The organism is Novosphingobium sp. GW835-FHT14H07, assembly GCF_058793515.1.
Genome location: NZ_JBXAFX010000015.1, coordinates 1 through 57,494, shown reverse-complemented (window position 1 = coordinate 57,494; position 57,494 = coordinate 1). Strand labels below are relative to the sequence as shown.

The 57,494-nt window shown below is 63.3% G+C and carries 48 protein-coding genes and 1 pseudogene (1 of these 49 running past the window's edge); 32 read left to right on the top strand and 17 right to left on the bottom strand.

Annotated features, from left to right (window positions below):
• A protein-coding gene (locus tag AC1Q5P_RS14360; RefSeq protein WP_492519275.1) for an alpha-glucuronidase family glycosyl hydrolase crosses the window boundary here: on the bottom strand, positions 1-1,760 show its 5' portion. The gene continues 310 nt to the left of window position 1, outside the view; the window shows 1,760 of its 2,070 coding nt (coding positions 1-1,760); the start codon lies at positions 1,758-1,760; its stop codon lies off the left edge, out of view.
• A 201-nt stretch (positions 1,761-1,961) separates the two neighbouring features.
• On the opposite strand from AC1Q5P_RS14360, the gene AC1Q5P_RS14355 reads away from it, so the two are divergent.
• From AC1Q5P_RS14355 to AC1Q5P_RS14340, 4 genes are read left to right on the top strand one after another with little or no spacing between them, the layout of a single operon-like run.
• The gene (locus tag AC1Q5P_RS14355; protein WP_492519274.1) at positions 1,962-3,086 is read left to right on the top strand and encodes a fumarylacetoacetate hydrolase family protein; all 1,125 of its coding nucleotides are present in this window, start codon (positions 1,962-1,964) and stop codon (positions 3,084-3,086) included.
• 54 nt (positions 3,087-3,140) lie between these two features.
• Positions 3,141-3,899 (top strand): D-xylose 1-dehydrogenase, encoded by a 759-nt coding sequence (xylB, locus tag AC1Q5P_RS14350; RefSeq protein ID WP_156135848.1) that lies wholly within the window; start codon positions 3,141-3,143, stop codon positions 3,897-3,899.
• Positions 3,890-4,780, top strand: coding sequence for an SMP-30/gluconolactonase/LRE family protein (locus AC1Q5P_RS14345; RefSeq protein WP_492519273.1), 891 nt, complete (start codon positions 3,890-3,892; stop codon positions 4,778-4,780). Before xylB ends, AC1Q5P_RS14345 begins: the two co-directional genes overlap by 10 nt.
• Complete coding sequence (locus AC1Q5P_RS14340; RefSeq protein WP_492519301.1) at positions 4,780-6,678, top strand: sialate O-acetylesterase; 1,899 nt, start codon at positions 4,780-4,782, stop codon at positions 6,676-6,678. Before AC1Q5P_RS14345 ends, AC1Q5P_RS14340 begins: the two co-directional genes overlap by 1 nt.
• Here the strand turns inward: AC1Q5P_RS14340 and AC1Q5P_RS14335 are convergent, their stop codons facing one another.
• Positions 6,679-7,731 (bottom strand): LacI family DNA-binding transcriptional regulator, encoded by a 1,053-nt coding sequence (locus AC1Q5P_RS14335; protein WP_193828517.1) that lies wholly within the window; start codon positions 7,729-7,731, stop codon positions 6,679-6,681.
• Positions 7,724-7,942, bottom strand: a complete 219-nt coding sequence (locus AC1Q5P_RS14330) for a hypothetical protein (RefSeq protein WP_492519272.1) — start codon at positions 7,940-7,942, stop codon at positions 7,724-7,726. Before AC1Q5P_RS14330 ends, AC1Q5P_RS14335 begins: the two co-directional genes overlap by 8 nt.
• Before the next feature lie 46 nt (positions 7,943-7,988).
• Between AC1Q5P_RS14330 and AC1Q5P_RS14325 the strand changes: the two genes are divergently transcribed.
• From AC1Q5P_RS14325 to AC1Q5P_RS14310, 4 genes are all read left to right on the top strand, one after another.
• Positions 7,989-9,404 (top strand): sugar porter family MFS transporter, encoded by a 1,416-nt coding sequence (locus AC1Q5P_RS14325; protein ID WP_492519271.1) that lies wholly within the window; start codon positions 7,989-7,991, stop codon positions 9,402-9,404.
• Positions 9,405-9,470: 66 nt separating this feature from the next.
• Positions 9,471-11,057 (top strand): alpha-N-arabinofuranosidase, encoded by a 1,587-nt coding sequence (locus tag AC1Q5P_RS14320; RefSeq protein ID WP_492519270.1) that lies wholly within the window; start codon positions 9,471-9,473, stop codon positions 11,055-11,057.
• Positions 11,058-12,055: 998 nt separating this feature from the next.
• Entirely contained in the window at positions 12,056-13,465 is a 1,410-nt protein-coding gene (locus tag AC1Q5P_RS14315) for an aromatic ring-hydroxylating oxygenase subunit alpha (RefSeq protein ID WP_492519269.1), read from the top strand.
• Between the two features lie 168 nt (positions 13,466-13,633).
• Positions 13,634-14,818 carry an aromatic ring-hydroxylating oxygenase subunit alpha gene (locus AC1Q5P_RS14310; RefSeq protein WP_039336754.1) on the top strand — a complete coding sequence of 395 codons (1,185 nt, stop codon included), beginning with the start codon at positions 13,634-13,636 and terminating at the stop codon, positions 14,816-14,818.
• Between the two features lie 132 nt (positions 14,819-14,950).
• On the opposite strand, the pseudogene AC1Q5P_RS14305 reads toward AC1Q5P_RS14310, so the two are convergent.
• From AC1Q5P_RS14305 to AC1Q5P_RS14295, 3 genes and pseudogenes are all read right to left on the bottom strand, one after another.
• Positions 14,951-15,211, bottom strand: a pseudogene (locus AC1Q5P_RS14305) (helix-turn-helix domain-containing protein); the annotation flags it as partial.
• Positions 15,212-15,779: 568 nt separating this feature from the next.
• Entirely contained in the window at positions 15,780-16,496 is a 717-nt protein-coding gene (locus AC1Q5P_RS14300; RefSeq protein ID WP_492519268.1) for an SDR family NAD(P)-dependent oxidoreductase, read from the bottom strand.
• Positions 16,486-17,508 carry an NADP-dependent oxidoreductase gene (locus AC1Q5P_RS14295; protein WP_492519267.1) on the bottom strand — a complete coding sequence of 341 codons (1,023 nt, stop codon included), beginning with the start codon at positions 17,506-17,508 and terminating at the stop codon, positions 16,486-16,488. The genes AC1Q5P_RS14300 and AC1Q5P_RS14295 overlap by 11 nt, the downstream gene beginning before the upstream one ends.
• Positions 17,509-17,674: 166 nt before the next feature.
• Between AC1Q5P_RS14295 and AC1Q5P_RS14290 the strand changes: the two genes are divergently transcribed.
• Positions 17,675-20,041, top strand: coding sequence for a TonB-dependent receptor (locus AC1Q5P_RS14290; protein ID WP_492519266.1), 2,367 nt, complete (start codon positions 17,675-17,677; stop codon positions 20,039-20,041).
• 103 nt (positions 20,042-20,144) lie between these two features.
• Entirely contained in the window at positions 20,145-20,909 is a 765-nt protein-coding gene (locus AC1Q5P_RS14285; protein ID WP_492478387.1) for an SDR family NAD(P)-dependent oxidoreductase, read from the top strand.
• Positions 20,910-21,013: 104 nt separating this feature from the next.
• On the opposite strand, the gene AC1Q5P_RS14280 is transcribed toward AC1Q5P_RS14285, so the two are convergent.
• Together AC1Q5P_RS14280 and AC1Q5P_RS14275 are read right to left on the bottom strand one after the other, a co-directional pair.
• Entirely contained in the window at positions 21,014-21,811 is a 798-nt protein-coding gene (locus tag AC1Q5P_RS14280) for a ThuA domain-containing protein (RefSeq protein WP_492478386.1), read from the bottom strand.
• On the bottom strand, positions 21,811-22,818 hold the full coding sequence (locus AC1Q5P_RS14275; protein ID WP_492478384.1) for an NADP-dependent oxidoreductase: 1,008 nt from the start codon (positions 22,816-22,818) through the stop codon (positions 21,811-21,813). The genes AC1Q5P_RS14280 and AC1Q5P_RS14275 overlap by 1 nt, the downstream gene beginning before the upstream one ends.
• A 144-nt stretch (positions 22,819-22,962) precedes the next feature.
• Here AC1Q5P_RS14275 and AC1Q5P_RS14270 point away from each other — a divergent pair, with 144 nt between their 5' ends.
• From AC1Q5P_RS14270 to arsB, 5 genes are all read left to right on the top strand, one after another.
• Positions 22,963-25,416 carry a TonB-dependent receptor gene (locus AC1Q5P_RS14270; RefSeq protein ID WP_039336740.1) on the top strand — a complete coding sequence of 818 codons (2,454 nt, stop codon included), beginning with the start codon at positions 22,963-22,965 and terminating at the stop codon, positions 25,414-25,416.
• Between the two features lie 131 nt (positions 25,417-25,547).
• Positions 25,548-25,892, top strand: a complete 345-nt coding sequence (locus tag AC1Q5P_RS14265; protein ID WP_039336738.1) for an ArsR/SmtB family transcription factor — start codon at positions 25,548-25,550, stop codon at positions 25,890-25,892.
• Entirely contained in the window at positions 25,889-26,365 is a 477-nt protein-coding gene (locus AC1Q5P_RS14260; protein ID WP_492519265.1) for an ArsI/CadI family heavy metal resistance metalloenzyme, read from the top strand. Before AC1Q5P_RS14265 ends, AC1Q5P_RS14260 begins: the two co-directional genes overlap by 4 nt.
• The gene (locus tag AC1Q5P_RS14255; protein WP_492478515.1) at positions 26,365-26,871 is read left to right on the top strand and encodes an arsenate reductase ArsC; all 507 of its coding nucleotides are present in this window, start codon (positions 26,365-26,367) and stop codon (positions 26,869-26,871) included. The genes AC1Q5P_RS14260 and AC1Q5P_RS14255 overlap by 1 nt, the downstream gene beginning before the upstream one ends.
• On the top strand, positions 26,871-27,935 hold the full coding sequence (gene arsB / locus AC1Q5P_RS14250; protein WP_492478380.1) for an ACR3 family arsenite efflux transporter: 1,065 nt from the start codon (positions 26,871-26,873) through the stop codon (positions 27,933-27,935). Before AC1Q5P_RS14255 ends, arsB begins: the two co-directional genes overlap by 1 nt.
• A gap of 13 nt (positions 27,936-27,948) precedes the next feature.
• On the opposite strand, the gene AC1Q5P_RS14245 is transcribed toward arsB, so the two are convergent.
• From AC1Q5P_RS14245 to AC1Q5P_RS14225, 5 genes are all read right to left on the bottom strand, one after another.
• On the bottom strand, positions 27,949-28,377 hold the full coding sequence (locus tag AC1Q5P_RS14245; protein ID WP_062344660.1) for a nuclear transport factor 2 family protein: 429 nt from the start codon (positions 28,375-28,377) through the stop codon (positions 27,949-27,951).
• Positions 28,378-28,456: 79 nt separating this feature from the next.
• The gene (locus AC1Q5P_RS14240; protein ID WP_062344663.1) at positions 28,457-28,807 is read right to left on the bottom strand and encodes a Rieske (2Fe-2S) protein; all 351 of its coding nucleotides are present in this window, start codon (positions 28,805-28,807) and stop codon (positions 28,457-28,459) included.
• Between the two features lie 11 nt (positions 28,808-28,818).
• The gene (locus AC1Q5P_RS14235) at positions 28,819-29,349 is read right to left on the bottom strand and encodes a VOC family protein (RefSeq protein WP_062344664.1); all 531 of its coding nucleotides are present in this window, start codon (positions 29,347-29,349) and stop codon (positions 28,819-28,821) included.
• A complete protein-coding gene (locus tag AC1Q5P_RS14230) occupies positions 29,349-30,086 on the bottom strand; it encodes a glucose 1-dehydrogenase (RefSeq protein WP_039336726.1) in 738 nt (245 codons plus the stop codon). Before AC1Q5P_RS14230 ends, AC1Q5P_RS14235 begins: the two co-directional genes overlap by 1 nt.
• Complete coding sequence (locus AC1Q5P_RS14225; protein WP_039336724.1) at positions 30,086-31,093, bottom strand: NADP-dependent oxidoreductase; 1,008 nt, start codon at positions 31,091-31,093, stop codon at positions 30,086-30,088. Before AC1Q5P_RS14225 ends, AC1Q5P_RS14230 begins: the two co-directional genes overlap by 1 nt.
• Positions 31,094-31,203: 110 nt before the next feature.
• Between AC1Q5P_RS14225 and AC1Q5P_RS14220 the strand changes: the two genes are divergently transcribed.
• Positions 31,204-31,623, top strand: coding sequence for a nuclear transport factor 2 family protein (locus tag AC1Q5P_RS14220; RefSeq protein WP_492519264.1), 420 nt, complete (start codon positions 31,204-31,206; stop codon positions 31,621-31,623).
• A 113-nt stretch (positions 31,624-31,736) separates the two neighbouring features.
• Positions 31,737-33,170, top strand: a complete 1,434-nt coding sequence (locus tag AC1Q5P_RS14215; protein WP_052242603.1) for a methyl-accepting chemotaxis protein — start codon at positions 31,737-31,739, stop codon at positions 33,168-33,170.
• Here AC1Q5P_RS14215 and AC1Q5P_RS14210 read toward each other — a convergent pair.
• Entirely contained in the window at positions 33,167-33,574 is a 408-nt protein-coding gene (locus tag AC1Q5P_RS14210; RefSeq protein WP_492519263.1) for a MarR family winged helix-turn-helix transcriptional regulator, read from the bottom strand. The two genes, AC1Q5P_RS14215 and AC1Q5P_RS14210, sit on opposite strands and share 4 nt — an antisense overlap.
• Positions 33,575-33,786: 212 nt before the next feature.
• Here AC1Q5P_RS14210 and AC1Q5P_RS14205 point away from each other — a divergent pair, with 212 nt between their 5' ends.
• From AC1Q5P_RS14205 to AC1Q5P_RS14185, 5 genes are all read left to right on the top strand, one after another.
• Complete coding sequence (locus AC1Q5P_RS14205) at positions 33,787-36,360, top strand: TonB-dependent receptor (protein ID WP_492519262.1); 2,574 nt, start codon at positions 33,787-33,789, stop codon at positions 36,358-36,360.
• A gap of 126 nt (positions 36,361-36,486) precedes the next feature.
• Positions 36,487-37,500 carry a LacI family DNA-binding transcriptional regulator gene (locus AC1Q5P_RS14200; RefSeq protein WP_193828499.1) on the top strand — a complete coding sequence of 338 codons (1,014 nt, stop codon included), beginning with the start codon at positions 36,487-36,489 and terminating at the stop codon, positions 37,498-37,500.
• A gap of 181 nt (positions 37,501-37,681) precedes the next feature.
• Positions 37,682-39,829 carry a TonB-dependent receptor gene (locus AC1Q5P_RS14195; RefSeq protein ID WP_492519261.1) on the top strand — a complete coding sequence of 716 codons (2,148 nt, stop codon included), beginning with the start codon at positions 37,682-37,684 and terminating at the stop codon, positions 39,827-39,829.
• A 254-nt stretch (positions 39,830-40,083) separates the two neighbouring features.
• Positions 40,084-41,370, top strand: a complete 1,287-nt coding sequence (locus AC1Q5P_RS14190; protein ID WP_492519260.1) for a hypothetical protein — start codon at positions 40,084-40,086, stop codon at positions 41,368-41,370.
• A 20-nt stretch (positions 41,371-41,390) separates the two neighbouring features.
• Positions 41,391-41,927: a PepSY domain-containing protein gene (locus tag AC1Q5P_RS14185; RefSeq protein WP_492519259.1), complete on the top strand. Its 537-nt coding sequence runs from the start codon at positions 41,391-41,393 to the stop codon at positions 41,925-41,927.
• Positions 41,928-42,085: 158 nt separating this feature from the next.
• Here AC1Q5P_RS14185 and AC1Q5P_RS14180 read toward each other — a convergent pair whose 3' ends face one another.
• Complete coding sequence (locus AC1Q5P_RS14180) at positions 42,086-42,211, bottom strand: hypothetical protein (RefSeq protein WP_492519258.1); 126 nt, start codon at positions 42,209-42,211, stop codon at positions 42,086-42,088.
• Positions 42,212-42,726: 515 nt separating this feature from the next.
• On the opposite strand from AC1Q5P_RS14180, the gene AC1Q5P_RS14175 reads away from it, so the two are divergent.
• Positions 42,727-44,475 carry a hypothetical protein gene (locus AC1Q5P_RS14175; protein WP_492519257.1) on the top strand — a complete coding sequence of 583 codons (1,749 nt, stop codon included), beginning with the start codon at positions 42,727-42,729 and terminating at the stop codon, positions 44,473-44,475.
• Positions 44,476-44,608: 133 nt separating this feature from the next.
• On the opposite strand, the gene AC1Q5P_RS14170 is transcribed toward AC1Q5P_RS14175, so the two are convergent.
• Positions 44,609-45,748: an FAD-dependent monooxygenase gene (locus AC1Q5P_RS14170; protein ID WP_492519256.1), complete on the bottom strand. Its 1,140-nt coding sequence runs from the start codon at positions 45,746-45,748 to the stop codon at positions 44,609-44,611.
• A gap of 145 nt (positions 45,749-45,893) precedes the next feature.
• Here AC1Q5P_RS14170 and AC1Q5P_RS14165 point away from each other — a divergent pair, with 145 nt between their 5' ends.
• The 9 genes from AC1Q5P_RS14165 to AC1Q5P_RS14125 all read left to right on the top strand — a co-directional run bounded on the left by AC1Q5P_RS14165 (position 45,894) and on the right by AC1Q5P_RS14125 (position 56,864).
• Positions 45,894-48,344, top strand: a complete 2,451-nt coding sequence (locus AC1Q5P_RS14165; RefSeq protein ID WP_492519255.1) for a TonB-dependent receptor — start codon at positions 45,894-45,896, stop codon at positions 48,342-48,344.
• A 10-nt stretch (positions 48,345-48,354) separates the two neighbouring features.
• Positions 48,355-49,272: an NAD-dependent epimerase/dehydratase family protein gene (locus AC1Q5P_RS14160; protein WP_039336710.1), complete on the top strand. Its 918-nt coding sequence runs from the start codon at positions 48,355-48,357 to the stop codon at positions 49,270-49,272.
• A 14-nt stretch (positions 49,273-49,286) separates the two neighbouring features.
• Complete coding sequence (locus AC1Q5P_RS14155) at positions 49,287-50,294, top strand: LysR family transcriptional regulator (RefSeq protein ID WP_236727177.1); 1,008 nt, start codon at positions 49,287-49,289, stop codon at positions 50,292-50,294.
• Positions 50,295-50,770: 476 nt separating this feature from the next.
• On the top strand, positions 50,771-51,580 hold the full coding sequence (locus tag AC1Q5P_RS14150) for an SDR family NAD(P)-dependent oxidoreductase (protein WP_039336708.1): 810 nt from the start codon (positions 50,771-50,773) through the stop codon (positions 51,578-51,580).
• A 1-nt stretch (position 51,581) separates the two neighbouring features.
• Positions 51,582-53,168 carry a phytoene desaturase family protein gene (locus AC1Q5P_RS14145; protein WP_492519254.1) on the top strand — a complete coding sequence of 529 codons (1,587 nt, stop codon included), beginning with the start codon at positions 51,582-51,584 and terminating at the stop codon, positions 53,166-53,168.
• Positions 53,168-53,404, top strand: a complete 237-nt coding sequence (locus tag AC1Q5P_RS14140; RefSeq protein WP_193828831.1) for a hypothetical protein — start codon at positions 53,168-53,170, stop codon at positions 53,402-53,404. The genes AC1Q5P_RS14145 and AC1Q5P_RS14140 overlap by 1 nt, the downstream gene beginning before the upstream one ends.
• Before the next feature lie 117 nt (positions 53,405-53,521).
• Positions 53,522-54,427, top strand: a complete 906-nt coding sequence (locus AC1Q5P_RS14135; RefSeq protein ID WP_492519253.1) for a VOC family protein — start codon at positions 53,522-53,524, stop codon at positions 54,425-54,427.
• Positions 54,428-54,556: 129 nt separating this feature from the next.
• Positions 54,557-55,675 carry an FAD-dependent monooxygenase gene (locus AC1Q5P_RS14130; RefSeq protein WP_492519252.1) on the top strand — a complete coding sequence of 373 codons (1,119 nt, stop codon included), beginning with the start codon at positions 54,557-54,559 and terminating at the stop codon, positions 55,673-55,675.
• A gap of 100 nt (positions 55,676-55,775) precedes the next feature.
• Entirely contained in the window at positions 55,776-56,864 is a 1,089-nt protein-coding gene (locus AC1Q5P_RS14125) for a VOC family protein (RefSeq protein WP_492519251.1), read from the top strand.
• Between the two features lie 145 nt (positions 56,865-57,009).
• On the opposite strand, the gene AC1Q5P_RS14120 is transcribed toward AC1Q5P_RS14125, so the two are convergent.
• Positions 57,010-57,414 (bottom strand): VOC family protein, encoded by a 405-nt coding sequence (locus AC1Q5P_RS14120; RefSeq protein WP_492519250.1) that lies wholly within the window; start codon positions 57,412-57,414, stop codon positions 57,010-57,012.
• Positions 57,415-57,494: the final 80 nt, after the last annotated feature.

Sequence of the window (57,494 nt, the reverse complement as noted above, 5' to 3'; positions counted from 1 at the left end):
TAGGTCCATGGCAGATGGTGGAACCACAGCAGGAACTGCGGCGGCGTGGTTTCGGGGCGGGCGAGGCGTGCGGCGATGGTCGGGGCATATTGCCCAATGGCGTTGCTGCCGGAAGCCGTGCGGTCAAAGCCGATGCCATCTGAGTCGGCGCGGTGATAGTAGACCGGATTCCATTCGGGCCGCTTGAGATCGGCAATCCACGGGCCGGGGCCATAGTGATGATCGGGGCCGAACAGGTGGGCAAGCCCGAACGGGCCGGTGTAATCGACGACCGCCTCGCGCGAGCGCAGCATCATCGCTGTGACCGTATCGGTGACTTGCGCATCATTGCCGAAGGTCTGCCGCGACCATTCGCGCGCAATTGTCTGCGATGAAAGCTTCGGATCCCAGGCGAGACGACCGAAGGCATACCAGTTGGCCTGATTAAAAGTGCTGCCCGCCCAATCGCGATCGCGGCCGATATTGGCTACGCCAGAGATGGCGCCGAGCGTTGCCGCCACGGTCTGACCCGGGGCCTGGCCGGTTGGCGTATCGAGCGCTTCCTCGAACAGGGGGCCGAGGTAGGCGAGGTGCGTGGCAAAGCCGAGGTATTCCTTGGTGATCTGGAATTCCGCAGCCAGTCTTGTACGCGGCATGGCGCCGAATAGCGGGTGTACAGGTTCGCGCGGCTGGAAATCGATCGGGCCGTTCTTGACCTGAACGATGACGTTATCCGCTAATTTGCCGTCGAGCGGTCGGAATTCGCTGTAAGCCTGCTTGGCGCGGTCGGTCGGGTCAGTATCGGCATAGACGAAGGCGCGCCACACGACGGTTCCGCCGTGGGGACGCAGCGCGGCGGCGAGCATGTTGGCACCATCGGCGTGGCTGGCGCCATAATCACGCGGGCCGGGCTGGCCTTCGCTGTTGGCCTTGACCAGAAAGCCACCGAAATCGGGGATCAAGCGGTAGATCTCGTCGGCCTTGGCCTGCCACCACGCAGCGACCGCCGGATCGCGCGGATCGGCAGTCTTGAGGCCGCTAAGTTCGATCGGCGCGGAAAAGCGCGCCGTGAGATAGACCCGGATGCCCCATGGGCGGAACACGTCAGCTAGCGCGGCGGCCTTGGCGAGATAGGGCGCGGTGAGGCTTTCGGCCTTGGCATTGACGTTGTTGAGCACGGTGCCGTTGATGCCGATCGAGGCGTTGGCGCGGGCGTAATCATCATAGCGCGGGTCCTTGAAGTCAGGCAGGGTCCACCAGTCCCACAAGGATTGCCCGGCGTAGCCGCGTTCGACCGAACCATCGAGGTTGTCCCAGTGGTTGAGCAGGCGCAGCGGAATTGCGGGGGCAGACGCGATGTTGATGGCTGCGGTCGATTCGCCCGCGCGCACATGGCGCAGCAGGGCAAAAGCGCCGTAGAGCACGGCGACATCGCTGTTGCCGGTCACAAGGATGACGGGACGGTTGCCGATCTTGACTTCGCGAATCAGATAGCCTTCATGGCCGAGCGCCCGCGTATCGAGATCAAGCATGGCGAGATGCGGGGCGTTGCTGGTGGCCAGCATCACGGCGGCTGGCAGGTGAGGCAGGCTGCGGCGCAATTCGGCAGCGGCGCGGTCAATGGTGGGGGAGCGGCGGGGGACTTCTATTTCTGCCCCGGTCGCTGTGTCTGCGGCGGGGCCGAGCCAGAGGCCGTAGCCGTCGTCGGCCCGCGCCGGGTACGTTGCAAGGCACGCCAAGGTTGCCATCACGAGGGCGATTGCTGCACGCAGGCGTGTCATTTCCCGATCCTCTCTGCAGGGGTTTCCGGCCCGATTTATGATAGCGGTATCAGTGTGTCGGATCTGATGCAAATGCCTGGGGGCTCCGGGCCGCCCTTGCCAAACCTGCAATGCTGAAAATCAGGTCAGGCGCTCTTGATCTTGCGTCGCCGACCATCTAAGGTAGCGCTATCAGACTATGGGATGCCGGGGGATGTTTTGATGGGTTTGGGCCTCACGGCTTGCCTGCCACGCGACTATGCAGATGGCGTTTTCATCGGTCGGGCCGAAGCGCCTGACGGGCCGCATGTCATCGTTTTGCGCGATGGCCGCATCCTCGACATCACGCAGACGGCCAGTTCCGTGTCGGGCGCGATTGCGCGCCGCACTTTCGCGGGGGGAAGCGATCTCGGTGCCATTGAGGATGGCTTGCCCGAGGGGTGGTCCCTGCTTTCGCCGATAGACTTGCAGTGCGTCAAGGCCTGTGGCGTGACCTTTGCTGTTAGCGCTATCGAAAGGGTGATCGAGGAGCGTGCGCGTGGCGATGCCGCCGCTGCGGCCAGTATCCGCCAAGGTCTGGAAGATACGGTGGGTGCCGGAATCCGCGCCGTCGTGCCCGGCAGCGAGGAGGCAATGGCGCTCAAGGCGGCGCTGATTGCGCAGGGCATGTGGTCGCAATATCTCGAAGTCGCGATCGGGCCGGATGCCGAAGTCTTCTCGAAATCGCCGGTGCTGTCGACCGTTGGGCACGGAGCGCTGATCGGCGTGCGATCGGATTCGAGCTGGAACAATCCTGAGCCTGAAGTGGTGCTGGTGTGCGATGGCGCTGGTGAAGTTGTCGGCGCGACGCTGGGCAACGATGTGAACCTGCGCGACTTCGAAGGGCGATCTGCGCTGTTGCTGTCGAAGGCGAAGGACAACACGGCGTCCTGCGCGATCGGGCCGTTCATCCGCCTGTTCGACGAGGGCTTCGGCATCGAGGACGTGCGCGCCGCTGAAGTGGAACTGGTGGTCGAGGGCACCGACAACTTCCGCATGGAAGGCACCAACCGCATGACCGAGATCAGCCGCGATCCGCTGGAACTGGTCCGCCAGACGATGAGCGAGCACAGCTATCCCGATGGCTTCGTGCTGTTCTGCGGCACGCTGTTTGCCCCGGTGCAGGACCGCGACGAGCCGGGCGGCGGCTTTACCCACAAGGTGGGCGATGTGGTGACGATCCGTTCCGATCGGCTCGGCGCGCTGAGCAACACCGTCACGACATCGCGCGATGCGCCCAAGTGGACGATGGGCATTGGCGCATTCATACGCAATCTGGCCGCGCGCGGCCTGGTGGAGAAGATCTGAATGGCCGCGCATACCCTTGCCAATCACGCTGCGGGCCAGCAGGCAGAGCCGCGGCTGATGGCGGCGCAGTACCCCAGCTTGCGCGACAAGCGCGTGATCGTGACCGGCGGTGCGAGCGGCATCGGCGAGGGGATCGTGGAGGCCTTTGCCCTGCAGGGCGCGCAAGTGGGCTTCATCGACATACAGGAAGATCCCGCAAGGGAACTCATCGCGCGGCTGGGCTCGGCGCACCACGTTCCGGTGCTGAAGGTGCAGGACGTATCGGATGTCGAAGGACTGGGCGCGGCGATGACAGCGCTGGTTGACGAACTCGGCGGTTGCGACGTTCTGGTAAACAACGCCGCCAGTGACGACCGGCACGTGCTCGACGATATCACCCCGGCCTATTGGGACGAGCGGCTGGCGGTGAACCTGAAGCACAAGTTCTTTGCCTCGCAGGCAGTGTGGCCGGACATGAAGGCCAATGGCGGGGGGGTGATCCTCAACCTCGGGTCGATCTCGTGGCACCTAGGGCTGGATGAACTGGCGCTCTACCAGATTGCCAAGGCCGGTGTGGAAGGCTTGACCCGCAGCCTGGCGCGCGAGCTTGGGCCCTATAACATCCGCGTGAACACCATCATTCCCGGCAACGTGCAGACCGAGCGGCAGATGCGCTGGTACACGCCGGAAGGCGAAGCGGAAATCGTTTCGGCGCAATGCCTCAAGGGCCGGCTCCAGCCGGTTGACATCGCCGCCATGGCCCTGTTCCTTGCCTCTGACGATGCGCGGTTCTGCACCGGGCACGAATACTGGGTCGACGGGGGATGGCGGTGATGGTGGCTGTGCGGCGGGTTCTGGAGCTTGGCTGCACGCTGGGCGAAGGGCCGGTGTGGGACGCGGCGCGAGAGTGCCTGTGGTTCGTGGACATCAAGAACAGGCGCATCCACAGCTTCGATCCGGCTACCGGGAGGCACGAAAGTTTCGGCGTGCATGAGCAGGTCGGCTGGGTGGTGCCTGCCATCGGTGGCAAGCTGCTGGCGGGGATGAAGGACGGGTTGCACCTGTTCGATCCGGCGCTGGGCACGAGCGTGCACGTGGCGGATGTTCCGGGGGAGCCTGAGGGCAACCGCCTCAACGATGCCTGCGTCGACTTGCAGGGCCGCGTCTGGTTCGGTTCGATGGATGACGGCGAGGAAGCGCCGAGCGGCCGCTTTTACCGCGCCCATGTCCGCGAAGTGGTGGCGCAAGGGCCGGACGGGGTGTGCATCACCAATGGTCCGGCGGTATCGCCCGACGGGACGAAGCTCTATTTCACCGATACGCTCGCCCGGACAATTCATGTGGCGGACCTGGCCCAAGACGGCAGCATCGGGGCAGCGCGGGTCTTTGCGCAAGTGTCCGACGATTTCCCCGAGGCTTATGCCGATGGGCCGGTGTGCGATGCGGAAGGGTGTGTCTGGACCGGGTTGTGGAACGGCTGGGGCGTGGCGCGCTATTCGCCCGAGGGCAAGCTGCTGCAGAAGGTTGACCTGCCCGTCGCCAATGTGACGAAGCTGGCATTCGGCGGCGCGGACTTGAAGACCGCCTTCGTGACGACCGCGCGCAAAGGTCTGGACAGCGAGGCACTGGCCGCGCAGCCCATGGCGGGCGACCTGTTCGCGTTTGATGTGGCAGTGCCGGGCTTTGCCGCCCCGCTCGCGGAGTTCAGGGCGTGATGCGGCCATTGCTGGTGGTGCTGGCCGCGGGCGTCTCCGCACCAGCGATGGCCGCACCCGCGCTGGAGTTGGGCGCGGTGTGGAGCGATCATGCGGTGATCCAGCGCGATCGGCCGGTGGTGGTCGAAGGGCGTGCAGCGGCAGGCGCGGTCGTATCGGGAACTCTGGGTTCCGAGCAGGCCGAAGCCAGGGCCGGGGCTGACGGTGCCTTTGCGCTGAACTTCCCGGCGCGCAAGGCTTCGGCGGAATCGATCGACCTCAAGGTAACTTCAGGTTCCGAGTCCGTGACTGTTGCCGACCTGCTCGTCGGGGATGTGTGGCTGTGTTCGGGCCAGTCCAACATGGAGTTCCAGCTTTCTCGCGCGCTGAACGGTGGCATGGAAGTGGCGATGTCCGCCGATCCTGCACTGCGCCTGCTGCAGGTGCCAAAGGCGATGTCCTACCTGCCCGAGCGCGAATTCGGCAAGGTGACGCGCTGGGCGGTTTCGGGTCCGGAGACGAGCGGCGGCTTCTCTGCGGTGTGCTGGTTCATGGCGCGTGAATTGCGCCGTGCGCGCGGCGTGCCGATTGGCGCAATTCACGCCAGTTGGGGTGGATCGAAGGTGACCCCATGGCTCGACCCTGCAGCCGGGGCCGAGATCGGCGGCGCGCAGGAGATGGCGCTGCTCGGCCTGTTCGCCAAGGACAAGCTGGCGGCCGTCACGCAGTTCGCGCCGCGCTGGACGGCATGGTACGGGGGCGAGAGCGGCGGTAGCACTCCGTGGACAAAGCCCGATGCCCTGCAGTGGCAGCCGGTTCCATCCATCAAGGGCTGGCTGGCCTGGGACGCTACGCCTCTTGCTGCCAAGCCGACAGGCACGGTGTGGATGCGGCGGCAAGTGACGCTGACCGCAGCGCAAGCCAAGGCGGGCGTTACGCTGGCGCTGGGCGTGCTCGATGACATGGACATGACCTTCGTCAACGGCCATGCGGTGGGCAATACCTTCGGCTGGGACGAGGAGCGCGCCTATGCGGTGCCGCCCAGGTTCCTGAAGTCCGGCGTGAACGAGATCATGGTCGCGGTGACCAACACTTATGGCAACGGCGGCTTTGCCAGCGCCCCGGACCGGTTGTTCCTGACGCAGGCGGGGGGCGAGAAGCTGCCGCTGGGCGAGGGCTGGCGCTATGCCATCGCGCCGACCAGGACCTATCCGCCGCGTGCACCGTGGGATGCCAATGCCGGCATCGGGCTGATGCACAATCGCATGATCGCGCCGCTGGGACACTTCGCGATGGATGGCGCGGCCTGGTACCAGGGCGAGAGCGATGTCGACACGGCGGACTACGCGCGCCGGATGAAGGGACTGATTGCCGGATGGCGCGCGCGGTTCGGACCGGAGCTGAAGGTCGGCATCGTGCAGCTTGCCAATTATGGTCCCGCTTCGGACAAGCCGGTCGAAAGCGGCTGGGCGCAAACGCGCAACGTGCAGCGGCAGATCGTTGTCGACGATCCGAAGGCGTTCCTTGCGACGGCCATCGATCTTGGGGAGCGGACCGACATTCATCCGGCCAACAAGCTGCTGGTGGCGCAGCGGCTGGCGATGGGCGCACAAGGCAAGGCCTTGCCGATGCCACTTGCGGCGAAGGCGGAAGGCAGCACGGTGCGGGTTTCCTTCAGCGGCATCGAGGGCGGGCTTCACGCCTGGAGTTCCGACACCGCGATCGGGTTCGAACTGTGCGACGCCGCTGGCGCCTGCCGGTTCGCACCGGGCCGCGTTGATGGCGATGCGGTGGTCCTGGCCACCGATGGCAAGCCGGCGGCGAAAGTTCGCTACGGCTGGGCCGATAACCCGGTGGTCAATCTGTTCGACGGGCGCGCGCAGGCCGTGCCGGGGTTTGCGCTGGACGTGGTGCGCTGATCAGCCTTGTGGCGGGGCCGCATCGGATTCGCGGCGGACCAGTTCGTAGTCGAGCGTGGCCAGGCGTGGCCTGATCTTTTCCGATGCCCGCTCGGCACGGATTTCCTGTGCCAGAAGATCAAGCGCAGTTTCCGCCATCTGGCGGATCGGCTGGCGGATCGTGGTCAATTCCGGCCAGATGTTCGAGGCAAAGGCGGTATCGTCGAATCCGCAGACGGTAAGGTCGTGCGGAACTTCGAGATCGTTGCGATGGGCAGCGGCGACGCAGCCTGCGGCCATGTCATCGTTCGAGGCGAAGATTGCGGTGGGGCGGGATGGCAGGGCGAGCATGTTCATCGCCGCATCAAGGCCGGAACGATAGGTGAAGTGACCCTGCTGCACGAGCGCCGGATCAACAGTGGCGCCGCTTTCGGCCATGGCATCGCGGAATCCGGCGAGGCGCAGGGCGCTGGCGGATTGCTGCGGGTTGCCGATGATGAAGCCGATCCGCTTGTGGCCGAGGCCGAGGATGTGCTTCGTCATGTCGTAGGCGGCCTGATAATCGTCGATCATGACGACGCCGTGGTGCGCCTCGGCCTGCCCCGGTCCGATCAGCACCGCATGCGTTCCCGCTCGGCGGAGACGGGCCAGCAGGGCGGTATCGTCGCACAAGGGCGGCGGCAGCAGGAAGCCATCGACCGCACTGTCGACAAGACGCGCGATCATCTTCGACTGATCGGTCTCGGGCTCGCAGCGTTCGACCATGAGGTGGGCATCGAGACGGGTTGCAGCGTCCATGCAACCGATCAGCAGCTCGCTCAGATAGGAGGCTGAAGGGTTGGCGTAGAGCAGGGCGATGCGCAGTTGCGAGGCACCGGCGAGACTGCGCGCGGCGCGGTTGGGAGCGTAATTGAGCTGCTTTATTGCCGCTTCAACCGCGAGACGCGTCTCCTCTCGCACGCCGGAACCGCCATTGACGACACGGCTGACCGTCATCGGCGAGCATTGCGCGAGGCGCGCCACATCGTTGACCGTGGGACGTCCGGCGCTGCGGCGGGACTTGGTATCATTCATGTTCTGCAGGCTCCCGTTGCGTGAAGTCCTGACGCTGCAACATCCCCTTTGCAAGCGGGTTTGTGAATAAAGCAGACTTAAACGCAATTGGCGCTTGCATGCTGCTCGGCTTCGGATACAAAGGTAGCGCTATCAAATGAACGGTGGCCGCGCCAGGCGACTGGCCGGGATAACTGGTGAGAACGTAAACAGGGCCGTCGACGCTGTGCATCGCGCATGGCAATGTCCGGGCCAGTTCAACGAGTTGGGAGAGGGAAATGGCTGCAGTGCAGCAGGACCGGGTCAACATGGCGCTTGTCGGCGCAATCGTCTCGGTGGCGACAATCGGCGGATTGCTGTTCGGGTACGACAGCGGCGCGGTGAACGGGACGCAGGCCGGCCTCAAGGCGGCTTTCGCGCTCGACGACAATGGCCTTGGCTTTACCGTTGGCTCGTTGCTCGTCGGCTGTGCTGCCGGCGCGTTCACGGCAGGCCGTCTGGCCGACCGCTTCGGGCGCAAGCGCATCATGGTGCTGGCGGCGATCCTGTTCCTGGTCGGTGCGCTGGTGCAGGGGCTGACGGGCAATCACGCGCTGTTCGTGGTGTTCCGCTTCCTCGGCGGCATGGCGGTGGGCGCGGCCAGCGTGCTGTCCCCGGCCTATATCTCCGAGGTTGCCCCTGCTGCGATTCGCGGCCGACTGACGAGTGTGCAGCAGGTGATGATAATCACCGGCCTCACCGCGGCCTTCGTCGTCAACTATGTGCTGGCGCAGCAGGCCGGGGATTCGCTCGGCGAGCTGGCGGGCGTTCCGGCGTGGCGCTGGATGTACCTGGCGCAGGCGGTGCCGGCGGTGGTGTTCCTTGTGGCCTTGCAGTTCATCCCGGAAAGCCCGCGCTATCTGGTGAGCAGTGGCCGCGCCGATGACGCCAAGGCCGTGCTGACGCGCATTTTCGGCGAGACCGAAGCGAGCCGCAAGGTCGAGGAAATCCGCGCCTCGTTCGCGACCGATCACCGCCCGCGCCTTGCAGATGTGCTTGCGCCCGGCACGGTGCTGCGCCCAATCGTGTGGGCTGGCCTGATCATTGCCGTGTTCCAGCAGTTCGTCGGCATCAACGTGATCTTCTATTACGGCGAGACGCTGTGGAAGCTGGCGGGCGTATCTGAAAAAGCCGCGCTCGAACGCAACATCATCTCGGGCGTGGTCTCGATCGCGGCTTGCTTCATCACGATGGCGCTGGTCGACAAGGTGGGGCGCAAGCCGCTCCTGCTGGTCGGTTCCGCCGGCATGACGCTGGCGCTGGGCGCGATGAGCTGGGCGTTCTCGCAAGGGACGCTGGATGCGGCCGGGGCACTGCAGATGGACCCGTCGCTGGGCATGATCGCGGTGATTGCAGCCAACATCTACGTGATCTTCTTCAACGTCAGCTGGGGCCCGGTGATGTGGGTCATGCTGGGCGAGATGTTCCCCAACCAGCTGCGCGGATCGGCCCTGGCCGTATGCGGCCTGGCGCAGTGGGGCGCGAACTATGCAGTGGTGCAGAGCTTCCCCGCGATGGCGAGCGGTCTGGGCCTTGCCGAAACTTACGTGCTCTACACCGTGAGCGCGGCGGTGAGCTTCTGGCTGGTCAAGGCCTTCCTGCCCGAGACCAAGGGCAAGGAACTGGAGCAGATGGAAGGCTGGGGCGGGCATTGATCCGCCGCAGGTGAAGAATACGACCGGGGGCATGAACGGCCCCCGGCGCAAAGGAGAGCGAATTCGATGAAGCCGATTGCCAAGAAATTTCGGACAGTGCTGCTGGCGGCGACCTTTGCAGCTGGGTTGAGCATGCCTGCCTTGGCAAAGGACGCTGCGGTCGAAGTTGCGATTGATACCGCCACGACCGGCCCGGTGATCGACAAGCATATCTTTGGCCAGTTTGCCGAGCATCTTGGCACCGGGATCTACGGCGGCGTGTGGGTCGGCAAGGATTCGCCCATCCCGAACGTGCGCGGCATCCGCACTGATGTGGTCACTGCCCTCAAGGCGCTCAAGGTGCCCAACGTCCGCTGGCCGGGCGGGTGCTTTGCCGATGAATATCATTGGCGCGACGGCATCGGCCCGGCGGACAAGCGCCGGGTGCAGATCAACACCAACTGGGGAGGCGTGCCGGAATCCAATGCCTTCGGCACCCACGAGTTCATGGACTTTGCCGAGCAGATCGGGTCGGAGGCCTATATCTCGGTGAACATCGGGTCGGGCACGGCGGCGGAAGCTTCGGCCTGGATCGAATACATGACCGCCGAGAAGGACACGACGCTGGCCAAGGAGCGGGCCGCCAATGGGCATCCCGCGCCGTGGAAGGTGCCGATCCTTGGCCTCGGCAACGAGAACTGGGGTTGCGGCGGCGCGATGTCGGCCGACCACTATGTCGAGGAGATGAAGCGCTTCGCCAACTTCACGCGCAATTTCAACCCGGCGCAGCGTGAAGGCGCAGCACGGATGAAGCGCATTGCCGTGGGCTGGGACAGCGACAAGCTCGACTATACCGAGGAAGTGATGAAGGCGTGGAGCACGCACGTCTATTCCTGGGATATCGAAGGCGTCTCGCTGCACAAGTACACCGTCGGCGGTGGCTGGCCGCCGGTGCGTCCGGCAACCGGCTTCGGCAACGATGAATACGCCCTGATGATTGCCGATACGCTTACCATGGACACCCTGCTCAAGAAGCAGAAGGCGATCATGGACAAGTACGATCCAGCCAAGAAGCTGCTGATTGCGGTGGACGAGTGGGGCGCGTGGCTTGCACCGACCCCGGGCAGCAATCCTGGCTTCCTGCAGCAGCAGAACTCGATGCGCGATGGCGTGATCGCGGCGCTCAACCTCAACATCTTTGCGCGCCATGCGGACCGGGTGAAGATCGCCAACATCGCACAGATGATCAACGTGTTGCAGGCGATGATACTGACCGACGGCAGCAAGATGGTGCTGACGCCAACCTATCACGTGTTCAAGATGTACGTGCCGTTCCAGGACGCGCAGTTCGCGCCGGTGAAGTTTGCAGCGGGTGAATACACGGTGGGCGATCGCAAGCTGCCGCGCGTCGATGCCATGGCGGCAAAGGACAAGGACGGGCAGGTGTGGGTCTCGCTCGTCAACGTCGATCCCGATGCGGGCACGAGCGTGACGATCCCCGGCTTCCGCAGCGCCAGCGGCGAAGTGCTGACCGCGCCGAAGGTGGACAGCGTCAACACCTTCGCCGCGCCATCGGTCGTCGCGCCAAAGGCGATCAGCGGCAAGGCAGCGGGCGGTGGCGTGACGATCGCCCTGCCGCCGCGCTCGGTGACCGTGGTGAAGGTTTCGAAGTGATCTGAAGAAGTGCCCTGCGGCGGTCTCTATCCTCCCTCCTGAGGCTGCTGCAATACCTGAACGGCCCGGAAGGCAATGCGCTTTCCGGGCCGATTTTTGTTTGCTTGGGGGTGCGGGAAGGGGCAGCGGGGCCCCGGGGCAGGCTGTATAGTAAGGCCCGGTGTGACGGGCCTTGAGCGGTTATGGCGCCAATTTTTGCATCCGAGCCCCGTTCCTGCTGATTGGAGGGGAAGGCTGGCGGACTGGCCGTTGGTGCAGACTGGCGGCTTTTGGGCATTTGCGACCAAAAGCGGACTGTCAGGACACGACGCCATTGCGGACGTTCAGCCCTAGCGGTTTTTCGGCCACCACCAAAACCTGAAGATAGTGTCGCTCGCGCCGAAGCTCACTCCAAAGTCAGCGCGATTGGCTGATACATCTCTCACAGCTTCCGAGAGATTGGAGATATCTTCCGGTCTGAGGGGCATTGCAAAAATCTCGGCTGAAAGGCCGATCGACCCGGTTCCTTCTAGGTCATTGCCAAGGCGGAGTTTTGCGGGGACTTCAAGGCGAAGGTCGTGACCGCCGAAAATGTTATCTGCCCCAACCACTCGGGGATCCGTCACCCTGATAGTCCGATGAGCGGGTTCTGTCGCACTGGAAAGAATAGAACACAACTCGATCAGGCTGGCACAGCCCATTGCATCTGCTGTGAAGTGCCAATCGTCATACATCCTGCGGGCTTTCCGGTAACGCCAAAGGCTAACCCGCCCGTCCTGCCGCCATGACCCGAGTGCTTGATCCATTCGCGTATGCTAGTCCGAAATCAACCCTTTTCCACCCCATTCCAGCCCTTCACTGCCCCGTCAGCGCGTCATGATAGCGGTCGTCACTGCGGATATTCCCGGCGGCCTAGCCTAAGTCACAGGGGGGCTTGGCGGGGATTCTTGACCTTGGTCAAACGACGGGCGCCTCTGGCATGACATTTTCCCGCTATCACCAGGATGGAGAGGAAAGACATGGCAGACCGCGATCCCGGCGCGTTCGAACAGGCCCGATGCCCCGGCACCAGCTGGGAGGACATTCTGGCTGCCGACGAAGTGCAGCCCCCCGCTTTCATGGGCGAAGACCGTTCGCAGTATCTCGGTTCCGAGCCGATCGATGCGGCGCGGTATTACAGCCCCGAATTCTTCCGCGCCGAGTGCGAGAAGATGTGGCCCGCGGTGTGGCAGTTCGCCGCGCGCGAGGAGGACCTGCCCGAGCCGGGCGACTATGTGACCTATGACAATGCGGGCCGGTCCTGGCTGATCGTGCGGCAGGAGGATGGCAGCGTGAAGGCGTTTCACAACGTCTGCCTGCATCGCGGCCGCAAGCTCAAGACCGACAGCGGCAGCGCCGAACAGTTCCTCTGCCCGTTCCACGGCTTTTCGTGGAACCCGGACGGGTCCTTACGCAACATTCCCTGCCGCTGGGACTTTGCCCACCTGACGGACCGGAAGATGCAACTGCCCGAAGGCCATGTGGCGCAATGGGGCGGCTATATCTTCATCCGCGAAAATGCCGAAGGGCCGACGATCGAGGAATATCTCGATCCGCTTCCCGAATTCTTCAAGCGCTGGCGGCACGAAGAGTGCGTGACGGTGGCATGGGTGGCCAAGGTCATCCCGGCCAACTGGAAGATCGCGATGGAGGCTTTCATGGAAAGCTACCACGCCTATGTCACCCACCCGCAGCTGATGCCGTTCACCGGCGATGCCAATGCTGCCTATCACGTGCTGGGCCGGCACGTGAACGTGAACTACACCCCGTTCGGCGTGGTCAGCCCGCATATCGAGGCGCAGGCCAGGGCCGAACACTGGCCGCAGCAGCGCATCATCGACGAATTCCGCAAGTACAACGGCCGCAGCGCCGACAACTACGATGCGGACAAGGACAACTATGCGATCACGGTGCCGGAAGGGCGCAGCGCCCGCGCCGCGCTGGGCGCGAAGATGCGCGAGGTTTCGGAAAAGCAGTTCGGCGGAGACTATTCGGGCGTTTCCGAAAGCGAACTGCTTGATGCGCTGGTCTACAACGTGTTCCCCAACTTTGCGCCGTGGGGCGGGTTCATGCCCAACATCGTCTATCGCTGGCGGCCCTGGCCCGATCAGGACAAGTGCCTGATGGAAGTGCGCGTGATCGCCCGGGTTCCGGAGGGACAGCCTAGACCTGCAGGCGTGCCGATGCACTTGCTCGGCGATGACCAGATCTGGGCCGACGCGCCCGAGCTTGGCGTGCTGGGCGCGGTGCTCGATCAGGACAGCGAGAACATGGCGCTGTGCCACGAGGGGCTGAAGGCTTCGAAGAACGGGCGCGTCGAACTCGCCGATTATCAGGAAGTGCGCATCCGCCACATCCACCAGACGCTGGATTCCTATCTGAACGCTTGACGCTGGATGCCCACCCGCTGCGACTAGGTTCGCTGCGCTCTCCAAGTCTCGCGGCCCTCCCGCCTGCGGGAGGGCGAAGAGCGGCGCTGCAACTCCCCTCCCGCAGGCGGGAGGGGGCGGGGGTGGGCATAAGCTACGACAAGGATCTGAATTGAAAGGCTGACCCACATGACCGAACTTTACGACAAGTATGCCCGCGCCGCCGAGCGGATGCTCCATTTCGTCGAGACCAGGACGACCGACATGGCAAGCGGCACGATGCGGGTGCCCGTGGCGGACTACCTCAGCGAGGAGCGCTTCGAGGCGGAGATCGCGCGGATATTCAAGCGGTTGCCGCTGATGCTGGCGCTGACCATCGAGCTGCCGCAGGTGAACGACTACAAGGCGATGGAAGTGATGGGCCTGCCGGTGCTGATCACCCGCGGAAAGGATGGCAAGGCGCGCGCGTTCCTCAACGTGTGCAAGCATCGCGCGATGCATCTGGCCAAAGAGGGCAAGGGCAATTGCAAGGCCTTTGCCTGCCAGTACCACGGCTGGACCTATTCCAACGAGGGCAAGCTGATCGGCATTGCCGAGGCGAGCACCTTCGGAGAGGTGGATCGCTCCACCCTCAACATGACCGAGCTGCCCTGTGACGAGGCGGCGGGTCTGATCTTCGTGATCCTGACACCTGACTTGCCGATCAACGCCATCGAATGGATGGGCGGGATGTATGAGGACTTCGCCGCGCTGCGCCTCGAGACCTGGTACTTCCACAAGGCGCGCACGATGAAGGGGGCCAACTGGAAGGTCGCCTATGACGGCTATCTCGAAGGCTATCACTTCCAGGCCGCGCACACCAACACGGTGGCGACGCGCAGCCCTTCGAACCGCGCCCACTACGAGGGCTTCGGGCCGCATATCCGGCTGGGCTTCCCGCAGAACTCGATCACCCGCCTGGCCGACCTGCCGCGCGAGGAGTGGGGGCGACAGGAGAACAACGGCTATGATTTCATCCGCATGCTCTTTCCGAACATGAGCTTCTTTCTGGCGCCCGAGATGGGCCAGCTGGCGCAGCTGTTCCCCGGGCCGAAGGCAAACCAGAACACCACCGTGATGAACTACATCTTCCCGGTGAAGCCCGAGACCGAGGAAGGCCTCGCCGCGCTGGACCGGATGTGCGACTTCTTCTTCGATGTGGTGGAGGAGGAGGACTACTTCCTTGGCCTGAAAGTGCAGAACGGGCTGGAATCCGGCGCGATGACGCACCAGACCTTCGGCCGGAACGAGCCGGGCAACCAGTTCTTCCACAAGTGGATCGCCTATTACCTCGACGAAAGCGGCAGCACGCCGATGCCGGTGATGAAGGCCTAATCGGCCGGGCGGGTGAGCGCCTGGGACGGCCTGGCGCAACTGGAGCGAACGGGTGAACATCGGTCCGCAGGCTTCAAGGAACTGCGTGGGCTTCATGCCGAGGAACTCGTGCGCCTCGCGGATGAAGTGCGAGTAATCGGTGTAGCCGGCGTCGATGGCGAGCGCGCGTCGGCCCGGCCCGCCCCGGATCAGCGCATGGAGCGAGCGCAGGAAGCGGGCGCGGCGCAGCAGCAGCTTGGGCGCAAAACCGAACGAGCGCAGGCAAAGGCGCTCCAGCTGGCGCAAGGCAATGCCGAGACTGTGCGAGAGCTGGCCGACCGTGCGCAGATTGGGATCGAGCAGGGCCGAGAAGATCCGGGCAATGGTGTCCTCGTCGCGGTGAGGCGTGCCCATCCGGTCGATCAGCCAGGCATCGAAGATTGCGGGGACAGCGGCGGGCGCCGCACTGCGCAGGTGCCGGGCCAGAGCTTCGACATCTTCGCCCAGCACGTCGCGCGCAGGGACGACGCGATCGGCGATCTTGGCAGCAGAGCAGCTGCCGAGGCGCGCCCACCCCAGCGGGGTGATCCCTGCGCCGATGACGGTGCCGGCATCGCTTTGCGACCAGCAGGCCGTGGACGAGGGGCCGAACAGCGCGACATCGGACACGCGCACGGCTTCGCCCTCACCGCAACGGACATGCCAGCGGGTCTGCGGATCAAGCAGAATGCGCAAGTTGAACCAGGCCGGCTGGAACACATCGCTGTGGACCTGCCCTTGCGGCGGCGCGACGGCGTAAAGATGGTAGCCGCTGACCAGCCCTTCGAGCCGGGGGGAGGGCTTCCAGTAATCCATGCGCATGGTCGCCGGCGGATCGGCCCGCGCGCTGCTTTCATCGAATGCCGCGACCTTCATCAACTGCGTTCCTGCCCCTCGCCCAAGCCCTTGACCGGCTTTGGAAAAGGAACGGCCTGAACGGGTTTTAGTGCCGCACCATGGCCCCGCCATCGACCCATACGCCATGGCCGGACATGAAGCGGGCATCGTCGCTGCACAGGAAGGCAATGACGTCGGCGATGTCTTCGGGCTGGCCGAGGCGGCGCAAGGGGGCCTTGTTCTCCCAGAAGGTGCGGAATTCGGGCATCTGGGTAAAGGCCGGCGCGGTCATCGGCGTGGCGATGGCGCCGGGCTGCACGCAGTTCACCGTCACCCCGAACGGGCCGAGTTCCGCCGCGACCGACTTGGTGAAGCCGAGCACCGCGTGCTTCGAGGCGGAATAGGCGCTGAGGCCCTCGTCGCCGTGGCTCGACGTGGTGGAGCCGATGGTGACGATGCGGCCGTTGCCAGCGGCCTTGAGGTGCGGCGTGGCATCGCGCACGAGGCGGAAGACGGCGACGAGGTTCACCTCCATCACGCGCAGGAAATAGGCGTCGTCATGGCCTTCGAGGGGGTGGAACGCGCTGATCCCGGCGCAGGGGACAAGCGTATCGAGCCCGCCCATCGCCGCCACGGCCTGTTCGATCAGGTGGGCATTGGCATCGGGGGCGGTGAGATCGCCTGAGAAATCGACATCGCCCTGCACGTCTGCGGTGAAGACTTGCGCTCCGTCGGCGCGGAGGCGCGCAGCGGTGGCCGCGCCAATGCCCGAGGCTGCGCCGGTGACGATGGCCTTGCGGCCCGTAAGGCGATCAGAGGCCATCGGCGATCTTCAGCACGAGCTTGCCGGTATTGGCGCCCGTGAACAGGCGCATGAAGGCATCGTAGGCGTTTTCGAGGCCCACCTGCACGTCCTCGTCGATGCGCAGGCGGCCTTCGGCCATCCACTGCGCCATGACCGCGCCGCCTTCGGCAAAGCGCGGGGCGTAGTCCATGATGAGGTAACCGTAGAGCGTGGCCTGGTTGGTGAGGATCGACCAGAGGTTGCGCGCGCCGACCTTGGCGGGGGAATTGTATTCGCTGATCAAGCCGCACAGCACGATGCGGGCGTGCTTGGCGAGGTTGAGCAGTTCGGCATCGAACACGTCGCCGCCGACGTTCTCGAACACCACGTCAGCCCCGTTCGGCGCGGCGGCGCCGATTTCGGCGGCGAGCTGTTCGACCGACTTGTTCTTGTAGTCGATGGCGACGTCGAAGCCGTAGTCCTCGATCAGGCGGCGGCACTTTTCGGCACCCCCGGCAATGCCGATCACCCGGCAGCCGAGAATCTTGCCGATCTGACCGACCGCGGAGCCAACCGCCCCTGCGGCGCCCGAAACCAGCAGCGTTTCGCCCGGCTTTGGCTTTGCGACGTCGATCAGGCCGAAATAGGCGGTGAGGCCGACTGCGCCCATTGCCGACAGGAACCGCGATGGCGAATCGACGTGGTCTAAATCAACCTTCATGGTGAATCCGCCTGCGCCATTGACCGAGTAGTCTTCCAGGCCGTTCATGCCCAGAACCCAATCCCCAACGGCGAAGTCGGGCGAGTTGGAGGCGGCGACGACGCCAACCGTCGTCGCTCTGACGGGATCGCCCAGGGGGATCGGCGGCATGTAGCTGGGCGCATCGTCCATCCATCCGCGCTGTGCGGGATCGAGCGAGGCATAGCAGTTGCGCACCACGAAGCCGCCTTCGGGCGCGGAGGGAACGACTTGTTCGACAAGGGAAAAGTCCTCTGGCACCGGCGTGCCGACAGGGCGGCGAGCCAGCAGGAAGCGGCGATTGACGGTCATTGTGATCTCTCCCGGATTCTTGTCCGAACGCTACGGCAAGGATGGATGATGCACTGGCACATGCACCTGTAACAAGTCGCAGTTGGTTCGATGCCCGCAGCGGTGGATGAAGGAGGCGAGCCATCGTCCCTGAGCGGACGAGGTTACCCTTGGAGGGAGGATAGACATGAGAACCACTGCTGCACGGCGCATGCTTGCCGTTGCCATGACCACGACCGCGCTTGGCCTCGCGCTGCCGGCATTCGCCACCGAAGCGGACGAGCCGCAGGCGGTTCAGGCCGACGAAACCACAGCAGCCGATGCAGGCGATACCGGCGCGATCATCGTGACCGCACGCCGCCGCTCGGAAACGCTGCAGAGCACGCCGGTGGCGATCACCGCGGTCAACACCGCTTTCCTTGAAAGCAAGGCTGCCGTGAACATCGGCGACCTGCAGGGCGCGGCTCCGGGCCTGCTCATCACCCAGCAGAATTCGGGCGCGCAGGCGGCCAACATCTCGATCCGCGGCCTGACCTATGCCGATATCGAAAAGTCGCAGACGCCGACCGTGGGCGTGCTGGTCGATGGCGTGGTGATCGGCACCAACACCGGCCAGTTGCAGGATGCGTTCGACATTGCCCAGCTCGAAGTGCTGCGCGGACCGCAGGGCACGCTGTTCGGCGCCAACACCATCGGCGGCGTGATCAACATCCAGCGCACCAAGCCGACGATGAAGCCCGGCCTCAAGGCCGAGGCGACCTTTGCCAAGTTCGGCACGTTCTCGACCAAGATCCTGGCCAACTACGGCAACGAGGAGAGCTGGGGTGTCAAGGCGTGGTACTTCCACAACGAGACCGATGGTTTCTACAAGAACGTCGTGCGCAATGTCGACGCGGGCTGGAGCAATGGCGAGAACTACGGCGCCAGCCTGCTGTTCAAGCCTGTCGGTTCGGGCTTCGATGCGCAGCTGACGGTGGCCCAGGTCGAGCAGGTGTTCGACCCCGTGGTCAGCAACATCACCAACAGCAGCGAAGTGTTCTGCGCGTTCATCCCGGCGCGCGAATGCAACCGCAACACCACGACCGATCTCTACACCACTTTCGGCGACGCCGCTTCGAGCAACTACAAGGCGCCCGAAGCGACGCTGGAAATGAACTATGACGCGGGCGGCGTGAAGCTGACCTCGATCACCGGCTGGCGCAAGAGCACGGAAGCGCAGACGCAGGACTTCGACGGTTCGTCGGTCGACCTCTACTACGTCGATCGCCGCCAGCACTACGAACAGTGGAGCCAGGAGCTGCGCGCTGCGGGCGAGCTTTTCGACGGCTTCGACTATGTCGTCGGCGGCTTCTACTTCAAGTCGGAATACGACCTGACGCAGTGGTCGCGCGTGTTCGGCTTCAGCCCGACCACTCCGCCGACCCTGTTTGACCGCAACGCCCAGCGCGTGGAAGGCAAGACCGAGAGCTACGCCGTGTTCGGCGATTTCAACTGGGCCTTTGCCGAAGGCTTCCGCCTTTCATTCGGTGGCCGTTACAGCCACGACAAGAAGGAGCTGAGCAACGGCTTTGCCGCCAACACGCTGCTTGACCCCGACAACATCGACCTGAGCAAGATCGCACTGGTCGGCAAGGGCAAGGCGAGCTTCAACAAGTTCACGCCCAAGGTCGGCATCGACTGGCGCCCGAACCAGGACCTGATGGTCTATGCCTCGTGGTCGCGCGGTTACCGTTCGGGCGGGTTCAGCCCGCGCGCGGCAACGGCTGCCACCGCCAGCACGCCGTTCCAGCCTGAAACGGTCGACGCCTATGAAGTGGGCGTGAAGCTTTCGGCGTTCGACCGCAAGCTCGAGCTTAACCTTGCCGGCTTCGTGTCGGACTACAAGGACATGCAGCAGAACCTGACCGTTCCGGGCGGCCCCACCGGCAACCAGACGATCACCGGCAACGTGCCGGGCGGCGCGCTGATCAAGGGCATCGAGGCGGACGGCACGCTGCGCGTGACCGAGAACTTCCGCATCACCGGCTCTATCGCGATCATGGATTCGCACTTCCGCAACTTCGTCACCTGCGGCGCCTATGCGGCAGGGCCGGTGGCGACCAATGCCTGCGGTGCGGGGCTGGTGCCGTTCAACTACTCGGCCAACCGCCTGATCTATGCGCCGGACTTCACCGCGTCGCTGGGCGCGGAATACGTCGCACCGACCGGCTTTGGCGACATCACCACCAATGTCGGCTGGCGCCACATCTCGCCCTATGACGAACAGCTTTCGGCAGCTTCGCTGACGCCGACGCTGAACGGTTCGGGCCAGGCGACGCTGATCACGGTGGGGGGCAACGATCCGCGCGTGCGCACCACCACGCAGGATCTGGTCGATGCGTCGATGACCTTCAACTTCGACCTGAAGGACAGCAAGGCCTACCTGCGCGTGTTCACCCGCAACTTGCTGAACGAGAAGACCACGACCCACGCGTTCACCGTGGCTGGCCTGTGGTCGTTCGGCATGGCGCTTGAACCGCGGACCTACGGCGTGACCGCGGGCTTCAAGTTCTGAGGCCAGCGCATATAACCTGATCCACCTTGCCGGGGGGGCGGGGGAGGGTCGCTTAGGCGACGTTCCTTTCCGTCCCTCCGGTTTTTTATAGGGAGAGTTTCAAATGGGCCGTCTTGCCGGAAAAGTTGCATTGATCACCGGTGGCGCTTCGGTGCCGGGTCTGGGCAGCGCCACCGCGCAGCGCTTTGCCGAGGAAGGAGCCAAAGTGTGGTTGACCGACCGCGACCTGGCAGGGGCCGAAGAGGTGGCCGAAGGCATCCGGGCGGCGGGCGGTGAGGCCCGGGCCCTGCTGCATGACGTGACCAACGAGGCGCAGTGGGACGAAGTTTTCGCCGCCATCGAGGCCGAGGACGGCAAGCTGGACGTGTGCGTCAACAATGCCGGTATCGCGGTGCTGCGCCCGATCGAGGACATGACCAGCGCCGACTGGGCGCTGCAGAACTCGGTCAACCTCGACAGCGTGTTCCAGGGCACCAAGCGCGCGGTGATCCTGATGCGCAAGACCGGGGTGAAGGGCTCGATCATCAACATCTCGTCGGTGGCGGGGCTGATCGGCGTTCCCGCGTGCGGGGCCTATGCCGCGGCGAAGGGTGGCGTGCGCCTGTTTTCAAAGACGATCGCGGTGGAAACCGCCAAGGACGGCATCCGCGTCAATTCGGTCCATCCGGGCATGATCCTGACCAATATTCAGGGTGTGGCGCAGGAAGACAACGCGGCAAACTATGATGCGACGCTGGCGCTGGTGCCGATGGGCTACATGGGTGCGCCGCTGGACATTGCGAACATGAACCTGTTCCTCGCCTCGGACGAGAGCCGCTATGTGACGGGCACGGAACTGGTGGTCGATGGAGGCATGACGGCGCTTTGATTCTGCCGGGCCGATGCGTCCCCGCGCAGGCGGGGACCTCAGTCGGCTTAAGCTGAAGTTCCGTCACATCACCGAGGTCCCCGCCTGCGCGGGGACGCATTGTTTCAGGACGAGGCCACCCAGCGGATCGCGTTCTCAACCAAGCGGCGGTAGTGCGGGTTGTCGTAGGCCGAGGGGCCATCGCCCGGCTGGAGATAGACGAGGCGGCTGTTGAGAGCCTGCCGGGTCCAGCCGACGAGATTGGAGCCGGGCGGGTGATCCCAGCCTTCGCGGCTGAACATTTGGCCTTTGACGGCAAGGTCCGCCGACCAGAAGTGATCGCGATCAAAAGCGGCGCTTGAGCGCAGGAGCGGGGTCACGCCTGCTTCATGGATCTGGCCGAGATAGAGTTCGTCGGTCAGCGTGAAGCTTTCGGGCAGGCCGGCGGTGACGGGATGATCGGCGACGACCGAAATCTCGTGAGTGACATCGTGGCAATAGCCGCTGTCCGCCACGGCGGTCCCGCGCCATTGGCCGGGATGGTAGAAGAACTGCCCGCCCAGCCAATCGTGATATTCGCCCCAGGTCGGCCAGCCTGCCAGCGCGTGATGCAGCGCGACCACGCCCTTGCCCTGTTCGAGCAGGGCGCGAAATCCGGCCTTCAGTTCGGCCGAGGGCTCGCGGTAGAGCGGGGCATTTTCCGGGGCTTCGAAATCGAGGCCGGGCATGTCGTAGAGTACCAGCGCATCGAACCCGCGCATGGCATCGGGGTTCATCAGCAGCGCGGCGGCGGGCTGATCGACCATGGTGGCCGAGATGCCGTCCATGGCCTGAAACATGGCGTCGAAGGCCGTGCGATCGAAGGGATGGCCGCGCACGGCGACGAGGCACTGGAGCGGGGCGCGGTACTTGATGATCGGCATCAGGCGACTTTCACGATGACTTTGCCGATCGCCTGGCCCGAAAGCATGCGGCGATAGGCGACGAGCGTGTTCTCCAGCCCCTGCGTCTCGTCAAGATTGACGGTCAGCGTCCCGGCATCGACCCATTCGCGCAAGACGGGGAGGAACTCTGCGCCGCGATGGAGGAAATCGGGGATGAAGAAGCCTTCGATCCGCAAGCGGCGCATCAGCACCTGATCGAAGCGGGCGGGGCCGGGCAGGGGGGCATCGTTGTCATAAGCCGCGACCATGCCGCAGACGGCGACGCGGCCATAGTGCGCCATGTTGGGCAGGACCGCATCGAGCAGCGGGCCGCCGACGTTGTCGAAATAGGCGTGAACGCCGCCCTCGATCCCGGCAAGGCGCGCGGCAACGTCGTCGCTCTTGTAGTCGATGGCGATATCGACGCCCAGTTGTTCGGTCAGGTAGCGGCACTTGGTCGGTCCGCCAGCGATGCCGACAACCTTCGCGCCGAGATTGCGGCCGACCTGGCAGGCCATCGATCCGGTGGCTCCGGCGGCGGCGGAGACCACCAGCCATTCGCCCGCCTTGATCGCGGCCACTTCCCTGACGCCGACATAGGCCGTCCAGGCGTTCATGCCGAGCGCGCCGAAGTGGTGGCGGATGTCGGCCACGGTATCGTCGACGATTTCGAGGCCGGCAAGGGCAGGGACCATCGTGGCATATTCCGCCCACTGGCCGAAGCCGCGCACCAGTGCGCCAACGGGATAGGCGCCATCGCGGCTTTCGCTGACGTGGCCGAGCACGAGGCCCGCCATCTTCGCGCCCAGCGGCAGGGGCGGCTGATAACCATCGGTGCGCGGGCTCATCCACATGCGGGTGCCCGCGTCCATCGACAGGTAGCCGACCCTTACCCGCACTTCGCCATCGGCCAGCGGCGGCAGGGCTTCGGTCTGCAGGCTGAGCGCGGCTTCGAAGTTTGAGCCTTCAGGGTGACGATCAAGGCGCCAGAAGCGGTTTTCGGTCATGGGAATTCCTCTCAAGGCACAGAGGTGCCGACGCTACGGCAGCGCAGCACCTAGCCAAAGGAAGAGGCTAACGCATTGGCGAGGCGAGCGTTCGTTACAGGAGGCGTAAACGCGCGAGACTAATCACAAAGGGAGGATGCGGTCATGCGCACCATCAAGGGAATTCTTCTCGCCACTTGCGCACTTGGCGTCAGCGCACCGGTCATGGCGCAGGATGCAGCACAGGAAGGCGCATCTGCAGGCGGCCTCGAGGAAATCATCGTAACCGCGCGCAAGCGCGAGGAATCGGTGCAGACGGTTCCGGTGGCGGTAACCGCCATCTCCGAAAAGACCATCCAGCAGCGCGACATCACCTCGATCGAAAAGATCGCTGCGGCCACGCCCAACCTCAACGTCGGCCGTGCCTCGAACGGTTCGGGCGCGCAGCTGACGATGCGCGGCATCGGCTCGTCCTCGACCTCGATCGGTATCGAGCAGTCGGTCGCCGTTGTGGTCGATGGAGCCTATTACGGGCAGGGCCGCATCATTCAGGAAGGCTTCTTCGACCTGAAGCGCGTGGAAGTGCTCAAGGGTCCGCAGGCGCTGTTCTTCGGCAAGAATGCGACCGCAGGCGTCATCAGCCTGGCCACCAACGATCCCGGCCAGGACCGCGAATTCATTGCGCGCGCCGGTTACGAGTTCCGTTCGCGCCAGTATCAGGGCGAGCTGATTGCCTCGATCCCGCTGAGCGATACGCTGGGCGTGCGCTTTGCCGCGCGCGGTTCGATCATGGATGGCGGCTATTATCGCAACGTCTCGGTCGACCGCACCTATACCACCGTCGACATCCGCAACTTGCTGGCGGGCGGCAGCGGCAATCCGATCGGTTCGGTGGCCAAGCCTGCCGCATCGCGCGCGCCGGGTGAAGACGAGTTCCTGGGCCGCGTGACGCTCAAGTACACCCCGACCGACCGTCTGACGATGACGCTCAAGGGTTCGTACAACTACAATCAGGTCAACAATTCCTCGTGGAACTACGTGGCCTACAACTGCGGCCTCGCCACGGGCGTGAGCCAGTTGACCGGGTATCGCTGCGGCACCGATTTCGTGACGCACCAGAACAACATGCCCGCCGATATTGCCAAGGACTTCCCCTTCGCGAAGGACAATGGCGAGCTTTACAACCGCTATCGCTCGTGGGCGATCAACGGCGCGGTTTCGTACGAGCTCGACAACGTGACGATCAGCTCGGTCACCAATTACAACACCAACAACAACCGCTGGACCTGTGCCTGCGACTTCCAGAGCAGCAACAACGGCACCTGGGCTACCGAGAACAGCACCTGGAAGGCGTTCAGCCAGGAACTGCGTGCGCAGACTTCGTTCGACGGTCCGATCAACCTGATGGTGGGCGGGCTGTACCAGAAGACCAAGCGCGACTTTGCGCAGTACGTCATGTTCGCCGGGCTGCGTGACGATACCGCCTCTGCCGCCAACCGCTTTGTCGCCTCGTCGAAGACAAGCTTTACCGATGGCGAGACTGCGGCCCTGTTCGGGCAGGTGACGTGGAAGCTGATCGACACGCTCGAGCTGGCAGGCGGCGTGCGCTATACCCACGAGACCAAGGACAGCTTCTTCACGCAGCCCTACAACAACCTGGGCGTGCAGGGGATCTTCCGTGACCAGAACGATCCTGACGGCCTGGGCGAAGTGACCGCAAAGCAGGTGTTCGACGACTGGTCGCCCGAAGTGACGCTGACCTGGAAGCCGCAGGACGGCATCCTTGTCTATGGCGCCTACAAGACGGCCTACAAGTCTGGCGGATTCTCGAACGGCGGCATCAACTCGAAGTTCTCGTCCGATCCGCTGGCGGACCTCACCTTCAATCCGGAAAAGGCACGTGGCTTCGAAGCCGGTATCAAGACGACGCTGGCCGACAACCAGCTGCGCCTGAACCTGGTGGCGTTCACGTATGCCTACAACGATCTGCAGGTCGACTTCTTCAACTCCCCGATCTTCGCCTTCCAGACGCTGACGGCGGATGCGCGGACCAAGGGCGTGGAGCTGGAGTTCGAATACGCCCCGCGCAGCATTGACGGGCTGAACGTCCACGGTTCGATCAACTACACCAAGGCACGCTACACCGATTTCCCCTCCGCACCGTGCTATGCCGGGCAGACTCCGTCGCAGGGTTGCACGCTGGTGGGCGGGCTGGATGCGCGCCAGAACCTGAACGGGGCGCCGCTTTCGGTGGCGCCGGAATGGACCGGGGCCTTTGGCGTGGGCTACGAGACCGCTGCGGGCGAAGGCCTGAAGCTGGGCTTCAACGTCGATACCCGCTATTCCTCAAGCTACCTCGCCTCGGGCTTCGGCAATCCGTTCTCGCGCCAGGGCAAGTATGCCGTGCTTGATGCCGGTATCCGCTTCGGGGCGGAGGACGACAACTGGCAGATCGCGGTGATCGGCAAGAACCTGACCAACCGCTTCTACGTCAGCGGCGTGGTCGATGGGCCTTCGACCGGTGGCGGCACGGGCACGGCGGCGGGCGTCCGCGCCGACCAGCTTGGCTTCGGCAACCTGCCGCGCACGGTGCAGGTCTCGGTGATCAAGCGCTTCTGATCGCATCAGGCGCAAGCGAGACTGAAAGGGCGGGGCTTCGGCTCCGCCCTTTTGCGTTTGGGGGCACGATTGCGCCTTGCATCGGCGATCAATTCAATTATTCTTGAATTATCGAATCGAAAGGGTCGTCCGTGGATTCTGCACTCGTCGTACGCGCGCTGGCAGCGCTGGCGCAGGAACATCGGCTTGCCGCATTCCGGCTGCTGGTGCAGGCCGGGCCCGAGGGCATTGCCGCAGGCGCGCTGGCCGAAGCGCTGGACATCGCGCCGTCGTCGCTCAGCTTCCATATCGCCCAGCTCGCCAATGCCGGGCTGGTCGGGCAACGGCGGCAGGGCCGGTCGATCCTTTACTCCGCCGATTACGGGGCGATGGCAGCCGTCATGGGCTTTCTGACCGAGAACTGCTGTGGCGGCGCGGCCTGCGTGCCCGCCATCGATTGCCATCCTTCAAGCTCAACCGAAAAGGACGTCGCATGAAGCGCTTCCATGTTCACGTCGGCGTTGCCGACCTCGATGCCTCGATCGCTTTCTATTCCGGCCTGTTCGGCGCCGAGCCGACCGTGACCAAGGCCGATTACGCCAAGTGGATGCTGGAGGACCCGCGCATTAACTTTGCCATCTCGTGCAAGGACGGGGCGGCAAAGGGGATCGAGCACATCGGCCTGCAGGTGGAAAGTGCCGGAGAGCTGGCCGAAGTCTATGGCCGGCTGGCCAATGCCAAGGGACCGGTCATCGAGGAAGGCGCGACGACCTGCTGCTACGCCAAGTCGGAGAAGAGCTGGATCGCCGATCCGGATGGCGTGATCTGGGAGGCTTTCCTGACCGAAGGTGAAAGCACGGTCTATGGCGAGAGCCCGGACTTTGCGCCGCTCGCTTCGGCCCATGCCTCGGACACGGCGTGCTGCGCCCCGAAGGTTGCCGCCCCGGCAGCGAAGGCGGGGTGCTGCTGATGAGCGATCGTCCGTTTTCGATACTGGTGCTGTGCACCGGCAATTCGGCGCGCTCGATTCTGGGGGAAGCGATGCTTGGCACCATGGGGGCAGGGCGCATCGTTTCGTACAGCGCCGGGAGCAAGCCCAAGGGTGTGCCGCATCCCGGCGCGCTGCGGCTGCTGGCGCGCAAAGGGATCGACGTGGCGCCGTTCCGGTCAAAGAGCTGGAACGAGTTTACCGGGCCTGACGCGCCGCCGATCGATCTGGCCATCACGGTCTGCGGGAATGCCGCTGGCGAGGCCTGCCCGGTGTTCATGGGGGCGCCGCTGAAGGCGCATTGGGGCCTGCCCGATCCTGCCGATGTCGAAGGTGATGAGGCTGCGGTCGATGCCGCGTTCGAGCAGACCTGGGCCTGGCTGGAAATGCGCGTGGCCGCGCTGCTGGCCCTGCCGTTTGAAACCATGGAGCGCGCCGAACTGACGCGCGAACTTGCCCGCATCGGGCAGATGGAAGGAGCTGCCTGATGGCGACGATTGCTGCCTTGGCGCCGGAGCGTCCGCGCCTGTCGTTCCTCGATCGCTGGCTTACGCTGTGGATCTTTGCCGCGATGGCGCTGGGCATTGCGCTCGGCCGTTTCGTGCCGGCGGTGCCGCAGGCGCTGGGGGCGATGACGGTCGGTTCGACCAGCATCCCGATTGCCATCGGCCTGATCCTGATGATGTTCCCGCCGCTCGCCAAGGTCCGCTACGAGGAACTGGGAGAGGTGTTCCGGGATCGCAAGATTCTGGCGGTTTCGTTCGGGCTGTGCTGGATCGTTGCGCCCGCGTTCATGTTCGCACTGGCCGCGCTGCTGCTGCCGAACAATCCCGAATACATGACCGGGCTGATCCTGATCGGCATTGCGCCGTGCATTGCCATGGTGCTGGTGTGGAACCAGCTGGCGGGGGGAAGCCCCGAGTACGTGACTGGGCTGGTCGCCTTCAATTCGTTGTTCCAGATCCTGTTCTATGTGCCCTATGCCTGGTTCTACCTGACCTTCCTGCCGCCGGTTTTCGGTCTGGAAGGGCAGGTGGTGGACATCGACTTCGCGATGATCGCCAAGGCGGTGCTGACATATCTTGGAGTGCCGTTCCTCGCCGGATTTCTGGTGCGCAAGGCGCTGGTCGGCGCGCGGGGGCGCGACTGGTACGAAACGCAGTTCGTGCCGGCGATCAGCCCGCTGACGCTGGCGGCGTTGCTGTTCACCATCGTGGCGATGTTCAGCCTCAAGGGTGGCGAAATCCTTGCCCTGCCGTTCGATGCGCTGAAGGTGGGTCTGCCGCTGGTGGTGTTCTTCGTGGTGATGTTCGTCGCCGCGTTCGCTGCGGGCAGGGCGATTGGCGCAGGTTATGAGCGCACGGCTTCGTTGGCATTCACGGCGGCATCGAACAACTTCGAGCTGGCGATTGCCGTGGCGATTGCGGCGTTCGGCCTTGCCTCGCCCGTGGCCTTTGCCGCGGTGATCGGGCCGCTGGTGGAGGTGCCGGTGCTGATCGCGCTGGTCAATCTGGCGCTGTGGTTCAAGGGTGCGTGGTTCCGCGCACCCTGAACCGCGCTGCCGCTCAGCAGCCCTTGGGGGCGTGCTGGCGGTGGATGTTGCGGAATGAGCGGCTCTTGAACAGCCATTTGCCATCGATCTTGACGCAAGTGTCTTCATAGACGCCGCGATCGCGCATGGTCGTGCCGTTCTGGTCGTAGACCTCGCTGGTGTAGCTGCGCATGGTGGCGGTATCGCCATTGACTTCGATCGACCCCGGCCAGGCTTCGAACATGATGCCGGGGTAGTTCTTCATCGCCTCGATCCACATCGCCTTGATCGCCGCGCGGCCACGGGTGGTGCCGAGTTCGGGGTAATCGGGCAGGGACCATTCGGCGTCCTCGGCCCAGGTCGCGGCCCAGTCGTCGGCATCGACGCGGGTGACGGCGTCGGCATAGGTTTCGAGCAGCTCGCGGATGGCGAGGCGGTCTTCGGCGGGGCCGGTGAAGGGCATGGTCCTGTCTCTCCCGTTGGTTTGGCTGTGGGGAGACTAACGCGCCTGCGGGCAGGGTGAACCTGCGCTTTCAGCGAGTTCAGAGAACGACCGGCAACTCGTCCATGCCGGGGGCATCATCGGGAATGCACACCTCGATCTGTCCGCCTTCGACGCGGACGGGGAAGGTGCGCAGGTCCTTGTAGGCACCGCCGATGCAGCGGCCAGAGGCCATTTCGAACCGCGCGCCGTGCAGCGGGCACATCACCGCGCCGCGCCGGATGCGGCCGGTAGAGATGAGCGCGGCCTGATGGGTGCAGCGATCGTTGACGGCAAACAGGCCGTCTTCGGTCTTTGCGACAAGAACGTGCCAGCCGGCGATCTTCGTGGCGACCTTGCCCTCGGCAGGGAATTCGGTTTCGGCAATCAGGCTGTGCCAGGTCTCGCTCAACGTCTCGGTCCTCAAGTCATTCGGATGGTCTGGATCGGGTCGGATCCCCGATAATCCTTAGCCGCCTGCGCGACCATGGCGTAGAAATCAACCAGCGTTTTTGTGGGGGCGTAGAGTTCGGTGAACAGGCCCAGCGTGGCGGTGGTGTCGGCAAAGGCGAAGACGAACCCGTCGGTCATCTCGGCGCGCAGGGCGCAAGGTGCGCCACGTGCGGCAAAGCGGGCAAGCTCCGTATCGACATCGTCCACGAAGACCGCGACATGATGCATTCCCCAGCGGCCCGAGCCTTCGGGATAGAGATCGCGGAAGGGGGAGGGGCCGGGATTGTTCTGGGCGACGAACTCCACCATCACATCGCCCCACTGGCCATAGGCAGAGCTGTGATCCAGCTCGCGCTCCACCCCGCGATGGACGGCGCGGGCCAGCGGAATGTTGTCGGCCACGAAGAACGGGCCGGAGCCGAAGGCTTCATGGTGTGCCCGGGCGGCCGCGCGCACGTCTTCGACGAAGAACGCCACCTGCCGGATCGGAAGCCCGCTCATCAGATCGAGGCGCCGCCGTCGACGCGGAATTCGGCGCCGGTGGCAAAGGCGCTGGCATCGCTGGCAAGGAACACGGCCATGGCCGCGATTTCCTCAGGCTTGCCGAGGCGCTTGACCGGGTGGACATCGACGAAGCTCTGGTAAAGCGCGTCCGGATCGTCACTCTGCGCCAGCACCTTGTCGATGATCGGCGTGTGGATGGCGCCGGGGTGGATCGAGTTGCAGCGGATGCCATAGCCCTTTTCGGCAAAGTGCAGGGCGCAGGACTTGGTCATCAGCGTCACCGCCGCCTTGGCCGCGTTGTAGGCGACGAGGTTGGCCGAGGCTTTCACTCCCGACAGCGAGGACATGTTGATGATCGACCCGCCATGGGCCTTCATCTTCGGCAGGACGGCCTGCGTGCCCATGAACACGCCGAGCACGTCGATATCGAGTTCATGGCGGAACTGGTCGAGCGTGATCTCCTCGATCGAGCCGAGGGTGGTGATCCCGGCATTGTTGACCAGCACGTCGATGCGCTCAAACGGGGCGAGCGCCTTGGCCCAGGAGGCTTCCTGCGTCACGTCGAGATGGACGAAGCGCGCGCCGAGTGCCGTGGCGAGAACTTCGCCATTGGCGGTATCGATGTCGGCGATGATGACCGACGCGCCTTCGCTGGCATAGGCGCGGGCGATGGCTTCGCCGAGGCCCGATGCACCGCCGGTTACGAACGCGATCTTTCCGGCCAGCACCGCCATCAGATCAGCACCAGTGTCTTGCCGGTGGTCTTGCCACTCATCAGTTCGATGAAGGCTTCGGGCAGCTTCTCGATGCCCGAACGCACGTTCTCCAGCGGCTTGAGCTTCCCTTCGGCGAAGAGGCGATCGAGCATGGCCTGCGCTTCGCCCAGAACCTCGGGGTGGTCATAAGTGATGAAGCCGCGCATGGTCAGGCGATTGACCACCAGTTGCCACAGGTTGCGGTTGCCGTGGGGATTATCGGCATCGTTGTATTGCGCGATCATGCCGCAGACGGCGATGCGGCCGTGCAGGCGCATCAGCGGCAGGATGGCGTCGAGCGTTTCACCGCCGACGTTGTCGAAATAGACATCGACCCCGTCTGGCGCTGCTGCCTTGATCGCTTCGGCCAGATTGCTCACGGAGCGGTAGTCGATGGCAACATCCGCGCCGAGGTCCTTGACGATCTGTGCTTTCGCCGGGCCACCGGCAAGTCCGATCACGCGGCACCCTGCCGCCTTGGCGAGCTGGACCACGGTGCTGCCGGTGGCGCCGGCCGCGGCACTGACGACCACGGTTTCGCCAGCCTTTGCCTTGCCGATCTCGAACAGGCCGACCCACGCAGTGAGGCCGACCGGCCCGAGTGCGCCCATGTAATGCTGAAGCGGCACGCCCGGCGCTTGCTCCACCTTCTCGATCCCGAGCGCATCTGCGCCGACGACGTAGTATTCCGACCAGACCGCGAACGTGCGCACAAGCGTGCCGACGGGCCAGTCCGGGTTGTTCGATTCCACCACTTCGCCAAGCGACATGCCGTTGATCGGCGCGCCGAGCGCAACGGGCGGCAAGTAGCTCGGGCGGTCGTCAAGAAAACCGCGAATGGCCGGATCGCACGAGCCTACCCGCATGCGCACGAGGATTTCCCCCGGGCCGGGCACAGGCCGGTCAACCTCGACCAGCGAGAAGTCCTCGGGGACCGGGATGCCGACGGGGCGGCGGGCGAGCGTGATCTGGCGTGTCCTCTCCATGAGCGGACCTTAGCGGCGCCCTGCGCAAACGCATCGCTAGCCATATCGCTAGGTTTCCGCGAAGCAGCGCATGGTTGATCCTGTGGCCAAGAACGAGAGAGGACAACGCCATGACCATGACCGCACAAGAGATGATCCAGTTTGTCGACGACCTCTATGCCGCAACCGGCACGGGCGATTGGGACAAGGCAGCCTCCATGCTGACCGACGACTTCATCGTCAGCGAAGCGCCGGGCCTGCCGATGGAAGGTGTCTATCGCGGCAAGAATGCGCTGAAGGAACTCTACATCAAGGTCATGGGGCTGGTGGATGTTGCTGGTCTTAACCGTGTCGAGACCACGGCGGGCAAGGATCACGCGGTGACGATACTATCGTTCCAGTTCGCCGACCCTTCGCTTGCGCCGGCCGAACTGTGTGAAATGTTCCGCTTCCGCGACGGGAAATGCTGCGAAATCAAACCCTTCTATTTCGACCATGCCGTCTTCCGGGCTGCGGCGGAGGTGAAGGCGAAGCGCGCCGCAGTCAGCTGATTCGCCAAACCTAACCCTGTCCCTTCGTGCATAGACGGATTCCCATAACGCCCCATTTCCGACCAATTCAGTCCGGTTAACTAGCTTGCGGCCTGTACCGGAAAGGATTGTACATGGTCGTCGCACGGGATCTGCAGGAACGCATCGGCTTCTACGAACTGGGCAGGAACGAGGGCAGCTTCAATCGGCTGGCGCGCTTCGTGGCGCGGACGGTGGATGGCGGGCTGGAGAAGTTCTACGACAAGCTCGGCGCCACTCCGGCGCTGGGCAAGTTCTTCTCCTCGTCAGACCGGGTGCGCCATGCCCGCAATGCGCAAGCCGACCACTGGATCAGGGTGTTCGAGGACGGGCTCGACCAGGCCTATCACGAGCGCGCACTGACGATCGGGAATACCCATGCCCGCATCGGTCTCGAGCCCAAGTGGTACATCGGCGGCTATGCGCTGATTCTCGAGCACATGATCGAGGCGATGGTGCTGCGCGGGGCAGGGCGCTTTTCGCCGGCAAGGCGGCGGATGGCCAAGGATCTGGTGGCCTTGGTCAAGGTGTCGATGATCGACATGGACATCGCCCTTTCGACCTACTTCGAAATGGCCGAGAAGACCACGCGCGACATCGTGCTGGGCAAGATGGGCGTATCGTTGCGTGCGCTGGCCGAAGGGGATCTTTCGACGCGGATGAGCGACCTGCCGGAAAGCTTCCGACAGGTCGAGGACGATTTCAACAAGGCGCTGGAACGGCTTTCCGCGACGATCGGCCTCGTGGCCGACAGCAGCAGCCACATTGCCACCTCGACCGACGAAATTCGTGCAGCAACCGAGAACCTGGCTTCGCGCACCGAGCGGCAGGCCAACAATGTGCAGGATTGCGCGCGCGCCATCGATGAACTGAGCAGTGGTCTCAACAAGACATCACGGTCGATGGCAGACCTGAGGGTATCGGCGCACGATACCGAGAGCGAGGCGACGCAGGGCCGCGAGGCGGTGCGCGAGGCGATCAGCGCAATGGACGATGCCCAGCAGAGCGCTCAGGAGGTGGTCCAGATCGCCGAGATCATCGACGGCATCGCCTTCCAGACCAACCTGCTGGCGCTGAACGCGGGAGTCGAGGCTGCGCGCGTGGGCGAGATGGGGCGCGGCTTTGCCGTTGTGGCGAATGAGGTGCGGGCGCTGGCGCAGCGATCGTCGGAAGCGGCCGACAATATCAAGAAGCTGCTTTCGGCAAGCCGGGAGCAGGTGGATCGGGGCGCCGAACTGGTCAAAGGCACGGGCGTGATGCTCCATGCGATCATCGGCAAGGTGACCGAGATCAGCACGGGCGTGGTCGAAGCCGCGCAACTGACCGAGGAACAGGCGGCCTATGCCCTGAAGGTCAACCAGGCAATCAGCGAGATTGACCTCGCAACGCAGCAGAACGCGGCCATGGTGGAACAGAGCGCGGCGGCAACGCGCAGCATGGCCACGACATCGGGCAGGCTTGCCACGGCGGTGGCGGTCTTCTCGGGACACCACAGCCACCAGGTGCCCGAGTTGCGGCGGGTAGCCTAGCGAATCTTCCGGAGCGTTTCGAGAACGGCGCGGTAGGCGTCCTCGCCGATGGCATCGGTGAGCAGGGCCTCACCCTCGTGCGAGGCGGCGTGAATGCGAGGCATGACCGATTGGCCCTGGCCGGACAGGAACATGCCGATGGTCTTGCCCTTGCCCGGCCGGCGTTCGAGCAGGCCGCGATCCACCAGCCGCGAGACCATAGTCGCGATGTTGGAGCGCTGGATCTTGAGCATCTTGCCGATGGCGCTTTGCGTGATGCCAGGACTTGCCTCGATGACCAGCAGGACCGCGGCATCGGGATGGCGCAGGCCAAGATCGCCATAGGAAGCGTTGACGGCGCGCAGGGCAAGGTTCGCGGTCCGCACCAGATGAAAGCCCAGCATGGGATCGAGCGGATGTTTCATGCCTGCTGCGTATCATCGCCGTGGCGCTTTTGCATCACCAACCCGTCACACCAATTCTACCAAAAGTTGCTATTGACCATAACATGGAATCGGGCATACTCCCGATATCGCCGATGCTTCGACCGAAAGGCCGCGATCCGAAAAAATCGGAGCGTGCCGACAGGTGAAAAGCCTCCAGGTCGCAACCGGGCACGGCGTGGGAGGAGAGGATGATGAAACTGCTTCGCGCGGGCGCGAGCCTGCTTGCCCTGTCGATGACCGGAACCGCCCTGGCGCAGGATGCTGCCGAGGAAAAGGTGCCAACGACCGACGAGATCGTCGTCACCGCGCAGTTCCGCGCCCAGAACCTTCAGGATACCCCGCTGGCGATCACGGCTGTGAGCGGCGAGCTGTTGCAGCAGCGCGGGCAGACCAACGTGTCGGAAATCGCCGCGCAGGCGCCCAACGTAACGCTCAAACCGCAGGGCCAAGAACTCGGCCCCGGCATCATCGCCTTCATCCGCGGCGTCGGCCAGACCGACCCCAACTTTGCGCTCGAGCCGGGCGTGGGCATGTACATCGATGACGTATACCTGCCGACGCTGACCGGTTCGCTGCTGGACCTGACCGATCTTGACCGCGTGGAAGTGCTGCGCGGGCCGCAGGGTACGCTGGCCGGGCGCAACTCGCTGGGCGGTTCGATCAAGCTCTATTCCAAGAAGCCGGAAGGCAGCAACAGCGGTTCGATGGAGGCGACCTATGGCCGCTACAACCGCATCGACGTGCGCGGGCTGTTCGACCTCAAGCTGTCGGAAAACCTGTTCATGCGCGTGGCGGGCGTGACCAAGAATATCGATGGCTACGTCAAGCGGCTCGATTACAACCTGACCCATCCGGGCACGAATGTCCCGACGTTTGCCAAGGGCGCGAACCCGGTGCTGGGCAATGTCGGCGGCACGTCGTCGGTGGCGGGCAAGGTCTCGCTGCGCTGGCAGCCGACCGAGACGGTGGATATCAACCTTTCTGGCGACTACACGCGCGAGCGCAACGAGCCGGGCGCAAACGTGCTGCTCTATGCAAATACCTCTGCAGTGTTCGACGGCCCGAATGCGACCTTCACCGGTGGCCGTCCGTTCCTGCAAGGTACCAACGGCGCGGGCATTCCGCTCAACTGCATGTTCGTGCCCAACGGGGTGAACAGCTGCGACACGATCACCGGATACGATCGCCGCTATATCTCCTATGCGACTTATGCGGACCCGGCCCGGCCCGACAGCCAAATGCCCTACAAGCCGACGTTCACCGATCCGCATTCGGATCTGGATAACTATGGCGCGGCGCTGACCATCGACGTTGACGTTTCGGACCAGCTCAAGCTCAAGTCGATCACGTCATGGCGCCGGTACACGGCGGACTGGTCCTACGATTCCGACGGTTCGCCGATTGCCAACAACAATCTCAACCAGACCCAGAAGAACCGCCAGTGGAGCCAGGAACTGCGTCTGTCGGGCAAGGTGCTCGACGACAAGCTCGATTTCACCGTGGGCGGTTTCTACTTCGATACACGCGGCACCTTCACCGGCCGGATCAACCTGAACTATGCCGGGATCGACTTCCGCCACGGCCCCGATCCGACGCCTGCCAAGAACAAGGCGATCTTCGCAAACTTCACTTATGCGCTGAGCGATGCTGCGAACCTGACCGGCGGCATCCGCCAGTCATGGGACGAGAAGGACTATGGCTACGTCCGCAAGAATCCGGATGGAACCAACATCCAGGGTCCGTGCAACTTCTTCCTCGGCGCGCCCACTGCAGGTCCGACCGGCATCGGCAACCAGCCCAACTGCCTGCTTTTCGGGCTTGACGGCCTGACCGCGAAGTTCCGCGACAACCGCGTCGACTGGCGCGTGGCGGCGGACTATCGCTTCAGCCCCGAGTTCCTGTTCTACGCACAGGTATCGACCGGCTATCGCGCCGGCGGCGTCAATCCGCGTCCGTTCTTCCCGAGCCAGGCGACCGCCTTCCGGCCCGAGACGATCACTGCCTACGAAGCCGGGTTCAAGTCTGACCTGTTCGATCGCAAGCTGCGCCTCAACGTCTCGGCGTTCTTCAACGATTACAAGAACATCATCCTGTCGAGCGTGAACTGCCTTGACCTTGCCACGGCGGGTCCGGGCGGGTCTTCGCAGGCCACCCCGTGCCTGCGGCCATCGAACGTCGGGTCGGCCCACGTGAAGGGTTTCGAAGTGGAGACGCTGATCCGTCCGGTCGACAACTTCACGATCGACGGTTCGCTCAGCTACCTCGATTTCAAGTACCAGAAGGTCGATACGCTCTCGACCGGGGTGACGCTGAACGACGTGACGCCCTATACGCCGAAGTGGAAGGCGGCGATCGGCGTGCAGTATGACATTCCGGACGTGCTCAAGGGCATGGTTACGGTGCGCCTCGATGGTGCCTATCAATCGAAGATCTACACCGAGGCCGCCAATATCGACAGCCTGGCGGTAAGCAGCACGGTGGCGGCCAACAGCCCGGTCACGCCTTCGCCGTTCAGCAATGCCGGTGGCGGCGGGCCGATCACCACGCTGCGCCTGTCCAACCGGATTGACGGCTATTTCCTCGCCAATGCCCGTCTCGGCTGGCAATCGGATGCCAAGGACTGGGGCGTCACGCTCGAAGTGCAGAACCTGACGAACAAGTACTACTTCCTGACCCTGCTGCAGGAAGCGTTCGGCGCAGGCACGGCATCGGGACAGCCGGGCCGCCCGCGGACCTGGTCGGTTTCGGTCCGCCGTTCGTTCTGAGGTGAGGGGGGGCGCGGACCATGTTCGGTTCGCGCCCGCCCCCTTTTCCGGAAAGACATGGTCGCGGTACCCGATCTGCATTATTCCGGTTGCAGCGGGTTGTGCAGTGCGCCAAAACTCGTGGTGATGAGCAAGAGCAAGGTGCCCACCGGGACGGATGTTGCCCGGTTGGCTCGCGTATCCAAGTCGGCAGTTTCGCGTGCCTACAACGGTGGGTATGTGGCGCCCGAGGTGCGCGAGCGGATCTTCGAGGCTGCGCGCAAGCTCCGCTACCGACCCAGCAATGCCGCCCGCGCCCTATCGACCAATCGTTCGAACCTGATTGGCCTCGCCATCACGGCACTCGATAACCAGTTCTATCCCGAGCTGGTCGACAGGTTGAACGACCGCCTCAGTCTGGATGGCTACCGCTGCGTGCTCTTCGAAACGCGCGGCGAGGCCGGGCTCGAGCCGGTTCTCGATGAACTTCTCGGCTTCAGGCTTGATGGCGTGATCATGGCTTCAACCTCCTTTGCCACTCGGGTAGCCAGCGAATGCGAGGATGCCGGCGTCCCGGTCATCATGCTGAACAATGTCGATCTGACGGCACAGGTTGGCGGGGTTTCTGCGGACAACAGGCATGGCGGGGAGGCGGTTGCGCAGCATTTTCAGTCTTTGGGAATTACCCGGACGGCTGTCATCAATGGCCTTGCCGAAAGTTCGGCCAGCGTTGAGAGAACGGCGTTCTTCAGGGATGCCATGCTGAGAGCAGGGTTGCCTGAGCCGATCGTCGCTTGCGGAAAATACGATTTCGAGACCACGGCCCGCGTGACAGCGGAACTGTTGCGGTTGCCCGACCGTCCCACCGGCATCTTCTGCGTAACCGATCTCATGGCCCTGTCCTGTCTGCAGGCGGTTGTCGGTTGCGGGCTTGTGCCCGGTGAGGATGTCGCGATCGCCGGCTTCGACAATGTTCCGATTGCCGCGTGGCCTGCCTTCGACCTCACGACTTATGCCGTGCCTGTCCCAGAAATCGTCGACACCGCCTGGCAACGCCTCATCTCCGCAATACGCGGTTCGGAAGTGCCGAAGGAAGTTCTGCGGGTTCAGGGCGAACTGGTGATCCGCAGCAGCACTGTCGGGCGCGCTGCGCGCGACTGACCGCAATCGCGGATCAGCAGACCAGATAGCCTGATAATCCGCTTCGTCGGAGTTTGACGGGCGACCCGACGACCTATCGGTCGGATGGATAGGTATCGTCCGAATCCTTCAGTTTGTGCAACCGGTCCCATACGTTCAACCAGAAGCTGCACATAAGAATTGTGTCTAAGAGGAGGGGATTTTGTCACAGATCACACCGCGCCTTTTGGCGTCTTGCGCAGCCGCGGGCCTTGCCGCGCTGTCCATTCCGGCGCTCGCCCAGTCGTCGGCTGACCAGTCTGCGGCTGGAGACGACAACGGCCGCCTTCCCGAGATTGTCGTTACTGCCGACAAGTTCTCGCGTTCGATTCAGGACACGCCAATCGCGCTGACCGTCGTGACGGGTGATGCGATCGCCAAGTCTGGCGCCACGAAGATCGATGACGTGCTCAAGAACGAGCCGGCGGTCGTCGTGCAGGGTGCCGCACGCGGCTTCCTGGTCTCTATCCGCGGCCTCGGTCTGTCGCTGCCGCCGCAGATGGGGCAGGGCGCGGTAGGCACAAACTTCGACGGTGCCTACTCAAGCCGTGCCGAAAACGCCTCGGTCGGCTTCTACGACCTTGAGCGGGTCGAGGTCCTGCGTGGTCCGCAAGGCACACTCTATGGCCGCAACTCGGTAGGCGGCATCGTAAACGTCGTTTCGAAGAACCCGGTTCTCGACAAGGTCGAGGGCTATGTTGGCCTCGAGGGCGGCAACTATTCGCTGATCCACGGCGAGGGTGCGCTGAACGTGCCACTTGGCGACAAGGTTGCGATCCGTGTCTCGGGTGCCGGGATCTCGCGCGATGGCTACATGAGCAATGGCCATGACGACAACAAGTCGTATGCCGGCCGTGCGAAGTTGCTGTTCAAGCCTTCGGACGATGTCAGCCTGCTGCTCGGCGTCGAGCATTCGGCGCTGCGTGGCCAGGGTCCGGGTGCCGTGCCGATCGCCAGCATCCTTGCCGGTACGCGTGAGACGACCGACGTGTCGGTCGGCTTCCAGCGCGTCAATTCCTACAAGTACTGGGGTGAACTGCGCGCGGACATCGGGCCGGGCACCCTGAGCATCCTGCCGTCGCTGCAGATCACCAAGGGACGCACCATCGGTGCCTTCGGTGGTTCACTTGCGGACTCGCTGGATCCCAAGCTCACGCGTCAGGAGCAGATCGAGGTCCGCTACGCTTCGCAGCCGGGCTCGCCGTTCGACTGGGGTGTGGGTTTCTACCACTACAAGAGCCGCAACATCACCCAGGCCGTGTCGACGCCGTGCCAGGACGTCGATGGCAACTACGTCATCCCGGCGGCGGGCTTCAGTGCGCTTCCGGTCGGCTCACCTCCGGGCCCGGTTGCCTCGGGCACCTGCCTCTCGGCAGATCAGGCGCGCGCTGAATCGTACGAGCCCGAAATACGCCGGTCGCAGACCGATGGCATCTTAGGTCAGATCACCGTTCCGATCACCGATACGGTCCGCGCCATCGGCGGGGTTCGCTACACTTGGGAAAAGGTGAGCGGCGAGAACGTCGACAGCCTCGACCTGACCGGAGCGCTGACGCCGCTCAATGACGAGCATTTCGACTATCGTGCCGGCCTGGAAGCCGACCTGTTCGGGGACAAGTCCAAGCTCTATGGCACCATCGCCTCGGGCTATCGCCAGGGCGGGTACAGCTTCGGGCTCGGCACGTTCGAACCGGAAAAGATGACGTCCTATGAGATCGGACTGAAGAACAAGCTCGCCGGCGGCGACATGCTCTTCAACCTTACCGGCTTCTACTACGACTACTCGGCCTTCCAGCTGGTGATCGCGAACTTCACGGTGTTCCCGCCGCAATTGTTCGTACCGACGATGCCGGGCCGCGAGTACGGTGTTGAAGCCGAGACGGTGATCGCCGTGGGTGGACGCGGGCGCTTCAATGCTTCGGTCACCTATCTCGACTCGCGTCTGGACGGTCTCGACGGCTTCTACGTGGGCGTGCCGTTCCCCAACAGCCCGAAGTGGTCGGTCAAGGCCGGTTACGAGCATGCCTTCGAGTTCGGGAACCTGAGGATCACCCCGCGCGCCGACCTCCGGTTCTCGTCCGCATCGAACGTATATCCGGAAACCACCGTGGTGGCCGATACGCATCCTTCGGTGCAGAACGACTATGCCACAGGTGACGTTTCGATCCAGGTTGCATTCTCGGACAGCCTGACATTCACAGGCTACATCAAGAACGTGAACGATCAGGCAATCAAGCAGTCGCACTTCTTCGGATACGCGCAGCTTGCCGCTCCGAGGACCTACGGCCTTACCGCCAACTACAAGTTCTGATCTGCGACGCTGGGGGGCGCCGCGGCAGTGCCGTTCATGTTCGCGTGAACGGCACTGCCTTCAGATCTCGGGAAAAACCAATGTTCAAAGCGCAGGTCGGCTTGCCACCTGTCGAAATCGGGAAGAGGTTACGCATGCGTCTTGCGGTCATGCTGGCTACTACAGCAGCACTATTTTCAGTTAACTCCCACGCCCAACCAGCTCCGCCCCCGGGAAATGGCCCTGGCGTCCCCCCTCCGGGCGGCATGCCGGCAATGCCTATGATGGCCGCAACCAACTACACCACCGGCCTGCGTATTACCGACGGTGCCTTCAATGCCGCGTCGCCGAAGGACGCTGCCTTGGCAACCGCGACCGCGACGCTGGTCGAAAGTGCCACGATCACATCAGCACAGAACGCCTTCAACCCGATCCTGGCTGAAGGCGGGAAGACGGCTATCACAATCAAGCGCACGAAAATCCGCCTGACCGGCACCGGTACCAACGACTTTCTCGGTACTGGCGCCGGGATTCTGGCGCGCGACGGCGCGGCGCTCGTCCTGACCGATTCCACCATCGAGACCAACGGGCCGATCTCGTCTGCGCTCGTCGCGGCCGAGAATGCGACCGTGAAGATCTATGGCAGCAAACTCGTTGCCAACGGCGGCCCGCTGCCAGCCGATTACAAGCCGCGCATCGGCCCCGGCATGATGGAGCCGCCTGCGCCGCTCGGCCTCGTCGGCACCGCGCGCACCCTGCTGGCGATGAGCAACTCGCGGACCTACGTTTACAATTCGACGATCGAAGCCGACGGTTGGGGCGCGCTTTCGACCGATGCTGCGGGCGATGCCCTGTATCTTGAAGCCAACGATTGCGTGATCAGGGTGCGTCGCGCCGGTTATGGCACCTACGCCGATTTCGGGGCGAACGTGGTCGTCAACCGCTCGAGCATCGATAGCGGAGGGATGATGGGAATCATCGCTGGCAAGGCACGGACGCGCTACGATCGTGTGACCGGCACGGCGGCCGATAACGTGATGATGATCCATTCGGTCATGGCCTTCGACATTACCGAGCAAGCAACCTTCGAGATCGCAAATTCGAACGTCGTGGCCCGGGGCAGCGCGCTGCTGGTAAAGAGCGCCAACGCCAATATCGCCATCGCCTCGAGCAAGGTCGCAAGCGCCAGGAACGTCCTGCTCGAAGTCCGCAAGAACGATGACGCCAACGCGACGAAGACCAATGGCAAGCCGGTGCCCGGCGTTCTCCTGACCGTCACCAACTCGGAACTGCAGGGCGGCATCGTCGATACCGACCCGGATCGCACGACGATGGTCGTGCTCGACCATGCTTCCCTTACGGGCGCGCTCACGGACGTCACTTTGGCCATCAAGGGCGGCGGCAAATGGACTGCGAACGAAAACTCCGTTGTCACTGCTGCTGACAGCGCCACGCTGGGCGCGATCGACGCGACGGCAGGCGTGACGGTTCAGGTTCGCGGGGCTGGCGCCTCCGCGCCGCGCAAGCTGCCCTCGGGCGGAAGCCTCGTCTTCTCCGGCTGAGGGTGGGGCGGGGTGCAGTCATGAAGATGCGCCGCTGGCACAGATGGTTCGGCTTGCCCTCTGCCATTCTGCTGGGCTTCGTCGCGCTGACCGGAACGCTGCTTCATGTCGACATGATCCGTCTCGGGCAAAAGCCGCCGGGTTCGGATCATGGCATCCAGGCGCCGCCACGAAATTTGCCATCCGATGCCGAGCTTGAGGCCATGGTCGGCACGCTGGCGGCAACGGCACGTTCCGAGACCGACTTCCCGGTGAGGTCCCTCCAGATCAATCTGGATGCCACGCACGTGACGCTGGTCGCGGCAGAGGGACTTGCCCCAGGCAGCAAGCAGATCAAGATCGACGCGACAACCGGCAAGCGCATTATCGAACCGCCGCGCCCGGCTGATTTCCATATAGTGCTGCAGGACCTTCACGCGGGTTACACGTTCGGCTGGGGGGGCCGGATCGTCAGCCTGTTGTGCGGGATTGCGCTGCTGGTCCTTAGCGTGACTGGCTTTCAGATCTGGTGGGATCTGCGCAAGCGCCGAAAGAACAGGGAATTTTTCTGGAAGTAGCGGCGGAGCGAGGATGACATCGGGAATATCCGGTGATGACACTGACTTGAACAAGCAGGGCGCCGGGCCGATTGCGCGCCCCTGTCGGCGGGCTGGCCGTGGTCGGGCCGTTGTACTTCCTTCATTCGGCTCCTTCGACGGGGAGACAGCCGTCTCCATCAGGGGCATTGATCCGAGAGCGCGATCGCGCTGTCGAACATGGCCTGGCCAACGCGCAGCAGTTCCTCGCGGCTGGGCAACCGGCTCTTGTCAATGGTCTGGGTGCAGGCAGCCGGCATCGCCACGCGCCGGAGTGGGAAAGTTCCCGCTCGGAGATCTTCGCGTCTTCGATCCTGATACGGCCCTAGCGCAGGAAGGGGACCGTTCCTTCCCAGACGGTGCGCGGGAAAAAATCTGGCCGCTGTTGGTGTCGATGAAACACTGCTGTTCGGCCGGGCCATTCTCGGCCAACAAGATCCTGCGCCACAGATCCGAGAATGCAGATCATTCTCGGGCAACCAAGTTCTGAAACCGGTCGCAGATATCGACTTCCTATGGGGGAGCGTTCCGTCATTTCGGGCGGATTGCCTTGGCAGGAGATCTTGCCGGGCCGGGCGGGGTGCTGATGAGATGGCGAGAATATATCGTAGAATACAGAATGGGAGGTATCAATTGTATCGGGAATTCGAGTTCGCGCGTCACTCTGATACAGATTGAAACGTATCGCCGGAACAGGATGGTCAGGATCATTCGTAGGCGATTGTGGGAGCGATTGCACAAGGTTAATCCGGGTGTCTGAACCAGTGGAGAGGCTTTGCTGATGAAAAGACGTTATATGGCATCGAGCGGAATGATCGGGGCAGTGTTTGCTCCGATCATTCTTGCGGTTTCAGTTTGCGCACCAGCGGCATCGGCCAAGGAAGTCGGCGGTGTTGTTGGCCAGACCGTGGCCTTGCCCGAACTGACTCTGGTGGCGGGCAACCTGCCGACGGCACCGGATGGCAAGCTTCTCACCTTGACTGTCAACGGTGTTGAACGCGCAATTGCGCCGGGACGCTATTCGGGCGACGTCGTGCTCACGGTGACGGACGACATTCCCGTCAAGTATCATGAGCTTCCGCTGCATCACTTCCGCACGGCGCTCTATGTCGAGAACGGTGCGCCGGTCGCGGCGAAATCGGTAAGTGCAGCGGTTCGTGCCGCATCGTTCGGCGCGGGCACCGTTTCCGATGCCCGGATCGCCTCGGAAGGCGATCGCTTCAACGGCATCATCGTTACCGGAGAAGGCAAGTACACGATCGATCATCCGGTGATCGACTTCATCGGCAACGGCGGCAATGACTTTGCCGGGTTCGGGGCAGCCGTCATGTCGACGGGCAAGGCCGAAGTAACGCTCAATCGCCCGATCATCCGGACCCGCGGCGCCATCCGCACTGCGCTGTTCGCGGGCGGTGACAGCGTCATGCACATCAACAATGCCGAGATCGAGACCTACAACGGTACGCTGCCAGCTGACTACCAGTTCACGGTCGACGTCGGCAAGATGATGGAAGTGCCATGGATGCTGGGCCTTTCGGGCAATGTCCGGTCAAGCAACCTGGTCGACCGCGCCACGATGTTCATCAACAACTCGCACATTCGCTCGGAGGGATGGGGCGTCCTGTCGACCGATGACAACCAGCGCGTGCGCATGACGGTCACCGACAGCCTCGTCGAAGCGGTGAAGTCTGGCTACGGCACGTACTCCATCGGGGATTCGCACAACATCTTCCGCCGCAGCGTGATCCGTGCTGCAGATGTCGGAGCGATCATGGCGGCGGAAGGGTCGATCACCCTGACCGACCGCACCCTCGTCGAGGCGGGGCGCTATGGCGTTATGATGCATTCCGGCGTCGGCGGCGGCGTTCTTACCATCGACAAGGGCAGCGAACTCCACGCCGGGCTTGTCGCCATCGAAGTGAAGGGGATCGGCACGACGATCGTCGTGGACTCGGCCAAGGTCACTGCGGCAGGAGGCACCATCCTGCAGGGCATGGAGAACGACGATCCGTTCCTGAAGGCGATGATGAGCGGGAGTGCGCCGGCAGGGGCTTCGGCGCCACCGCCCGGCATGGGCCCGACGGGAGGGCGTCCGGACGAGAAGCCGAAGGACCCGAACATCATCGGCACGTTCCGCAACACGAAGCTGGTTGGCAACTTCTGGAACGGTCGGCCGAAGCAGGGCGCCATGGTGCTGCGCTTTGAGAATGCCGAGGTCATTGGAACGATCTCGACGTCTTCGGTTGCCCCGGCGAGCGGCAAGGATCCGGTGAAGGAAACCTTTCAGGAGATTGGCCACGTCACGAACACGGCGATTCCCGTAAAGGGCGAAAAGGGTGGCCTGACGGTCTCGCTGGACAAGTCATCCCGCTGGGTTGTCACCGGCACGAGCTATCTCAATGCGCTCGAGACCGAACCCGGCGCGCAGATCGAGGCTGCCACCGGCACGCTTGGCATAACGCTAAACGGCCGTCCCGTCGCGCTCAAGCCCGGAAAGATCAAGGGCGCGATCGTGGTGACCACGAGGTAGCCAAAAGCAAACGACATTCGGGGCACCGCGGCATGGCTGCGGTGCCCTTTCTTTTTGCAGGACGATGATTGTCCATAAAAAAACAGCGCGAGAGCGGAGTCTCGCGCTGTATCTTTTTGCGTGCTAGGTAATCCTAGAATGGATTGCTCAGGCGGTGCAGGGCGTCTCCCAGCATCGTTGCGTGAATGCTCGGGTCCCCGTTCTGCAACTGCAGCGCTCCCACCGCAACGCTTGTCTCGATCACGTCGCGGCAGCGGTCGAAACGGCGCTCCTGGTAGGCCAGAAGTGCGGCCCGTACGTCATCGGTGCTGGCCAGCTCCTGCGCGAGGACGATCGCGCTTTCCACCGCCATGCCAGCCCCGGATGCAAGGTGCGGCGTCGTGGCATGTACGGCATCGCCAAGCAGGACAACCCGTCCGTTGAACCAGTCGCGTGGCTGCAGGGCCGCCGAAAGCGGCCGATAGTTGATCCAGTCGTCCTTGGACATGTTGTCGCGTATCCATCCGGCGCTGCCCCCGAAATCGGCCAGAAGCTCCTTGAGCGTCTCGAACATTTCCTCATCCGACATGAAGCTCTCGCGCTCCACGTGCGGGGTCAGCATCCACATGTAGATCATGTCCGGTGCGCACACGGTTATGCCGCAAGGATGGGCATGGCCGAGAAAGAACTCCGCGGAATCAAGTTCGGGAGGCTTGCGGATAGAGATTCGCCAGCACCCCTGGCCGGTCGGTTCAGCGGGCTTCATGTGCGGAAAAGCCAGGTCCCTTACCCCCGAGAAAACACTGTCAGCACCGACAACCAGATCGAACCTGCCTGTTGAATCGTCCGAGAAGCGAACGTCTACGCCGGTTCCGTTGTCATCAAGCGCTGAAACGGTGATCCCGAGCCGTACCGGAATGTTCAGCGCCCTGACCTTGCTCTGCATGAGCCGGTGCAGCACGGGGCGCATGATGCCGCCGTTCGCCGGAATCCCCTCTTCCAGAGCAGGCTCATCCAGGTCCAGCATGTGGCTGCCATCGTATTTGAACAAGCGGGTCCTGTTCGTTACCGCGCCGAACTGTTTGATCTCGTCGAGCAAGCCCAGTTCGCGATAGGCCCTGAGAGTGGGGCCTGTGATGGTGATCCCGGCGCCATATACGCGCCAATCCGGATCAAGGTCGATCAACTCGACCGCCACCCCCCTTTCGGCGAGGCTGATCGCGCACGCCATACCGCCAATTCCCCCGCCGACGACGAGCGCCGTGGCGATGCTGCTGATAGCTTTCCCAGTCATGGTGCCATGACCTAGCGAACGCGGCGATGTGTTCAAATCCGAACGATGGATGGAAAGCCATTGATACAATCGGTGGGATATTGGCGCGGATGCGGGCTATCGACCCGGCAGAAATTCACGCGACAACAGCCCTGGGGAGGGAACAATGCGCAATCTGCTTCTAGTCTCGACTGCAATCTCGACGTTCGCGATCGCGACGCCAGCCATCGCGCAGGACGCTGCGCCGCAATCCGCCGAGGTATTGGACGACAGCGGCATCGGCGAGATCGTCGTGACCGCGCAGCGCCGGACCGAAAGCATCCAGAAAGCTGCCATTCCAATCGACGCGGTGAAGGGCGACGATCTGCTGCAGCGCGGCATCGGAAACGCTGCAGACCTGACCCGTGCGGTGCCCTCGCTCAGCATTCCCGCGCCTGGCGCTGGTGTCGCCTCGGTATTCATCCGCGGCGTGGGTAACATCACGACGAGCAGCTACAACGACCCGGCCGTTACGCCCAGCTATGACGGTGTCGTGCTCGGCCGCAGCGGCGGCGTCTTCGGCGCGGCATTCTACGATCTGCAGCGCGTTGAAGTGCTCAAGGGCCCTCAAGGCATCCTGTATGGGCGCAATGCCACCGGTGGCGCCATCAACGTGCTGCCGGCGCGCCCGGAACTGGGCGTAAACTCCATGGGCTTCAACCTCGCCTACGGAAATTACGACCAGATCGACGTGGATGCCCGCGCCAACATCGCCACCGGCGAGAACACCGCGTTGCGCATTGCCGGCGCCTACATGACCCACGATGGCTACAACAAGGACGGCACGGACGACGCGAAGCGCGGTTCGCTGCGTGCGCAGTTCCTCTATGAGCCTTCGACGGACCTGTCGGTGCGTCTCGGTGCGGACTACAGCCACGTCGGCGGCAAGGGCGTGGGCGGCAATTATCTTGGTGCCTTCGTTCCTATAGGGAGCGGCTATACCTTCGTTTCGTCGGGCCTCGCGCAGTCGGAGGGCTTCAACAGCGAAGCCTCGCGCGCATGGATTTCGACGCAGCTGGGCGGGCCCGGCCTGGATTTCCGCCGCCCGATGCAGAGCGACCCCAGCCAGGACATCACTTACTGGGGCGTGAACGCCGAATTCAACCTGCAGACCGGCATTGGCAAGCTCACCGTGATACCAGCCTATCGCAAGACCCGCGAGCGTTCGGAATTCTACGGGCCGGCCTTCAATACCGGCAACGTGCGCGAAGATACCAAGCAGAGCAGCCTCGAAGCGCGCCTGGCGGGCAAGGCAGGGATGTTCGACTACGTCGTCGGCGGTTTCTATTTCAACGAGACGATCGACGCCAACAACATCTACAATCAGGAGTTCGTGCTCCCGATCCAGACCTACACGGCAAAGACCGAGAGCCTTGCCGCGTTCGGCCAACTGACTGCTCATGTTTCGGACCGCGTTCGCCTTGTCGGCGGCGCGCGCTATACGCATGACAAGAAGACGGTGAACGGCCTGATCAACAACATCATTGCCGTCTGCAACGAGAGTGCGCCGCCGTTCTGCATTGGCCAGATGCCCCACCTGCCCAACTTCTTCAACGCCGACGATGCCATTGGCTGGCTGGGCAGCAACGGCTTCATCAACACCAATGTCGCGATCAGCCCGCCCAGCAATACGACAAAGTCGGGCCAGATCATCTATCCCATGGTGAACGGTGCCAACGGGATCATCCTGAAGACGTACAACAACATCAACGACACCGACACCTTCTCGAGAGTGACGTGGAAGGCCTCTGCCGAATTCGATGTGACGCCAACCAGCCTTGTCTATGCCACGGTGGAATCCGGCTATCGCGCAGGCGGCATTCAGATGGTCGATTCCCCTTTGAAGGAAAAGTACAAGCCCGAGTTCATCACCGCATACACCATCGGCTCGAAGAACCGTTTCCTGAACAACAAGCTGCAGGTGAACCTTGAAGGCTTCATCTGGAAGTACCGCGATCAGCAGATCACGTATTTCACAGTGGATTCAAACGGCACCCTGATCAGTTCGAACGAGAATGCGGGTCGATCGACCATCAAGGGCTTCGATGTGGACGTGATCGTGAAGCCGGCGAGCGGCACGACGCTTGGTGCCAAGGTGCAGTATCTTGACAGCAAGTACGAGGAATTGACCCTGACATCGGCCATACCGTTCGACAATTTCAATTGCCCGGTTTCGGGTTCGGCCGGAACGACAAGCAACGGTTCGCCGATCATCAGCTACGACTGCTCTGGCAAGCAACTCCTGTTCAGCCCGAAGTGGACGGTGAACCTTTCGGCCGAACAGGTTGTGCCGCTTGGCAATGATCTCGAACTGGTTACCAACGTCGATACCGCGTGGCGCGACAGCCAGTGGGCAGCGTTCGAGTTTCTCGATTTCGAGCGCGTCCCTGCCTACTGGACGACTGGTGCCTCTGTCAGCCTGCGTGCGCCCGAGGGCGCCTGGGGCCTGACGGCATATGTCCAGAACATCGAGAACGAGCGTCGCAATCTTACGCCGCAGTCCTCGCCGATGGGCGTTGCCGTCGCGCATTACAGCGCACCGCGTACTTATGGGCTGCGCTTCTCGGCCAACTTCTGAGGACTTGAAGATGAATATCCTGGTGACCGGCGCTGGTGGCTTCGTTGGACGCGAGCTTGTCCGCCTGCTTCTCCATGCCGGCCATCAGGTGACGGGCATGGACTTTTCTGCCGATGCCATCCCTGAAGGTGCCAAGGCAATTGCCGGCGATCTCGGAGATGCGGAGGTCCGGAGACGCGCGATCGGATCAGGATGTGATGCCCTTGTCCACCTTGCCACCGTTCCGGGGGGAGCCGCTGAGACGGACCCGGCAGCGTCACGACGCATCAATGTCGATGCCATGTATGATCTATTGCTCGAGGCTTCGGCTGCAAACAATGGTGTGAAGATGGTCTATGCCAGTTCCATTGCCGTGTTCGGCGATCCTCTGCCACCTGTCGTGGATGACGCGACGCCGCTGAGCCCGAAAATGATCTATGGCGGGCACAAGGCGATGATGGAGCATGCCGTGGCCATGTTCTCCAACCGCGGCCTGATTGACGGGGTGACTGTCAGACTGCCAGGTATTCTCGCCCGGCCGAAGGGACCGTCCGGCATGAAGTCGGCGTTCATGTCCGATCTGTTCCACGCGCTGAAGGCTGGCGAGCAGTTCTTCTGCCCGGTTTCCGCCGGGGGAACGATCTGGGCACAGTCCGTCCGGCAGTGCGCCGAGAACTTCCGCCATGCAGTCGGGTTGAATACATCCAGCTTGCCCACCACGCGGGCCGTGACCCTTCCGGCACTGCGCGTCTCCATGGGCGACCTCGCGGCGGAGATCGCGCGACAATGCGGCGTGTCTGAAGCGCTGGTGAGTTATGGCAATGACGAGGCACTTGAAGCTGCCTTTGCTGCGCAGCCGCCTCTCCAGACTCCGGCAGCCATGCGGGCAGGTTTTGCGCATGACGGAGATCTTGCTAGACTGGTCTCCAACGCTCTCGCTGCGATCTGACGGGAGCACGGGAGATGGCAATGCGGTTCGGGCGTCTCGATCTAAATCTGCTGGTGGCTCTCGACGCGCTCCTGACAGAGCGGAGCGTAAGCCTTGCATCCGACAGGTTGTGCCTTTCGCAATCTGCCACGTCTAGCGCGCTTGGTCGCTTGCGCGAGTACTTTGGCGACGAGTTGCTCGTGGTCAAGGGAAGAACCATGATCCTGACCGCTAGGGCTGAAGAGCTCATCGAGCCCGTACGCGCGGTGCTCGAGCAGATCCGCACCACGGTTGCCGTCGCGCCGCCATTCGATCCGGCAACTGCGGATCGCACGATCCGGCTTATGGCTTCCGATTATTCAACCGAAGTCCTGTTGGCTGGGGTTCTGGCTGGAATGGAGCGGGACGCGCCCGGCATGCGGTTCGAAATTCAGCCGATGAACGACACCCCGATCGAAGCGATCGAGCGCGGCAATATCGATCTGCTTCTGACCATCGACTACGCCATCTCCGCCGACCACCCGAGCCAGCTGCTGTTTGAGGATGACTACGTCGTGGTTGGCGATCAGAATAATCCGGCTTTGGCAGGCCCGATGACCAAGGAATTGTACTTCGCACTGGGACACGTCAGTCCGCGTTTCGGCAAGGCGCGCGTGCCAGCCTTCGAGGACTGGTTTGTCAGGCGGCAAAAGCAGCAGCGCCGGGTCGAAGTCGTGGCTCCCTCCTTCCTGTCGCTGCCCGGTCTGATCCTTGGCACGAAGCGCATTGCAACCATGCATCGACGCATGGCAGAGATCGTGGTGCGATCGATGCCGCTTGTCATGCGCGAAATTCCATTCGACATCCCCCCGATCCGGGAAGCGGTGCAGTGGAACATCGCGAACAACAATGACCGTGCACTGCGCTGGGTGGTCGAACGGCTGATGTTTGCGGCGAGCAAGGATACTCCGAAACCGGATGCCAATGTTCTGGCCCTTTCAGGTGGCTTGATCGACCGCAACCAGATCGAGGTCGAGTACCGGATGAACCATCCCCAGCGTTGACCCCTTCGGCGCAGATGTGGTCACGCCCCCTCATACTGCTGAAACGGTTTGGCCCCTCCCGTCCGACAAGGCACCTGATCTCTTGAAAATCACGGTCGTGCTGCGCTGGCGGACGATTTTGCATGCGATCTGATCTTCTCGGAAGACGCGCGTGCGCCTTTCACTGGCATTCCCCAAGGCACAAAAAAGTGCCTTCTTCCGCTCTCGCGCGAACCGTTTAAGCCAACTTTCCAAGAGCAATGACAATCGCCGACCCTTCGCGGAGCATCGGGCCAATTGCATGGGAGAGCAGGTCGCAGCGACAGAGCAGCTGGAAGCTGTCTTAAGACCTACGCAGACTGCCGGCGGCGCAGATCTCGATCAGCGGTGGTAACGATCTTCGGGCGCAGCGGCACGCCATGCGCCTGCCGGGCTACGGTGCGGTCATGGCCCATCAAGCTGGACGCCAGACTTGGAACTGAAAGGAAGCAACTTGCATGAGCGCAGACGCAACCCGCTTTGACGGCAAGGTGGCCATCATCACCGGCGGCGCCGGGGGTATTGGCGCAGCCACCGCACGACTGATTAGCGCGCGGGGCGGCAAGGTGGCCGTGGCCGATATCATGATCGACCGGGCCGAGGGACTGGCTGCCGAACTGCCCGGCGCCATTGCCATCCACCTGGACCTGGAAAGCGAAGCATCGACCGAGGCGATGATCGCCACCACGGTGCAGCATTTCGGCCGGCTGGACGTGCTGCACAACAACGCGGCGCTGCTGGGCCCCGATATTGCGCAGCAGGATGGCGACGTGGAACACATGGCCACCGCGCTGTGGGACCGGACCTATGCCGTCAACGTGCGCGGCACGATGATCGCGTGCCGGGCCGCCCTGCCCCACTTGCGCGAGGTGCGCGGCAACATCGTCAACACGGTGAGCAACCTTGCGCTGCAGGGCCACCTGATCCAGGCCGCCTATTCCAGCAGCAAGGCCGCCATCATCCAGATGACGCGGGCCATTGCCGCCAGCCACGGCAAGCTGGGCGTGCGCTGCAACGCGGTGGCGCCGGGCATGACCATGACGCCGGCGCTGCGCGAAGCCTTTCCGCCCGCGCTGCGCAAGGTGGTGGAGGATGAAACCCTGCGCGAACAGCTGGGCGATCCGGAAGACATCGCCGAGGCGGCGGCTTTCCTTGCCAGTGACGCGGCCCGCAACGTGACCGGCCAGGTGCTTGTCTGCGACGGCGGCGGCGCCAGCCACGTGCCCGGCCTTGCCGGCTTCCGCAGCTTCTTTTCGGGAGAACATTGAGATGAGCCAGTACGACATTGTCGTGATGGGCGCCGGCCACAATGGCCTTGTCGCCGCGGCCTACATGGCCAAGGCGGGCAAGAAGGTGCTCGTGCTTGAGCGCAAGCCCCACTATGGCGGCGGCGTTTCCACCCGCGAATTGCTGCACCCCGGCTTCTGGCACGACGAGCACTCCAACGTGCACATCATGATCCAGGGCAATCCGATGCTGCGCGAGGACGAGCTTGGCCTGCTTTCCAAATTCGGACTGGAGTACATCTACCCCGACCTGATCCACGTCTCCATCTGGGATGACGGCACCGTCATCCGCAGCTACAAGGACCTGGACAAGACCTGCGAGGAACTGGCCCGCGTCTGCAGCCCCAAGGATGCCGAAGCCTATCGCCGGTTCGTGGAGATGAGCCAGACGGCGCTGCCGATGCTGGTCAGCGGTCTGTACAGTCCGCCGTTTCCGATGGGCGCGTTCGTGGCGATGATGGATCAGTCGGACGAAGGGCGCTTCCTGCTCGACCTGATGCAGCGCACCGCGCTCGACATCGTGGACGCCTATTTCGACAGCGAGCTGCTGAAGCTGCACATCGTGCGCATGGTCACCGAAAACCTGCAGATGCCCGATGAACTGGGCACCGGCATGGGCGCGTTCGTGATGCCCGGCATCGTCCACACCTATGGCTGTTCCATGCCCAAGGGCGGATCGGGCCAGCTTTCCCACGCGCTGGTCCGCGCCATCGAGCATTTCGGCGGCGAAGTGCGCTGCAATGCCGAAGTGAAGCGCGTGATCGTTTCGGGCGGCAAGGCGACGGGGCTGGAGCTGGTCGACGGCGAAACCTTCATGGCTCGCGACGGCGTGATCGGCGCGATCCACCCGCACGTGCTGCGCAAGTTCGTGGCCGAAACGCCCAAGCCGGTGCTGGCCCGCGCCGAGCGCGTGACGCAGTCCACGTTCTCCATCAACCTCACCCACATGACGTTGAAGGAGCGCCTGAAGCTGAAGGTCGGCAACGATTGCAATGCCATGATGACCGAGCTGATGGACTTCTACACCGTGCGCGACATGTGCCTGGAGTATGACAAGCTGCGGCGCGGCGAAGTCAGCGAGCGGCTGATCGCAGGCGGCGACAACACCATCTTCGATCCCAGCCGCGCGCCCGAAGGGGCAGGCGTGTTCTATGGCGTGAACTTCGCGCCCTATGACCTGTACCCCGGTGGCCCCGCACTGTGGGAGGAGCGCAAGATGGAAGTGGCGGACAAGGCGCTGGCCCAGTACCGCAAGTTCTATTCGAACCTCACCGACGACAACATCACCGGCCGCCTCGTGCGATCGCCGGTGGACCACGAACGCGACAGCCCGGCCAGCTTCGTGCGCGGCGACATCCATGGCTGCGCGCCGTTCTTCTACCAGTCGGCAGGGCACCGCCCGACGCCTGACCTCGGCAACCTGCGCGTGCCGGGGATCGAGGGGCTGTATCTGGTCGGCCCGTTCATGCACCCGGGTGGCGGCGTGTTCGGCGCCGGGCGCGCCACCGCGATCCAGATGATGGACGACATGGGGATTGACTACGACAAGGTATGCGGGGGGCCGGTGTAATGAGCAACGCACGCAAGAAGGTGCCGGTGGCGACGATTCTCGATGCCAACGACAAGGAACTGATGGCGATCCGCAAGATCGAGCCGGATGGCAACACTCTGGTCATTCGCGGCAAGATCTTCGGGGCCATGCCGATGGTGGCGAAGCTCACGCCTGCCGAAGCGCGCGCGGCGCTGAAGCTGCTCGATCTGCGCACCGTGCTGTTCCTGCTGACGTTCCTGTTCCGCAAGAACTGATTTCGGTTTTCTGGATTGGATCGCAGCGAAACAATGCATCTCGTCGAATTGCGATAGATCAACAATCCAAGGTCTGCGCGCCGTCATGACTCTTCCCGTAGTTTCGGGAGACCAGCGATGGCGATTATTGGAATCAGGCGGCTGACATGGTTGGTGGACGATGTCGGCGCCTGCGTTCGTTTCTTCACTGACTTCGGACTGACGCTGGTCGAACAGGATGGCGCTTCGGCAATGTTCGAAGCAGCGGACGGTTCGCAATCGCTCTTCCTCGCCCGCGGGCACGAGCGTTTGCCCAAGGGCACGGCGCAGACCGCGCGAGGCGTGCACGAGTGCATCTGGGCGGTTGACAGCGAGCAGGCTCTAGCTCGTCTCGTCGCGCGTCTTGAGCGTAGCGTGCCGATCTCGACCGATGACGAAGGAGTGGTGCACTTCGTCACCGCTTTCGGCCAGGCGATCGGTCTGCAGGTCTGGCAGCCGCGACAGGTGTTCGGCGCGCCAACGCCGCAGAACACGGTGGGCCGCATTGCCCGCCTCAACCAGCCGCGCAAATGGATCGATCGCGCTGTGCCCAAGCGTACGCACCATTGCGTCTGGACCTTTCCCGACGTGCAGGAAGCTGTCGACTTCTACCGTGACATGCTCGGCTTCCGCATCACCGACATGCAGAAGGGGTTCGGGGTCTATATGCGGGCCGATGGCGCGTACGAGCACCACAACATCTTCCTCGCCGATGCCCACGCACCGATGCCGGGCTTCAATGGCACGCTGAAGTTCCATCACGCCAACTGGGAAGTCGAGGACATCGACGAGCTCATGGTCGCCAAGAACTACCTGGATCGGCGCGGGTATACCTATGGCGACTGGAACTGGGGCTTCGGCCGCCATCGCCTGACATCTGCGCGTTCTTCTACGTTCCCTGTCCCGCCGGTGGCGAGGCCGAGTATGGCGCTGATTGCGATTGCGTCGACGACAGCTGGAAGCCGCGCATCTGGGACGGCGCCTTCGGCACGGCGATCTACATGACGAACCTCCCCGATTTCATGAAGAGCGAACCGGACTGGGACGTGACCTATGCCCGGCCGGATCAGCTCCATTACCACCGCGCAGACCCGGCCCCGCTGGCCGAAGCAGCCGAATAAGGAAGGCGATACGATGTCAAAGGCAAACCGAGTTCTCATCATCGGCGGCGGCGTGGGCGGCCTCGCGGCAGCAATCGGCCTGCACCAGCGCGGCATAGCGGTTGAAGTCGTCGAGCGCGACAAGGACTGGAAGGTCTATCACGTCGGCATCATCGTGCAGGCCAATTTCGTCCGCGCGCTCAACATGCTGGGCTTGGGGGACCGCGCTGTCGCGGCGGGCTACGCCTACCGCGGCGCGCGATTCCTCGACATCGACGGGAACGTCCTGAAGGAATTGCCCGGTGACACGGCAGTCGACGGCCTGCCCTCGGACCTCGGCCTTACCCGTCCAGCCCTGCACAAGGTGCTGACCGAGAAGGTCCGTGCTCTTGGCATTCCGGTCCAGCTTGGCGTGTCGTTCGATAGTCTCGATGACGATGGCGACGGTATCGATGTCAAGTTCACCGACGGAACCTGCGGCAGGTATGATCTGGTGATCGGTGCGGATGGCAACTACTCCGCCGTCCGCAAGGCGCTCTGGCCCGAAGCGAAGCCCCAATACACGGGGCAGGGCGTATGGCGCTACAACGTGCCCCGGCCGGAAGGGCTGGAGTGGGCAGACATCTACATCGGCAAGGACAAGGGCAAGGCCGGGTATTGCCCTCTGACGCCTGAAGAGATGTACATCTTTGCGGTCTTCGAAGAACCTGGCAATCCCCGGTTCCCTGCCGAAACGCTCGCGGCCGAGATGCGTCGCCGCCTCGAGGGATACGGCGGCATCCTGGCTGAGGCGGCGCGGCATGTCACCGACCCTTCGCTCGTGGTCTATCGCCCGTTGGAAGCCTGCATCATGCCGGCTCCTTGGTATCAAGGGCGGATTGTTCTCATTGGCGATGCTGCGCATTCCGCCACACCACACTTGGGCCAAGGCGCGGCCATGGCCGTCGAGGATGCGGTTGTGCTGGCCGAGGAAGTCGCGGAGCGCGAAGTAGACAGCGCTCTGGCGGCGTTCATGGAACGGCGGTTCGAACGCGCAAAGCTGGTTGGCCTGAGTTCGATCCGGCTTGGCGAGTGGGAAATGCATCCGGAAAGCGCCGGCGATCCGATGCAGCTGACCGATCAGATTCGGAAGAAACTTGCCGAACCCGTCTGATCCATTTGCGGTATCGATATCACGGGTCCGGAAACTTTGGTTTCCGGACCTTGCGGTTATTAGGCATGACAGTCCGGCTAAGGGGACTTCCGGAGTAATCATGCCACCCAAGGATTCTACAGCCGTCATCGGTATCGAACGTGTCGTTTTCGGCGTGACCGACATCGCTGAGCATACCCGCTTCTGGGTCGATTTCGGCCTGCAGATCGAACACGCCAGCGAAGAGGAGGCGTCCTTTCTCCTGCCATCCGGTAGTCGCCTCGTGCTTCTGCCGCATGGGGATGCCCGGCTGCCTTCACCTGATCCCTATGTCGGTGACGGGATCAAGGAGACTGTCTGGGGGGTCGACACGACCGAAAATCTCGAGTTGCTCGCCGCGAGCCTGGCCAGCGAAGTGCCGGTCGCCCGGGACGCGGATGGAACCGTGCATTGTGTTTGCCCGGATGGCCAGCCCATTGCCCTGCGTGTCTGGCAGAAGAAGCCGGTGGTTTCGGAAGCCAGCCCGGTCAACACGCCGTCAAGCTGGCCGCGCTTCAACCAGCACCGCATCTGGCGGAAGCGGGCACGGCCAAAGACGATCAACCACGTCGTCTTTTTCAGCACCGACTATGTCGGCAGCTTCGAGTTCTACGAACGGCACCTCGGCTTCCGCTATGTCGATCATTCGAAGGGGACCGGTATCTTCGCCCGGGCGGGGGGTACGTTCGAGCATCATTCGATCTTCTGGGTGAACTGCGATCTTCCCATCGCTCCGGATCACTTCAAGTTCATGCATATCGCATTCGGCTGCGATGACATCGACGAGGTCATGCTCGGCGCCAACATCATGGACAACAAGGGCTGGAAGAATACCACCATGAACACGAGTGGCGGTATCTCCCGGCACCGTATCTCGAGTGCAATCTATTATTATTGCGAGATTCCCGGGCATGCCGGCGAGGCCGAATATCATGCCGACACGGATTATGTCGACGATGGGTGGGTGCCGCGTGCGTGGGACTTCAAGTTCGGCTCGCTGCTCTGGTCGCACAACGCTCCCAAGATCTTCCGGGGCGACGACATCCCCTGGGACATGACCTTCGACCACGACCGTAAAAGCTTCGATCCCTATCGTCGCTCCAAGCCCGGGAAACGTCCGATCGAGGGCGATCTGGCAAATCTGACCGAAGAGGACGAGCACGCCATCTGAGATTGCAAAAAGGGGCGCCCCGACAGAGAGGCGCCCCTATTCGTCTTATTGCATGGGATCGGAGCAGGCCCAGACTTCAGCTGTGGGCAGAGGATCCCCAATCTGACCTTGGGTCAATGGATTCGGGGCCTCGTTCGTCGCGGAGTCAGACCGCGCCCTCCACGAATTCGATCAGATTGCCCGCACAGTCACGTATAAAGCATCCCTTGCCGAAGCTTTCGCGCACGACCATCGCGATGTCCGCACCTTTCTGTTCCATTTCCGCTACAAAGGAATCCAGATCGGCGACCTGAAAGGCGACATGCTTGTTGCCGTGCGTCTGAACGTCGCGTGGTGGGTAGCGGCGTTCGTCCGGCAGGGGGGCTGCCCCCTCGACCTCAAAGATTTCGAACCGGAGAGGCCCCTTGCGCAGCATGGCCGTGTGGCTCCTCGCGGCCTCGATGTAGAAGCGGTGTTCCACGGTGAAGCCGAGGATCGTGCCATACCATTCGATCGCCTGTTCGAGCGAGGGGACCGACACGCCGCCGTGATGGAAAGTAAAGTCAGCCATGAGGTCTACACCATTTCGTTGAATGTTTGGGCGCACCAGTCTGCGATGTAGTCGCGCATGGCGGTGCCGTTGTCGGCGCC

Coding starts and splice junctions, on each gene's coding strand:
- AC1Q5P_RS14355 (WP_492519274.1), top strand. CDS start 1,962: ATGGGTTTGGGCCTCACGGCTTGCCTGCCACGCGACTATGCAGATGGC.
- AC1Q5P_RS14345 (WP_492519273.1), top strand. CDS start 3,890: ATGGCGGTGATGGTGGCTGTGCGGCGGGTTCTGGAGCTTGGCTGCACG.
- AC1Q5P_RS14340 (WP_492519301.1), top strand. CDS start 4,780: ATGCGGCCATTGCTGGTGGTGCTGGCCGCGGGCGTCTCCGCACCAGCG.
- AC1Q5P_RS14335 (WP_193828517.1), bottom strand. CDS start 7,731: ATGAATGATACCAAGTCCCGCCGCAGCGCCGGACGTCCCACGGTCAAC.
- AC1Q5P_RS14330 (WP_492519272.1), bottom strand. CDS start 7,942: ATGCACAGCGTCGACGGCCCTGTTTACGTTCTCACCAGTTATCCCGGC.
- AC1Q5P_RS14325 (WP_492519271.1), top strand. CDS start 7,989: ATGGCTGCAGTGCAGCAGGACCGGGTCAACATGGCGCTTGTCGGCGCA.
- AC1Q5P_RS14320 (WP_492519270.1), top strand. CDS start 9,471: ATGAAGCCGATTGCCAAGAAATTTCGGACAGTGCTGCTGGCGGCGACC.
- AC1Q5P_RS14315 (WP_492519269.1), top strand. CDS start 12,056: ATGGCAGACCGCGATCCCGGCGCGTTCGAACAGGCCCGATGCCCCGGC.
- AC1Q5P_RS14310 (WP_039336754.1), top strand. CDS start 13,634: ATGACCGAACTTTACGACAAGTATGCCCGCGCCGCCGAGCGGATGCTC.
- AC1Q5P_RS14300 (WP_492519268.1), bottom strand. CDS start 16,496: ATGGCCTCTGATCGCCTTACGGGCCGCAAGGCCATCGTCACCGGCGCA.
- AC1Q5P_RS14295 (WP_492519267.1), bottom strand. CDS start 17,508: ATGACCGTCAATCGCCGCTTCCTGCTGGCTCGCCGCCCTGTCGGCACG.
- AC1Q5P_RS14290 (WP_492519266.1), top strand. CDS start 17,675: ATGAGAACCACTGCTGCACGGCGCATGCTTGCCGTTGCCATGACCACG.
- AC1Q5P_RS14285 (WP_492478387.1), top strand. CDS start 20,145: ATGGGCCGTCTTGCCGGAAAAGTTGCATTGATCACCGGTGGCGCTTCG.
- AC1Q5P_RS14280 (WP_492478386.1), bottom strand. CDS start 21,811: ATGCCGATCATCAAGTACCGCGCCCCGCTCCAGTGCCTCGTCGCCGTG.
- AC1Q5P_RS14275 (WP_492478384.1), bottom strand. CDS start 22,818: ATGACCGAAAACCGCTTCTGGCGCCTTGATCGTCACCCTGAAGGCTCA.
- AC1Q5P_RS14270 (WP_039336740.1), top strand. CDS start 22,963: ATGCGCACCATCAAGGGAATTCTTCTCGCCACTTGCGCACTTGGCGTC.
- AC1Q5P_RS14260 (WP_492519265.1), top strand. CDS start 25,889: ATGAAGCGCTTCCATGTTCACGTCGGCGTTGCCGACCTCGATGCCTCG.
- AC1Q5P_RS14255 (WP_492478515.1), top strand. CDS start 26,365: ATGAGCGATCGTCCGTTTTCGATACTGGTGCTGTGCACCGGCAATTCG.
- arsB (WP_492478380.1), top strand. CDS start 26,871: ATGGCGACGATTGCTGCCTTGGCGCCGGAGCGTCCGCGCCTGTCGTTC.
- AC1Q5P_RS14245 (WP_062344660.1), bottom strand. CDS start 28,377: ATGCCCTTCACCGGCCCCGCCGAAGACCGCCTCGCCATCCGCGAGCTG.
- AC1Q5P_RS14235 (WP_062344664.1), bottom strand. CDS start 29,349: ATGAGCGGGCTTCCGATCCGGCAGGTGGCGTTCTTCGTCGAAGACGTG.
- AC1Q5P_RS14230 (WP_039336726.1), bottom strand. CDS start 30,086: ATGGCGGTGCTGGCCGGAAAGATCGCGTTCGTAACCGGCGGTGCATCG.
- AC1Q5P_RS14225 (WP_039336724.1), bottom strand. CDS start 31,093: ATGGAGAGGACACGCCAGATCACGCTCGCCCGCCGCCCCGTCGGCATC.
- AC1Q5P_RS14220 (WP_492519264.1), top strand. CDS start 31,204: ATGACCATGACCGCACAAGAGATGATCCAGTTTGTCGACGACCTCTAT.
- AC1Q5P_RS14215 (WP_052242603.1), top strand. CDS start 31,737: ATGGTCGTCGCACGGGATCTGCAGGAACGCATCGGCTTCTACGAACTG.
- AC1Q5P_RS14210 (WP_492519263.1), bottom strand. CDS start 33,574: ATGAAACATCCGCTCGATCCCATGCTGGGCTTTCATCTGGTGCGGACC.
- AC1Q5P_RS14205 (WP_492519262.1), top strand. CDS start 33,787: ATGAAACTGCTTCGCGCGGGCGCGAGCCTGCTTGCCCTGTCGATGACC.
- AC1Q5P_RS14200 (WP_193828499.1), top strand. CDS start 36,487: ATGAGCAAGAGCAAGGTGCCCACCGGGACGGATGTTGCCCGGTTGGCT.
- AC1Q5P_RS14190 (WP_492519260.1), top strand. CDS start 40,084: ATGCCTATGATGGCCGCAACCAACTACACCACCGGCCTGCGTATTACC.
- AC1Q5P_RS14185 (WP_492519259.1), top strand. CDS start 41,391: ATGAAGATGCGCCGCTGGCACAGATGGTTCGGCTTGCCCTCTGCCATT.
- AC1Q5P_RS14175 (WP_492519257.1), top strand. CDS start 42,727: ATGAAAAGACGTTATATGGCATCGAGCGGAATGATCGGGGCAGTGTTT.
- AC1Q5P_RS14170 (WP_492519256.1), bottom strand. CDS start 45,748: ATGACTGGGAAAGCTATCAGCAGCATCGCCACGGCGCTCGTCGTCGGC.
- AC1Q5P_RS14165 (WP_492519255.1), top strand. CDS start 45,894: ATGCGCAATCTGCTTCTAGTCTCGACTGCAATCTCGACGTTCGCGATC.
- AC1Q5P_RS14160 (WP_039336710.1), top strand. CDS start 48,355: ATGAATATCCTGGTGACCGGCGCTGGTGGCTTCGTTGGACGCGAGCTT.
- AC1Q5P_RS14155 (WP_236727177.1), top strand. CDS start 49,287: ATGGCAATGCGGTTCGGGCGTCTCGATCTAAATCTGCTGGTGGCTCTC.
- AC1Q5P_RS14150 (WP_039336708.1), top strand. CDS start 50,771: ATGAGCGCAGACGCAACCCGCTTTGACGGCAAGGTGGCCATCATCACC.
- AC1Q5P_RS14145 (WP_492519254.1), top strand. CDS start 51,582: ATGAGCCAGTACGACATTGTCGTGATGGGCGCCGGCCACAATGGCCTT.
- AC1Q5P_RS14140 (WP_193828831.1), top strand. CDS start 53,168: ATGAGCAACGCACGCAAGAAGGTGCCGGTGGCGACGATTCTCGATGCC.
- AC1Q5P_RS14135 (WP_492519253.1), top strand. CDS start 53,522: ATGGCGATTATTGGAATCAGGCGGCTGACATGGTTGGTGGACGATGTC.
- AC1Q5P_RS14130 (WP_492519252.1), top strand. CDS start 54,557: ATGTCAAAGGCAAACCGAGTTCTCATCATCGGCGGCGGCGTGGGCGGC.
- AC1Q5P_RS14125 (WP_492519251.1), top strand. CDS start 55,776: ATGCCACCCAAGGATTCTACAGCCGTCATCGGTATCGAACGTGTCGTT.
- AC1Q5P_RS14120 (WP_492519250.1), bottom strand. CDS start 57,414: ATGGCTGACTTTACTTTCCATCACGGCGGCGTGTCGGTCCCCTCGCTC.